The organism is Mucilaginibacter ximonensis (assembly GCF_042686265.1).
Taxonomy (GTDB): Bacteria; Bacteroidota; Bacteroidia; order Sphingobacteriales; family Sphingobacteriaceae; genus Mucilaginibacter; species Mucilaginibacter ximonensis.
The window spans coordinates 922747-980417 of sequence record NZ_JBHUPD010000001.1; the positions used below are offsets into that span (position 1 = coordinate 922747).

Below are 57671 nucleotides of genomic sequence, written 5' to 3' on the forward strand. Positions count from 1 at the left end.
CGCCATAGGTACAAAAGTTACTGTGGTTGAATACTTGGATAACATTGTTCCGTTGGAAGACGAGGAGGTATCAAAAACTTTAGGCCGCATACTTAAAAAGCAAGGTATTAATATCATGACCGGCTCAAATGTTGAGTCGGTTGATACCAGCGGCGACGGTTGCAAAGTAACCGTTAAAACAGCCACGGGTACAGAAATCCTGGAAGCTGAAATAGTGTTATCAGCTGTAGGTATCTCTACCAATATCGAAGGTATCGGCTTAGAAGAAAACGGTGTAAAAACAGACCGTGGTAAAGTTGTGGTTGACGACTTCTATCGTACCAACATCGAAGGTGTTTATGCTATCGGCGATATCGTAAAAGGCCAGGCCCTGGCTCACGTAGCATCTGCCGAAGGCATTATCTGCGTTGAAAAAATAGCTGGCTTAAAACCAGAACCTCTGGATTATAACAATATTCCAGGTTGTACCTATTGCAGCCCTGAAATAGCCTCAGTAGGTTATACCGAAAAGGCAGCTAAGGATGCAGGTTACGAAATTAAAGTGGGTAAATTTCCATTCTCGGCCTCAGGCAAGGCTAGTGCTGCAGGTGCTAAAGATGGTTTTGTAAAACTCATCTTTGATGCCAAATATGGCGAATTGCTGGGCGCGCACATGATTGGCAATAACGTTACCGAAATGATCGCCGAGATCGTATCGGCACGTAAACTGGAAACTACCGGCCACGAGATCATCAAAACCGTACACCCTCACCCTACCATGAGCGAAGCCATTATGGAGGCCGCTGCAGAGGCTTACGGCGAATGCATACACTTATAAGAAGTCAAAATTCAAAAGTAAAAATTCAAAAGGCCGGTAGCTTAATTAAAGCAGCCGGCCTTTTTGTTTCATGATATTTTGAATTTTTACTTTTAATTTTTGACTTTACTAGGTTTTGACTTTTGAATTTTTACTTTTGAATTAACCATTATGAACCTCTACTCTATCAATACCGGCTTTTTTAAGTTAGATGGCGGCGCCATGTTTGGTGTTGTACCCAAAACCATCTGGCAAAAAACCAATCCGGCCGACAGTAACAATCTGTGTACCTGGGCAATGCGTTTACTATTAATGCAGGAGGGTAACCGGTTGATATTGGTAGATACGGGGATTGGCGATAAACAGGACGAGAAATTTTTCAGTCATTATTATTTGCATGGCGATGATACTTTAGACAAATCGTTAGCTGCGCATGGCTTTCATCGCAATGATATCACCGATGTTTTTTTGACGCACATGCATTTTGATCACGTAGGCGGGGCTATTGTTCGAAATGGCGACAAACTGGTACTGGCCTTTAAAAATGCTGTTTACTGGAGTAATAAAAAGCACTGGGACTGGGCCGTTAATCCCAATCCGCGCGAAAAAGCTTCGTTTTTAAGGGAGAATATTTTACCGATACAGGAAAGCGGGCAGCTTAAGTTTTTAGAAGCTCATGATAATGTAAAATTTGGTAATGATATAAACATACGTTATGCCTGTGGGCATACTGAATCAATGATGCTACCGTTAATAAATTACAAAGGCAGACAAGTTTTGTATGTAGCTGATCTGTTGCCCTCTGTAGGACATTTACCTCTGCCCTATGTAATGGCCTATGACATGTTTCCATTGCAAACTTTGACAGAAAAAGAGCTATATTTAAAGGAAGCTTTAGATAATAACTATATATTATTCTTTGAACACGACCCGGTTTATGAGTGCTGTACACTGCAACAAACAGAAAAAGGAATACGTTTAAAGGAAAGTTTTAAACTAAGTGAGATATAAGAAAACACAGCAAAAACCGTGCAATTAATCGCTGAAAATGAATAATATATAAACATTTATTTATACTAAAATATAGGCAAACTTTTTTGTACCTTTGCACGTTCAATTCTCAAACTAAGAAATCGAGGTTTAATAATATAGATGAGACAACTCAAAATTACACAATCCATTACCAATCGTGAATCTCAATCACTTGATAAATACCTTCACGAAATTGGTAAAGTTGACCTAATCACTGCCGAAGAAGAAGTAATTTTAGCACAAAAAATCAGAGAAGGTGACCAGGCGGCTTTGGAACGTTTGACCAAAACCAACCTTCGCTTCGTTGTATCGGTTGCTAAACAATATCAAAACCAGGGCCTGACACTGGGCGATTTAATAAACGAAGGTAACCTTGGCTTAATCAAAGCTGCAAAACGTTTTGACGAAACTAAAGGTTTCAAATTCATTTCATACGCCGTTTGGTGGATCCGTCAGTCTATTTTACAGGCTATTGCTGAGCAATCTCGTATTGTGCGTTTACCTTTAAACCAGGTAGGTTCATTAAGCAAGATCAGCAAAGCTTTTTCAAAACTAGAGCAAGAGTACGAGCGCGAGCCTTCACCTGAAGAGCTGGCAGATATGCTTGAAACTACTGTTGACAAGATATCTGACACCTTAAGCAATTCAGGTCGTCATGTATCAATGGATGCTCCTTTCGTTCAGGGTGAAGAAAATACGTTGTTAGACGTATTAGAAAACTCTGAACCAAATACCGACTCGATACTGATCAACGAATCGTTATCAGAAGAGATCAAACGGTCGCTGTCTACTTTAACAGAGCGTGAGCGCGAGATTATTGTATTGTTCTTTGGTTTAGGTACCAACCACCCACTTTCATTAGAAGAAATAGGTGAAAAATTTAACTTAACCCGCGAGCGTGTACGTCAGATAAAAGACAAAGCGCTGCAACGTTTGAGACATACCAGCAGAAGCAAAATTCTGAAATCATACTTAGGTTAACATGGATGACCGAAAAGTCCCGCAAAGTGCGGGACTTTTTTGTTTCTACCCTCTCCTACAATAAAATCCCGTTTTGCCTGTTAAAGCAAGTATCACAATATATACTTGAAACAGCCGATCAACTTAGCCATACAGTTTTACCGACTGATATTGTTATACAACATAGCGTTTACCATTTTAGGGATATTTCTCGGTCTGTTTGCAGTCGGACACTTTAATGCAGGTATTCTTTTATGGGGAAAGCTTGTTGGTTTCGGCGGCGCTTTAGCGCTATACCATTACTCTGCCAGTCGAAGCTATTTTTATTTCCGCAATGCGGGATATGCTATCAAGACTATTATCCGCACGGCCTTCGCAATTGATATCCTCTTATATATTTTAGTAACACTTATCCTTACATGGAACCATCTGTTTTAAAAGTCGACAGTCTACAGCTGGAGTTTGATAATCGCCCGATATTGCGCGACATATGGCTGCAATGCAAACAGGGCGAAGTTTTGGGCTTACTTGGCCGCAACGGTTCTGGTAAATCCACCCTGTTAAAAGTAATTTTTGGCACACTAATGCCGCTCCACAAATATGTAAGTATCGACGGCGTATTCACTCAGCATGGCTACAAGAAAAATCGTATAGCTTATTTACCCCAGTTCAGTTACCTGCCACGAGGCTTAAAGATCAATAAGCTGGCTATAAACCTGGTAGACCAACAATATTGGAACCAATTCACCACTTTGGATATTTACCAAAAACATCAGCATAAAAAGCCTGAACAACTCTCAGGCGGCGAGCTGCGTCAATTGGAAATGCTGATGATCATTTACGGCAAAGCAGATTTTATTTTACTGGACGAGCCATTTACACATGTCACACCGGTACAGACGGATTACTTCAAACCCCTAATTCGCGAGGTGGCCAAAACTAAAGGCATTATTATAACAGATCATCAATATCGCAATGTACTTGATATAAGCGACCGCATTATTCTTTTACACGACGGTGTCACAAAACCCATCCATAACGTTGACGATCTGGTAACTTACCATTACATTAGCACTATATAACGCTAACAAATCATGACTATCCCTATTTACCAGGCCGATGCTTTTACCGACCAGCTTTTTGGCGGCAACCCGGCAGCTATTTGTCCGTTGAACGAGTGGTTACCTGATGAGCTGATGCAAAAAATAGCGGCCGAAAACAACCTTGCTGAAACCGCATTTTTTGTAAAAACCAAAGGCGGTTATGCACTTCGCTGGTTTACACCTGAATATGAAATTGATTTATGCGGCCATGCTACTTTGGCATCAGCACATATTTTGTTTACAGAACTAGGTTTTACCGGCGATACTATTCATTTTGAAACTGTAAAATCGGGTGTCTTGATTGTGACCAGGGATGGCGATAAATATACATTGGATTTCCCGTCGCGTCCTCCGATTGCCATTGAAGAACCTAACGGGTTGGTTGAAGCGCTGGGTGGCATTCCTCCTAAAGCATTTTACCGCTCGCGGGATTACTTTGTGGTTTATGAAACCGAGAACGATATTGCACAGATCAATCCTGATTTCTTCGCGCTGTCAAAAATGGATACCGTTGGTGTGATCGTAACCGCACCCGGAAAAAATGTAGATTTTGTATCACGCTTTTTTGCGCCGGGTGCCGGCATTCCTGAAGATCCGGTTACCGGTTCGGCACATTGTAATTTAATACCCTATTGGGCTAAAGTTTTGGGTAAGGACAAATTGCATGCTTATCAGGTATCTGCCCGCAAAGGCGAGCTCTGGTGTGAGCTGCAACGTGAGCGTGTGCTGATGAGCGGTAAAGCAGTTACTTATTTAAAGGGTGAAATTTACATTTAGTTCAGAGTTTGTCATTTCGAGCCTGGCGAGAAATCTATACACATGCTTATGAACGGTTGTACAGATTTCTCCCGTTGGTCGACAAGACAAAATAGGATTGTAACGTATTCAATACGCCACCGTCATTTGCTCCCTGATATGCGTTGGGTTTTCAATCTCATCCACCACGGCTACAGCATAATCCTCCATTGAAATAAAGCTTTTTCCATTTTCGTCGCTCAATAATTGCGCCCCCCCTAATCTGAATTTACCGGTGCGCTCACCTGGTGCTATTTCGGCCGCAGGGCTTATGTAGGTCCATTCCAGTTCTGTTTCGTTTTTGTAAAGCTTTAAGGCGTCCCGATGGGCTGAGGCAACCGATTTATATTCTACAGGAAAATTAGGTGTATCCACCAATTGCTGCCCGGGTGCAACTTCCAGGCTCCCCGCCCCTCCTACAACAATCAGGCGTTTAACATGCGCTTGTTTTAGCCCCTTTATTAATGGAATGGGTAATTCGGCGATGGTTGACGCTGGTGCGCCATGGGTATTGCTATAAGCGCTTACCACGGCGTCCTGGTCAAAGGCGCCGGTCTCAACGTCTTGCGCGTCAAACAAATCGCCTTTGGCAACTTTCAGGTGGTCATGCATCAACGTATAATTTTCAGGATGGCGGACAATAGCCGTAACGTCGTGTCCCCGGCTTAATGCTTCATTAACAATGCGGCTACCTATGCGTCCGCTTGCGGCAAATACTGCTATTTTCATATTTTTAGGGTCAAAGATTAAAGGTAAAAGCTGAAAGCGTCTTTTTTGTTTTTCTGGCATAAAAAAAACCACCAGGCTTTAGCCTTTTAGCCTAAAGCTCCTTGTTAAAATCAAAATTTTGAAGTATTTTAAACCCTCAAATTTTCTGGACGACACAACGTTTAAATGCAGCTTACCAAGTTAGAAATCAAGGGCTTCAAAAGCTTTGGCGATAAAATAACCATCAACTTTAATGAAGGTGTTACCGCTATTGTGGGGCCCAATGGTTGCGGTAAGTCGAACGTTGTAGACTCGATACGCTGGGTATTGGGTGAGCAAAGCACGCGTATGCTGCGCTCAGAGAAAATGGATAATGTTATTTTTAACGGTTCAAAATCGCGGAAGCCGGCGAATCTGGCTGAGGTATCACTAACATTCGATAACACCAAGAACATCCTCCCTACTGATTATTCGCAGGTTACGCTTACCCGTAAGTTGTACCGGAGCGGTGATAGTGAATATCGACTTAACGATATGCAGTGCCGCCTGAAAGATATTACCGACCTTTTTCTGGATACCGGCGTTGGCTCCGACTCGTACGCTATCATTGAGCTGCGGATGATCGAAGAGATCATTTCAAACAAAGAAGGCTCCCGGCGTAATTTATTTGAAGAAGCCTCAGGTATTTCTAAATATAAACTTCGCAAAAAACAGACTTTCAATAAGTTAAAAGAAACAGAAGCCGACCTGGAGCGCGTTGAAGATTTATTGTTTGAAATTCAGAAAAACCTGAAGATGCTCGAGAACCAGGCCAGGAAAACCGAACGATATTATCGCCTGAAAGAAGAATACAAAACGCTGAGTATTAAACTAGCCTCGTTCAAAATAGCAGCTTTTGGCACCTCGCTGGCAACCATCGAAGATCAGGAATTAAAACAGCGCGAGGATAAATCGGCCATAATATCACAAATAGATATGCTGGAGGCCGGTTTACAACAAGAGAAACTGGATAGCATCACCAAAGAGAAAAATCTTTCGGTACAACAAAAAGCTACCAATGAGTTTGTTGCCAAGATCCGAGCTTATGAAAGTGAGAAAAAGATCAAGAACGAGCAACTTAAGTTTCAACAGGATAAAGAGACGCGTTTAACAGAAGAATTAGATCGCGACCGCAACCAATTAAATCACGTCCTGTACAACATCAAACGCTTAAACGAAGAAAAAGCCCAGGAAGAAGAAAATCTGGATACTATAAGCGCGAAAGTTGCCGATTTAAAATTAACGGTTGACGAGTTACGCCTGCAGCTATCAAGCGCACGTAACTCGCTGAACGAAATGGTGTCGGCTAACAATAGTCTTCAAAATCAGGCTTATAAAGCTGAGAAAGACATCGACATACTGCAAATACAGGAACAGGCGCTTGAGCAGGAAAGTCAGCGTAATATGGAAGATGCTACCAACAAAAAGGTAGAACTTTCACATTTTAATGAAGTAGTTGCCGAGCTGCAAGGCCGTACCGAAGCCCTGCAAAGCGAGTATGAGCAGGAACTCAAACGCGAAGAAGAACTGCAAGAACAAATTGCAACTGTTGATGCTGAAGCGGAAAAAATAAAGGAAACCATCATTACAGAAAGCCGGAAACTTGACGCCAAACAAAACGAATACAACCTGACCAAAAGTTTGGTTGACAATCTGGAAGGTTTCCCGGAGTCAATCCGTTTTCTGAAAAATAACAGTGAGTGGGCCAAAAATGCACCCCTGTTTAGCGACGTGTTATTTTGCCGTGAGCAATATCGCGTTGCTATTGAGAATTACCTGGAGCCCTTAATGAACCATTACGTGGTTGATACGTACGACGAAGCTATTAAGGCCGTTAACCTGCTGAGCAATGCTTCGCGCGGCCGGGCTCAGTTTTTCATTTTGAGTAACTACGCCGATTCGGTTTCTTTACCATTTAAAGAAGAACCGGTTGGCGGTCGCATCCCGGCATTAAATGTTGTCGAGGTTGAAAAGAAATATCAGCCACTGGTTGACCATCTGCTAAAAAACGTTTACCTAGCAAGTGACGAAAGTGATTTGAACAACACCCAGCTTACCGAAGGCTTGGTGTTGATTGCCCAGAGCGGTAAATTCAATAAAACCCGGTACACCATGGCCGGCGGTTCTGTCGGTTTGTTTGAAGGTAAGCGTATTGGTCGTGCCAAAAATTTGGAAAACCTGGCTAAAGAAATCAAAAAACTGGAGGTAGAATTATTCGAACTAAAAACCCGTTCAAATGAACTGCAAACGCAGTCGGTATCGCTTAAAGCAGCCGGTAAAGCCCAGGAACTGGTTCAGAAACAAGGCGAGTTAAATCGATTGAACACAGAGCTCATTACTGTTAAAACCCGTCAGGAACAATACGAGACATTTATTGAGAACAGCCTTAACCGTAAAGATGATATCGCTAAAAAAATAGCCGGTATTAAAGAGGAAATTGCTACGCTGCAGCCATTATTGATTGAGTTAAAAGCGAAAAAAGAAGCACAGACAGAATTACTAGCCGAAAAACAGGCTGAGTTTAATGAGCTTAATGAGATGGTTACTGTGCAGTCGAATGCCTATAATCAAGAGAATATCCGCTTCCATCAGCAACAAAATAAAGTATCCGGCTTGAATAAAGACCTGGACTACCGCTTTACCCAGCAGGACAGCTTGGAAAGCCGCATTAAAAAAAATGCCGGCGAATTGGAAGAAGTAAAGCTAGCCATACAAGAAAACCTACAGTTAGCTGATAACTCGGACGATGGCTTGATGGAAATGTACAGCCAGAAAGAGGAGCTTGAAAGAGCTACCCAGGAAGCCGAACAGGAGTACTACAAACTTCGCGGTAAGATTACCGAGACTGAGGACGCCATCAATGCCCTGCGCCGTAAAAAAGATCAGGCTGAAGTTATAGAAAACGAATTGAAAGATCAGCGCAATAACCTTCGGATTGAATTAAGTGCCCTGAAAGAACGCTTATCGGTTGAGTTTAATGTAGATATCAACGACCTGCCTGAAACAGAGATTGCCGGTGTTGAAAACGAGCAGCAACTACGCGAGCGTACCGATAAGCTCAAAAATCAACTGGACGACTTTGGGGCCATTAACCCAATGGCTGTCGAAGCATATAAGGAGATGAATGAGCGTTATGAATTTATTCAAAACCAAAAGAAAGATCTCGGCGAAGCAAAAGCCTCATTAATGGCTACTATCCAGGAGATTGATGACACCGCGCGCGAAAAATTCATGTTTGCCTTCACCCAGGTTCGCGAGAATTTCATCAAAGTATTTCGATCTCTGTTTAATGAAGAAGACAGTTGTGATTTGATACTACTTGACCCTGAGCGCCCGCTGGATTCAGATATCGATATTGTAGCTAAGCCAAAAGGTAAACGCCCGCTGTCTATTAATCAGCTATCGGGTGGTGAAAAGACGTTAACGGCCACTGCTATCCTATTTTCGCTTTACCTTTTAAAGCCCGCACCTTTCTGTATTTTTGATGAGGTCGACGCTCCGCTTGATGATACCAATATCGATAAATTCAATAACATTATCCGTAAGTTTTCGCAGGACTCGCAGTTTATCATCGTATCACACAATAAAAGAACCATAGCCAGCACCGATGTGATTTACGGGGTAACTATGGTTGAACAAGGTATCTCACGCGTAGTACCTGTGGATTTGCGCGAACTGGCCGATTAATCCTCCAGATAGCTTAAACAAAATGTCATTTCGAACATAGAAATAAGTCTCTACACAAATCTTAATTTGCTTGTGTAGAGACTTCTCCGTTAGTCGAAATGACATTCGGGTCATTCTTTGCTTATCTGGTAAGCTGCTATTTTTTCTTAACGAAACTCTTATCGTAAACCATTCCTTTAAACTTCTTACTTTCTAAAGCAAGAGCTGCAGCATTTGATTGATCAATTGATAACGTCCGCTGTACATTCAAACCCTGAACTTTGGGTGCAGTAACTGTGTAAGTACCTTTTTTCAGGAAGTTAACGGCATGATGTAACAAAACTTCAGTAGTATCACCAAACTCCTTGGTTGGATCGTCATAATCTTTAACACCCGGATAACCTGCTGCGCCAGGAGTCATGCCCGAATAATAACCACCCTGTCCCGCTGAGTTTTGTGTTTCAAACTCCGGGATATACATTTGGTATTTATTAATGTCGATATCAAAGAAACCTACCGGTTTGCCGTAAGTTGTTGTGCCGATAAATTGAACGTCCATATGCGGGCGTAAATTATTAATGGTTAATTCGCTCGCCGACGCGGTTGATCCGCTAACGATAAAAAATACCCGACTTAAATTCAAACCACCTTTTTTATTGAATTTCTGCGTATTGGCAGCTACAGAATAATCAACCTGGGCCAAATTATAAAGTTGATTGGTTGCTCCGTCGCGTCTGTACTGGTTAGCCAATAAGGTTTCTTTATTGTTAGCTAAAATGTCGTTAAAATGATACGCATACATAGTGGTATTATTAGCTGACGACGGTACAAGATAATTATCAATATATTCGGCTGTAGATACATAACCACCGCCGTTATAGCGCAGGTCGACCACCAGCTCAGTAACGCCCTGCGATTGGAAATAACTGAAAGCCTGGTCAAGTTTTGGGTCGGCATTATTATCTGAGGTGAAACTATTAAATACCATATAACCTAAAACTTTATTGTTTGGCAAATTGATAGTTTTATAAGTTATAACCGGGTTAATAGTATAGCTAGCAGCAGCTAGTGTAGTGGTAAAGGAAGTTTGGTCAGGGCGCAACAGCGTTAAAGTAACATTCTTTGAACTAAAAATAGCGTTAATTACAAAGTTGGTATTAGTGCCCCCATTATCATAATTAATATTGGTGTTGTTATTGATCGCGGTGATTTGGTAGCCTCGCTTTATGCCTGCAACATCAGCCGGGGAACCGGGATAAACGTATTTTACGCGTAAATCATTAATTTCATTATATAGTACTCCAAAACCAAAGTCTCCGTTAGTACCGCCAAGTTCGGTTGAAACTTCTCCCTGATCTATAAACGAATATTTAGCTTCGCCGGGAGACGGGGCATAGTATTCAAACGTATTGGTTTGAGATATTGCGTTTACTTCTTTTTGTAGGGCCTCTAAATCTGTGCTACCGCTAAACTGCCGCGGATTGAAAGCAGTATATGAAGGTATAGTATTATACCAGTAATAATCTTCTTTAGCATACAGATAAACCGAGTCGCGTATTAAATCAAGTGTTGACCCTGTTGTTGAGGCGCCACCGCCGTTATTATTGTTGTTATTGTTGGTACTGGGATTGCTTTTTTTGCAAGCCGTAAAAAGTGTGGCAGTCATCAAAATGCCTAATATTGTTCTTTTCATATCTCTCACTAAGTTCTTTTTAACGTGGTAACATCTAAGATGTTATCTGATTAGCAATTTATAAAATTTCGGTTACATTATAATAATCAATTCCTGCCGCCTCAGCACATAGTTTACTTTCTTGTGATTGCCCGATCATTACTAAATCTCTGCGCTCCAACCCTTGGTCTTCTAACAACAAATGAATAACATCCGGCTCTGGCATTGGCTTGGTTTCTTCGGCAAAGTAGCAGGTCAAATACTGTTCAAGCCCGTGCCATTCAGTTTGCTTGATCTTATTTAGTTGTAAAACAGGGTTACCATTAGTTACAATGAATATCTTTTTACGATCTACCACTATCTCCTGCAACAGTTCAAGAATTCGCTGATAAATCAGCAATTTAAGCGGTAGTTTAACCGTATGTATTAAATGATGAAGGTTAACACGGTATTTTTCGTCAATTTTAAACTTCTCCTTTATCCGGTCAAACACATGCTCCTTCCCCTCTGCCTGATAAGTGCCGACCATCAGCTCGGTCATTATTTTTGCGTCGAACAATTCAATATATTCAAGCATGCCTGCAAATAAATAATAAACCTGAAACAAATAGTCTTTTTCAGGATAGATCACTTCGTCCAACTCAAAAATAAAGCCCTTCTTACGCTTGTCTATCTCGCTATATTTCATCTGTATTTATTTGGATATCGTATTCGGCAAATAACTGCTTGGTTTCGACCAATTGCTTCGCTTCATTGCTATCAAGTACGTAAATGGCTTTAATAGAGTTGTCAAGGCAAAGTGTTAACATTTGATGGGCGTAAGATACAGACGCCGGGTTAGGCAGCCCCATCAATTTAGCAGATAGCATAAACTGCGGCACCTCATGATAATCGCCTAGAATAATATCATTGTTATTTAATTGATTTTTAAGACTATGGGCCTTTGCCGACATAGCCGATGTTATCAGGATGCTCACGTTATTGTACAATTAGTCCGTCCATCATGGCCACTTTACGGTCAGATACAGTGGCCAGATGCTCGTTATGGGTTACAATGACAAAGGTTTGATTAAATTCATCACGCAGCTTACCAAACAGCTCGTGTAATTCGCGGGCATTGGTTGAGTCGAGGTTACCTGAGGGTTCATCGGCAAAAATCAAAGCCGGGTTATTGATCAGCGCCCTGGCTACTGCAACCCGCTGCTGCTCGCCACCAGATAGTGCGTTAGGTTTATGATGCATACGATTAGCTAATCCTAACAGGTCTAATAATTCGGCAGCGCGTTTTTCAGCTTCCTGGCGGGGTGTGCCGGCAATATAAGCAGGTATACATACATTTTCAAGTGCATCAAACTCTGCTAATAAATGGTGAAACTGAAATATAAAACCAATTTCGCGGTTGCGAAAATTGCTCAGGCCCTTATTACTCAAACGATTCAATTCAACATCATTAATAAATAGCTGGCCTGAATCGGGCTTATCCAGTGTGCCCAATATATTAAGCAGCGTACTCTTGCCCGCGCCCGACGCGCCAACAATGGTAACTATCTCGCCTTTTTGCACTTCAAAGTCAACCCCTTTCAATATTTTAAGCTGACCGTATGATTTATTGATTGATGTAGCTTTAAGCATTTGGTAAAAATAGGGATTAGGGATTAGAGAATAGCGATTGGAGATTAGTTATTTTTTGCAATAGGTAATTATTAACAAGTGTATCAATATTTTTATCAAACAAGCGTAAAACTAATCACTAATCTCTGATCACCTATCGCCAAACTTCAAAACAAAATCTGTAGATTTACCGCAAATCTTCAAACAAAATGAATATTCACGAATACCAGGGAAAACAAATACTAAAAAGTTTTGGTGTAAGAGTTCAGGAAGGCATTGTTGCCGATACCCCCGAACAAGCTGTTGAAGCTGCAAAAAAAATGAAAGAAGATTACAGCTCAGACTGGGTTGTAGTTAAAGCACAAATACATGCAGGCGGTCGCGGTAAAGGCGGCGGCGTTAAACTGGCCAAAAATCTGGACGAGGTTAAACAAAGAGCTACTGATATTTTGGGTATGCAACTGGTAACCCCGCAAACCGGCCCTGAAGGTAAACTGGTACGTAAGGTGTTAATTGCTCAGGATGTTTACTATCCTGGCGAAAGCGCTACTAAAGAGTTTTACATAAGTGTATTGCTTGATCGTGCTAAAGGCCGTAATATCATTATGTATTCAACCGAAGGGGGTATGGATATAGAAGAAGTGGCTGAGCACACTCCTCATCTGATCTTTAAAGAAGAAATCGATCCTAAGGTTGGTCTGCAAGGTTTTCAAACCCGCAAAATTGCGTTTAACCTGGGTTTATCGGGCGATGCATTTAAAGACATGACTAAATTCATAGCTGCTTTGTATAAAGCTTATGAGTCTACCGATTCATCTATGTTTGAGATTAACCCGGTACTAAAAACATCCGACAATAAAATATTAGCCGTTGATGCTAAAGTAAACCTTGACGATAACGCACTGTACCGTCATCCGGATTATGCAGCTATGCGAGATACCAACGAAGAGGATCCCACTGAAGTTGAAGCGGGCAAATCAAACCTTAACTATGTAAAGCTTGACGGTAACGTAGGTTGTATGGTTAACGGCGCAGGTTTGGCTATGGCAACCATGGATATCATTAAATTGGCTGGTGGCGAGCCGGCAAACTTCCTTGACGTTGGCGGTACTGCTAATGCACAAACAGTTAAAGCTGGTTTCAATATCATCCTGAGCGACCCAAATGTTAAAGCCATTCTGATCAATATCTTCGGTGGTATTGTGCGTTGCGACCGTGTAGCACAAGGTGTTATTGACGCCTATAAAGAAATAGGTAATATCCCTGTCCCAATAATAGTACGTTTGCAAGGCACCAACGCTAAAGAAGCCAAAGAATTGATTGACAATTCAGGTTTGAAAGTTTACTCAGCTATCTTATTAAAAGAAGCAGCAGAAATTGTTAAGCAAGTTTTAGCTTAATATTATCATTTGACCATTATAATAAAAAAGGGGCTCTTTGCCCCTTTTTTGTTGGTTGCAAACCAAACAATGCCCTCATATTCCGGTTTATTTTGAAACCAATTTAACAGTAAATATATTACAATTAAATTACATGTTTAAACATGTATTGTTATTATATTTGTACTACAATTTAAAACAATCAAATCATGGCAACAACAAAATGGGTATTAGACCCAATGCACTCAGAAGTACAATTTAAAGTAAAACACTTAGTTATCTCAACAGTAACCGGTTCATTCAAAACTTTTGAAGGTACCATGGAAACTGAAAATGATGACTTTACAAATGCTAACATCACCTTTTCATTAGACGTGAACAGCATTGATACTAACCAAGAGGCTCGCGACGGTCACTTGAAATCTGCGGAGTTTTTTGATGCAGAACAATATCCAACTATCACTTTCAAATCAACTTCATTTGACGGCGAAGACCTCAATGGCGATCTAACTATCAAAGGCATTACTAAACCAGTAACTTTAGAAGTTGAACACGGTGGTACGGCTACAGATTTTTATGGTAACACTAAAGCTGGTTTCGAAGTAACTGGTAAAATCAACCGTAAGGAGTTTGGCTTAACCTGGGACGGTGTGACCGAAGCTGGTTCAGTTGTTGTTGGTGAAGACATCAAATTGATTATCAACGTACAATTTGCGAAACAAGCATAATTCAATATTTCGGAACTCACATTTTCGATTTTGGAATTATGTAAATAGCTATTAATGCTACTTGCGGCAAATGCAATCTCACAAAATGAGGTTGCATTTGTTGTATATTGCAAAATCAAATGCGAAATAGAATTTTCGATATTCGAAATATAGAATATGCTAATTAAAATCTACCCCGAAAACCCAAACCCTAAAGCCATTGAACAGGTAGTTGAAGTACTGCGCAAAGGCGGCCTGATTATCTACCCTACCGATACGGTTTATGGTTTAGGTTGTGATATCACCAATCACCGGGCTATAGAGGCTATTTGCAAGATCAGGAATATTAAGCCCGATAAGGCTAATTTCTCCTTTATCTGTTATGATCTGAGCCATATTTCTGATTACATCAAACCAATCGACAATGCTACCTTCCGTGTGTTAAAAAAAGCGCTGCCTGGCCCGTTTACCTTTATCTTTAACGCCAGTCATAACGTACCCAAACTATTAAGTTCTAACAAAAAGACGGTAGGTATCCGTGTACCTGACAATGATATTGCCCGCTGCATTGTTAAAGAGCTGGGTAATCCTATCGTATCAACTTCAATACGTGACGACGACGACATCATCGAATACTCGACCGACCCTGAACTGATCCACGAAAAATATGAAGACCTGGTTGATATTGTGATTGATGGCGGTTACGGCGACAACGTAGCTTCAACTGTGGTTGACTGTACTTCCGGCAGCTTTGAGATCGTTCGTGAGGGTAAAGGGGATCTGGAACAGTATTTATAACTGCCCCGTCAGGGCAAATATTTTTTCAAGGAGCTCGGATACATTGAATGGTTTGGGCACATAATCATTCATACCTATTGATAAACAGCGCTCACGCTCGCCTTTGATAGTATGAGCGGTCATCGCCATAATCGGGATATCCTTTTTTGAAGATGTCATACTTCTGATTTGGCGCGTGGTTTCATAACCATCCATCTCAGGCATTTGCAGGTCCATCAGGATAATGTCGTAATCGCTATTTTTATATTTGCCTAATGCTATTATGCCATTCTCTGCTACCTCAATTTCAAAGCTGTGCTTTTGCAGTACTTTTACTATAAGCATTTGGTTAATGGCATTATCCTCAACAACCAGTACGCGAATACCTTTTCCGCTCTTTTCTTTTATGGTGCTGCCTGTTATATCACTCTTCTTATCGCGCAGGCGTTCTTTCAAAAATGGCAGTCTGAAATAAAATTCAGAACCTTTACCCGGTTTGCTTTTAACTGATATTTTACCATCCTGCATCTCAACCAGTTGCTTGGCAATACTTAAACCTAACCCGGTACCGCCAAACTTGCGCACAGTGTCTGAGCTGGCCTGCTCAAAGCTTTCAAATATCTTATCCTGTTTATCAAGCGGGATACCTATACCCGTATCTTTAATAATAAAGTCAATGATGATGTTGTGATTGTTTTCATCAACTGTGTTGATCCTGATATTGATGTCTCCTTTATCAGAAAATTTAATAGCGTTTGATACCAGGTTAATTAATATCTGGCTGAGCCTGACAGCATCGCCTAGCAGAACATTAGGTATTGTATTGTCGATATCTGAAGTGACTTTTAAATTCTTTTGCCCGGCCTTAACCTCCATCATAGTTATAATTGACTCTACGGTAGACCGCAAACTAAACGGCTGTTGCTCAAAGTGAACTTTTCCTGCCTCGATCCGGGAAAAGTCGAGAATATCATTTAATATCACCAATAAATCATCACCCGATTTGATAATGATACGAATGTATTCTAACAATTCTTTATCTGTAAGTGCATCCTCCAACAAACGGGCAAAACCTAAAATAGCATTCATCGGCGTACGTATCTCATGGCTCATATTAGCCAAAAAAAGCTGCTTTACCTTTTCTGAAGCCTCTGCCCTATCGCGCTCTTTGATCAGGCTGTCCTCGACGTTTTTCAGTTCTAGTATTTTATGCTCCAATGTTATGGCCATTTCATTGAATGCAGTAGCTAAAACACCTATCTCATCTTTTGAATAAACCCTGACCCTTGAACCAAATAACCCCCGACGGATCAAAGCAGCGCCGTCAATAATGGCTTTAATGCCTTTCTCAATACCCTTACTTACAGATATGGTGATGATTATACTAGTAGTGCCAATAGTTAATGACAGTGTAAGTAATATGCGCAGCACCACGCGCTCCAACCAGCGTGAACCTTCGCCCAGGGTGAATGAAAAATCGTCTTCAAGTTTGGTGAGTTGACCGTTAATAGTTTCTACCTGGGTCAGCACCTTATTAACTTCATCCTGCGAGGCAGATTTCGAACTGATCATGGTATGCAGCTTCTCGCCCAATGGAATGAGTTGTTCCATTTTATTTTCGGCCTCGCCCCAGATTACAAAGGCACTGTGTATATAGTAAACGTCATGAAAACGACGGATAAGTTTGATCATGCCATCTACATCGTCCTCATGATTGCGACCTTCAATAAAGCCTAAACGGGCTGTATCTAAATTTGGATCAGGTTTACTCAATTCCAATCGCGCTTTTTTATCGCCCAGCGGAACCTTTAAAAAGTCAAGAAAACTTTGGTAGTCCTTCTCATCGTGCGAGAATGTGTAGATGCGTAAATGGTAAACAGCATCTTTCTGCGCTTTTGACCATAAACCTTCACCCTCAACATATGAGCGCACAGCCGAAAGCGTATTCACCGCAAACCATAGTGTACTTAGCTCAATAGTTACCAGCACCGCCATAATGCCAATTGTAAAATACAACTTGCGCGATATGGACGTATCCTTCAGTTTATTTCTAAGACCAGAAAAAATCATTGTTGGGCGTGCTGCTTATTTTTCACCGGCAGATAGCTTTGGCAGACTATCAGCTAAGAAAAATAAACAAAATACCCAAACCACAAAGTCTGATTATACTATAGGCTAAAAAAGAGGCAAAGTATTTTTAAAAACAACTAAAGGTTAAACCGGCTTAATGTTATAAGCAAATAAAACTTTTTCTAAATGATATTATTTATTAGTGGGACGGATATTTTGTACAAACGCAGGAATTTTGGTCAGGTAGTTATCTTCTTCCAATAATTTCACAAATTTACTGCCCACAATGGCGCCATTGGCATATTCGCAGGCTTTAGTAAAAGTGGCATTGTCTGATATGCCAAAACCAATCATGGTAGGGTTTTTCAAATTCATGGCTTTAACGCGGGTGTAATAAGCCGCTATGGTATCTGATACGTTTAGGCTCCCACCTGTGATTGACGACGACGAAAGCAAGTAAATGAAGCTATTGCTCAACTCATCGATTTTGCGGATACGTTCAGGCGAGGTTTGCGGGGTTACCAGGAAGATATTGCTTAAGTTATTATCCTGAAAATATTTTGCGTACAGGGTTTCATATTCATACATAGGCAGGTCAGGAACGATGATACCGTCTACTTCTAACCCCGCTGCTTCCTTACAAAAGCGTTCGATACCATACTGTACTATTGGATTTACATAACCCATTAACAATATTGGAATACTTACGCGCTTACGTAAACCCTTCAATTGTTCAAACAGCACTTTTAGCGTCATTCCATTATCTAGCGCTTGTTGCGAACTGTTCTGAATGGTTGGCCCATCGGCTACCGGGTCCGAATACGGGAAACCCACTTCAAGGAAATCAACACCGGCTTTTTCTAAAGCTTCGGCGATATCCAATGTAGCGTTCAACTCAGGATAACCTGCCGTAAAATATATCGACAGTAAATTATTTTTTTTGGTAGCGAAAAGTTGGTTAAGCCTGTTCATTCTTTGGTTGATAGTTAATAGTTTATGGTTCATAGAAAGGATAAAAGGTTACTATGAACCATCATCCATTAACCATAAGCTATCTAGTAATTAAAATATTTTATATAGGTGTTCAAATCCTTATCCCCACGTCCCGACAAACAGATTACCACGTTATCATCTTTCTTAAAGGTCATTTTCTCCAGCTGGGCCAAAGCATGCGCCGACTCAATGGCGGGGATAATACCCTCCAACTGGCAGCATAATAAACCTGCGTTCAAAGCCTCGTCATCAGTAACAGCGGCATATTGCGCACGCTTAATTTTATATAGATGCGCGTGCTGGGGGCCGATACCCGGGTAATCCAAACCGGCAGAAACAGAGTAAGGTTCGACAACCTGCCCATCTTCAGTCTGCATTAAAATAGTACGGCTGCCATGTAATACACCTTCTTTACCCAGGAAAGTCGTCGCAGCTGAATGACCACTATCAACCCCTTTACCTGCTGCTTCAACGGCAACCAGTTTTACACTCTCGTCGTCCAGGAAATGGTAAAACATACCCATGGCATTGCTGCCACCGCCTACGCAGGCCATTACGTACTCAGGCAATTCTTTACCGGTATGTTCAAGTAGCTGTTTTTTGGTTTCGAGGGATATGATAGATTGAAATTTAGCCACCATGTCAGGATATGGATATGGGCCAACTACCGAACCAATAATATAATGCGTATCAACCGGGTTGGCTATCCAGTCGCGCAAGGCTTCGTTGGTAGCATCTTTCAGCGTTTTACTACCTGAAGTTGCAGGGACAACTTTAGCACCCAGCATCTTCATACGGGCCACGTTTGGTGCCTGGCGCTCCATATCAATCTCACCCATGTAAACCACACATTCTATACCTTTCAAGGCACAAACTGTAGCTGTAGCTACACCGTGCTGACCGGCGCCTGTTTCAGCGATGATACGTTTTTTACCTAAACGCTGCGCCAGCAGTATTTGCCCGATGGCATTATTTATCTTGTGCGAACCGGTATGGTTCAGATCCTCGCGCTTAAGGAATATGTTAGCACCGTATCTCTCCGAATAGCGTTTTGCATGATATAATGGTGAAGGGCGACCCACGTAATCCTTTAAAAGCTGATCAAACTCGGCTTTAAAATCAGGGGCATTCAATATATTTAAATATTGCTGTCTTAATTCTTCTACATTAGGGTAAAGCATTTCGGGCACATATGCACCACCAAAATCGCCATAATATCCTTGCTCGTTAACTCCGTACTTCATGCGTGTTATCTTGTTTTATCAGGCTAAATGCCTGCTTTAGTTTTTCAATATCTTTTAATCCGGGCGCTGTCTCAAATTTACTGTTCAAATCAACACCGTAAAATTGCGGGTGCTTTATCTTGTTAATTTGATCAAGGTTATCCAAACTTAAACCGCCGCTCAGAAAGAACGGAACCTCTAAAGTATATTTATTCAAAATATCCCAGTTAAAGGTTTTGCCTGAGCCGCCGTGTGCGTCGGTTTTGGTATCAAACAAAAAGTGGTCAACCTTACCCACATAATCCTTTAATTGCTCAAAGTCGAAATCTTCGTTTACACCAAAGGCCTTCAGCACTTGCACCCTGTCTTTAAACCGTTCAACAAATTCGGGCGATTCGTTGCCATGTAATTGCACTGCTTTGAAATCATATTTATCAACCAAAGCTTCAATTTCTTCTGCACGCTCATTTACGAAAACACCGGTCTTAATAATCTCCGGTGATATTGCAGCTAAGGCATCCGCATCCAAATCGCCAGCAAAACGCGGCGAACGGCCGTAGAAGATAAAGCCCATGTATTTAGGCTCCAACGCTTCTATCGCCCGAATGTTATCAGGATATTTTAGTCCGCAAACTTTTATTTTCATTTCAATTAACCTATTAAGGCTTTAAAACTTTTTAGTGCTTTTTTGCTGATTAATGACGCTTCGGCCTCATAAAAGCAATCAGCAAATGATTTCTCCGGTTTAATGGTTTGTATAGCCACTGCGGCATTGGCCAGCACTACGTTACTTTGCTCTGTAGTAGCCTGGTTATTCAGTACACGCATAAATATAGCGGCCGATTCGTCAACCGTGGCGCCACCCATTATAGTTAACGGACTAATTTTTTCAAAACCCAATTCAGTCAATCTATTAACTTTTTCGCCTTGTGGTGTGAAAGTTTTAAAATCGCAGGTTAGCGATATCTCGTCATAACCCTCTAGGGCATTTAAAATAGTATATTTTTTATCAGAGCGCTGATACAAATACGCATACATGCGCGCCAGCTCTAAGTTATATACGCCCACCATTTGGTTTTTCGGCTTCGCCGGATTCACCATCGGCCCTAGCATATTAAAAAAGGTTTTTACGCCCAGTTCTCTACGGATAGGCGCTACCGTTTTCATAGCCGGATGAAATAAAGGCGCATGCAGGAAACAAATATTAGCCTCATCCAAATTCCTTTTCAGTGAATCCAGATCATTAGTAAACTTATAACCTAAATACTCCATCACATTTGATGAACCACAGCCTGATGACACGCCATAGTTACCGTGTTTGGCTACCTGATAGCCAGCCCCCGCCACAACAAACGAGGCTAAAGTTGAGATATTAAATGTATCCTTACCATCGCCGCCGGTTCCGCACAGGTCTATCAACTCATCTGTTCCCAGATCAACAGCCAGGCATAAATCTATCATCGCATCTCTGAAACCCTCCAACTCAGATACGGTAATCGTTCGCATACAGTACGCCGTCATAAAGGCAGTGATCTGCGAATTGTTATATATACCTTGCGAGATTAGTGTCAGGACGTCTTTTGCCTGGTCGCGTGTCAGTGTTTTGTTCTCAAAAAGATGGTTAAGTATTTGTTTCATATTAGCCGCTTATGGGATTTTGTTGGTTGAATGATCGTTAAACGCTGATAATAAAAAAGGGTTACCATAAGGCAACCCTTTTTAAAATATTATTTTTTATAACAGGAGTTTGCCTTACGAATTAATCGTTAAGCCACCACCAATTATTTAACATTTTCGAAATCATTACGTCGCAAATATGGAAATAGTTTTTTCTAAAAGCAAGCAGAATAATATTTTTACAAAAAGTTGATCTTGCAGCTTTCTCACAACAACAATGGCTATACACAGAAGAAAATTTAATCCTGAGGACGATTTAGGTTTCGGCACCAAAGCGGTAGTTAAAACCCAACGCCTCATTAACCAGGACGGCTCCATTAATGTTAAGCGCAAAGGATTAAAATTCTTTAGTACGGCTAATACTTACCACTCGTTAATTACCATGAACTGGTTCAAATTCTGGCTGGTGGTACTTGCGGGGTATTTAGTCGCCAATATTTTATTTGCGATGATCTATGTGGCACTTGGGCCTGGCACATTGGATGGCACAGAGGGCACGTCCCTGTTTTATCGTTTCATGGATTCGTTTTTCTTTTCAGCGCAAACACTTTCAACGGTTGGCTACGGGCACATCAGCCCAAAAGGCCTGGTTGCCAATACCATCGCTGCTTTTGAGTCGATGATTGGTTTGCTAGCCTTTGCTTTGGCCACAGGTTTGTTGTATGGGCGTTTCTCAAAACCATCAGCCAAGATTAAGTATAGCAAACATTTACTGGTTGCCCCGTATAAGGGTGGTAAGGGTTTAATGTTCAGACTAACCAACTTACGCCGTAATGTTTTGATTGACCTGAGTATGGAAGTGATCTTTTCTTACAACGAAGAGATTAACGGCCGGCTGGAACGCCGTTTTATATCATTGCCGCTTGAACGTAAAAAAGTAAGCGTTTTAACATTAAGCTGGACAATAGTACATCCACTTGATGATGACAGCCCGCTGAAAGATATGACGCCTGAGGATCTGGAAAATACTGGAGCTACGTTCGCTGTTTTGCTGAAAGCTTTTGACGACACTTTTTCACAGACCGTTCATTCGCGTACATCTTACATGTATAATGAGATGGTTTGGGGAGCCAAATTCCAGCCGGCGTTTGACCAGGATGAAGATGGACGCTTAATGTTGAACCTGGACAAGATAGACGATCACGAATTAGTGGAGATCTGATTACTTTAACAACGGATCTCTTTCTTTGGTGAAAACATTATAAACCAACTTATCCAACCTTGCCGGTATAAACTTACTTAACAATACGGTCAACTTACCTTGACCAGTCATAATCAGTGTACGCGAACGGCTTTCAACCCCGTCGGCAATACGTTTGGCTACTTCGTCCGATGACATCATTTTTTCCTCATGTAAGGTGCTCTCGCGCTGTTGGTTACCGTCCTTATTTAAAGCTGTATTGCGGATATTAGATGCTGTAAACCCGGGACAGGCCGTCATTACATGAATGCCGGTTTTTAGATTTTCAACGCGTAAAGAATCCAGGAAACCATTCATTGCAAATTTAGAAGCTGAATAACCAGAGCGTCCCGGCAAACCTTTGTAACCGGCGATAGACGACACGCCTACAATTGAACCTTTAGTTTTCAGCACTTCAGGCAACGCATATTTGGTACAATATACCGCTCCCCAAAAGTTAACATCCATCAAAGTTTTTAAAACCTGTACATCCACATCGTTAAACAAAGCACGCATAGATATACCGGCGTTGTTAATCAATATGTCAATCTGACCAAGGGTTTGTTTAGTTTGATGAATAAGCTGTTTACAATCTTCTTCCAAACTCACGTCGCATTGCACAGCTAGCGCTTTGATCTTATATTCGTCTTGTAGTTTTTGAGCTATCTCACATAAAGAAACATAGTGTCTTGCAGCTAATACAAGATTTGCACCCCTGCGTGCAAATTCATGAGCTAGTGATTTACCGATACCCGATGAGGCACCTGTGATAATAACGATTTTATTGTTCAACTTCATAAGCAGCCGGGTATACCTGCATGCCTTCTATTTTTATTTCAGGCAGTTTGAACAGGTACTTGGCCGCGAAGATAAGCATCGCACCATAAAAATACTTAATGTATTGCCAGCTAAATTTAGGCGCATTGTCGCTTTTCAGATTGATGATATACGTTTTAGGAAAGTAGAAATTTTTGTATCCCGACAGACGCATCCGGTATGACAGGTCGATATTGTGTCCATATTGTACAAAACGTTCGTCAAACAAGCCTACATCACTTAAAACCGACTTGCGGATCAGCATAAAAGCATCGTTCAATATATCCACTTCAGAAGTTTGAAACTCTTCAACCCAGGCTTTATGGTTACGGTCTGACAAGCGTGTTTTTTGAAAGTTTTTGGCGAAACCTATCAGTTTAAAAAAAGTCATCCAGGGTTTGGTCAGGCCTCGATTTGACTCGGGCAGGAAGCCGCCTTGCGCGCCTAGCATTCTTACACTTAATCCGCTGGCTTCATTATGAGTATCCATAAACTCAATTACCTTGGCTAAAGTCTCTTTGCCGCAAATACTATCCGCATTGACCAGTAAAACATACTCGCCTCTGGACACTTCGATGCCCTGATTAGCTGCTTTTGAAATACCCAGGTTTGTTTTATTGGCGATTAACCTGACATCGGGAAAATCGGCTCGAAGCATTTCGATAGTGTTATCAGTTGACGCATTATCAACCACAATAAGCTCATAAATAAGGCCATGAGCGGCCTTAATCAACGAATTAAGCGCGAGTTTAAGCAAATCACAGCGATTGCGATTTACCATGATTACCGATAGTTTCATAGCTTACCTGGATAAAGAATTTTCATACGGAACACGTGTAGCGATGGATCGACCCAAGGTGATCTCGTCTACGTACTCTAATTCTCCTCCAAAGGCTATGCCACGGGCAATAGTTGAGATACTAATATTAAACTGTTTTAATTTCTTATGCAGGTAGAATATCGTGGTATCACCTTCCATGGTAGCGCTTAAGGCAAAAATCACCTCTTTGATTTCGTCGTTTTTCAAGCGCTCAATCAACGAATCTACCTGCAGATCGGATGGGCCGACCCCATCCATCGGCGATATCAAGCCACCCAGTACATGGTAAACGCCATTATACTGACTGGTATTTTCAATGGCCATTACGTCGCGAGTGTCCTCAACCACACAAATCAGACTATGGTCGCGTTTGTGTGACGAACAGATCTCGCATACACGCTGGTCTGAAATATTATGACAAACCTCGCAAAAACGAATTTCTTCGCGCAATTTGGTTATGGCGCTGCTAAACTTTTGTACTTCCTCCTTATCCTGGTTAAGCAGGTGCAATACCAAACGCAAGGCGGTTTTCTGCCCCACTCCCGGTAATTTTGCAAACTCAGCTACCGCGTTTTCCAACAACTTCGACGAAAAGTTCATATTGCGAATTTAAAAAATAATAGGTAAATCGCCGTAGTCCGTTTGTGATTGTACTGTAAAACTCATTATGACGATACATTTTATAACACACGTCATTGCGAGCGCAGCGTGGCAATCTCTGCGTGACTTATAAGCACTATTTGATAAGCGTGTGTAGAGATTGCTTCGTTCCTCGCAATGACGTGTGGGACGCAAAACCTTAAATAAAATGTCGCCCGGAGTATTGTTGTCATTTATCATTGGCTATTTTCTTGTACTACTGGTTATTTCGTGGCTTACTTCACGTAAGTCATCAGACAATGACACCTTTTTCGTAGCCAACCGTAATTCAAAATGGTATTTAGTTGCCTTCGGTATGATTGGTACGGCGCTTAGCGGTGTAACCTTTATCTCGGTTCCCGGTAAAGTTGGTGCGCCGAGCGGCGATCAATTTGCATACTTTCAGTTTGTACTGGGCAATGCAGCGGGCTTTATTATTATCGCTACGGTGCTGTTGCCACTGTACTATCGGATGAAACTAACCTCTATCTATAGCTACATTGAACATGCATTAGGCGCCTGGAGTTATAAAACAGCTGCTGGCATATTTTTAATCAGCAGGGTAATCGGGTCCGCTTTTAGGCTCTATTTAGTGGTGATCGTTTTACAGAAATTTATATTTGACAGCTATGGTGTACCGTTTGCGGTGACTGTACTGATTTGTTTGCTATTAATATGGGGCTATACGTTTAAAGGCGGATTAAAAACCATTATCATCACCGACAGCTTACAAACGCTATTCCTGGTATCGTCTGTTTTTTTGTCGATATATTTTATCTGCCGCAGCCTGAACGTCAATGTATTTGAAGCAGCTGATATGATCAAAAACAGCAGCTATTCTAAGATATTTTTCTTCAGCGATTTTATGACGAGCCACTTCCATTTTACCAAGCAGTTTCTGGGCGGCCTGTTCATCACTGTAGGCATGACTGGGCTTGATCAGGATTTGATGCAGAAAAACCTCAGTCTGTCAAACATCCGCGAAGCGCAAAAAAATATGTTCAGTTTTACCGGCGTATTTGTGGTGATCAATATTTTCTTTTTGAGCGTGGGGGCGCTGTTATACATGTACGCTGCTAAAAATGGCATAACGGTAACCAAGACCGACTACCTCTATCCTACCATAGCGCTAAAGTATCTGGGTATTGTGCCAGCTATTGTGTTTATGCTGGGCCTGACAGCGGCCACCTTCGCAACTACCGACTCAGCCTTAACCGCTTTAACTACCTCGTTTTGTGTCGACTTTTTAAACTTTAATAAAGGCAAAGATGTCAATAGCAAAAAAATGATCAGCATTCGTCATTATGTACACGTTGGCTTTTCTGGATTGATGTTATTGACAATTATGCTGTTCAACGCCATTAATAACGACGCTGTAGTAAGTGCGATATTTAAGGTAGCGTCCTATACCTATGGGCCATTACTTGGCTTATACGCTTTCGGATTATTTATGAGCTCGCGGCAGGTCAGAGATAAGTTAACGCCTTTTATTTGCGTTATATCTCCGGCAATAAGTTTTTACCTGAGCACACACTCGGCCGAACTATTTGGTTATACTTTCGATAATGAACTCATCCTTATAAACGGATTAATTACATTTGCCGGCTTGCTATTGGCGTCGACAACTAAAACAAAAACAGTAGTGGCCTGATTATATACTTTTTAAGATAAGATAATGACTGGTGAAGAAAAAATAAGACACGCATTTGAGAACAAAGACTGGCAGGAAATTAAAGTAACCGACTCCTGGCAGATATTTAAAATAATGGCCGAATTTGTTGACGGCTTTGAGAAACTGGCTAAAATTGGCCCCTGTGTATCAATCTTTGGTTCGGCACGTACCAAAAATGATAATCCGTATTATAAACTAGCGGAAGATACTGCCCGCCTGCTTACAGAGCGTGGTTATGGTGTAATATCAGGCGGCGGACCGGGTATTATGGAAGCTGCCAACAAAGGCGCCTATGAAGCCGGTGGTAAATCAGTAGGTTTAAATATTGAACTGCCGTTTGAGCAATTTCACAATAAATACATCGACCGCGATAAAGTTTTGCAGTTTGATTATTTCTTTGTGCGCAAAGTAATGTTTATGAAATACTCGCAAGGTTTTATTGTGTTGCCCGGCGGTTTTGGTACGCTTGATGAATCGTTCGAGGCAATTACGCTAATACAAACTGGTAAAATTGCCCGCTTCCCGATTGTGTTTGTGGGTGTAGAGTATTGGAAGGGCTTGTTTGAGTGGATCACTGATAAAATGCTGAACCAGGAACACAACATTCATCCTGACGATCTGAACCTGTATCGGGTAGTTGACACAGCAGAAGAAGCTGTTGAACATATCTTCCGTTTCTACGACAAATATGTTTTGAAACCGAACTTTTAAACAAAGATTACTCAAAAAAAACGTCATTGCAAACGCAATGACGTTTTTTTATTTCATACCAACTGGCTCACCTTGTTTTAGCTGGAACTTTGTTATCAGTTGCTTTTTTAGCTTTCTCTATCATGCCACTTACCTCATTAGCCAGCTCCTGATCACTCATCCCTGGCATATAGCCAATGTTTTCAAAACGCACTATACCGTCCCGGTCTATAATAAACTTGGTAGGTATACCCATCAACTTGTACGTTTTAAAAAATTTATTTTGAACGCCGCCTTCGCCTTTTTCATCAAAGATTACCTTAAAACTATAATGATTGTCAGCCAAAAAGTTTTTTACCAAGTCTTTGTAGTTATCTGCTCTTTCGCGGGTATCAATAAATAAAAACTGTACGTCTTTATCATCCTTATACTTATTTAAAGCTATTTGCATGCCCGGGAATGACATTTTACACGGACCGCACCAGGTAGCCCAAAAGTCAAGAACTACGACCTTACCTTTATAATCGGTTAACGAAACAGTTTTACCATCCATGTCTTTAAGTTCAAATGCTGGTGCCGGTTGATTTGTAATATATTCCGGTTGTTGGCTTTGTGCACGGATATCTATCGTAAAAAAAATGCAGGCGACTGTCAATACGGCGGCTAATACAATCTTCTTTTTCATAGGAATTTGAGATAAGGGGTTTACAGTTACCAATTTACGGACATTTTCAAATAATATAGCCAAAGATTTAATAATTATTTAATCGGTATTTTTCCCGGTTTTGTTTATTTTGCAAGAATGGAGCAACCTGTAAAATCAAAAAAACAAGCCGCCCTGGGCTTTATTTTTGTAACCTTACTCATTGATATCACCGGCCTGGGTATTATCATTCCCGTATTGCCAAAGCTTATTGAAAACCTGATACATGGCAATTTAAGCGATGCATCGCGTTATGCAGGCTTGCTAACGCTGGCTTACGCAATTATGCAGTTTTTGTTTGCACCAGTACTGGGTAACCTTAGCGATAAATATGGCCGCCGTCCGGTGCTATTGGGTTCATTAACGGGTTTTGGTATTGATTATTTGTTCCTGGCTTTTGCGCCAAGCATAGGCTGGTTATTTGTGGGCCGTGCCATTGCAGGTATTACCGGTGCAAGCTATACCACCGCATCAGCCTATATTGCTGATGTGAGCACACCTGAAAAACGTGCGCAAAACTTCGGGATGATTGGTATTGCATTTGGGTTGGGCTTTATAATAGGCCCCGTTATAGGCGGCATACTAGGCAAATACAGCACACAATTGCCGTTTATAGCTGCGGCAGGCCTGGCTTTACTAAACGCACTCTACGGATTTTTTGTACTGCCTGAATCGCTGGATAAAGAACATCGCCGCCCTTTTGAGTTAAGGCGGGCCAATCCTATTGGTTCATTAAAACAACTGAATAAATATCCGGCTGTTTTAGGCCTGGCTGCCTCGCTATTTCTGATCTATTTTGCCGCGCAATCGGTACAAAGTGTATGGACGTTCTACACCATGTCAAAGTTTGGCTGGAACGAAGCGTGGGTTGGCTATTCCTTAGGTTTTGTGGGATTGACCATTGCTGCGGTGCAAGGCGGACTTATCCGCATTGCTATACCCAAGCTGGGACAGGAACGCAGCATTTGGGTTGGTTTATCATTTTACGCCATAGGGCTATTATTATTTGCTATCGCGACGAAAGGCTGGATGATGTTTGCCTTTATGATCCCTTATGCATTAGGCGGCATAGCGGGCCCCGCCCTGCAAGGCGTGATGACCGCGCAGGTGCCGCAAAATGAGCAAGGCGAACTTCAGGGTGCTTTGACAAGTTTAGCCAGCCTGAGTGCCATATTTGGCCCATGGGTAATGACTTACCTTTTTTATAAGTTTACCAAAAGCGGCGCCCCATTTTATTTCCCCGGCGCTCCCTTTGTTTTAGGGTCTTTTTTAATGCTGTTAAGTGTGATATTGGCCGTTAGGAGTTTTAAAAGAAACACAAATTAAATTTATTGGTTATACAAAAGCTAATATCAAAACTAAACTGCTACTAAATGGCCGAAGAGCTATCACCTATAAAACAAATAGCCAAAGAAGTTAAGAAAAAGACACGTTCGGCGGCTTTGGGCTTCATTTTCATTACCATATTTATTGACGTGCTGGGTTTGGGAATCATTATTCCGGTTATGCCTAAGCTGCTGCAAACTTTAGGTCATTTTGACATCAGTACGGCATCGAAATATAATGGCTGGCTTACGTTAATATATGCTTCCATGCAACTGGTTTTTGCATCAATTATGGGTAGCTTGAGCGATAGATACGGCCGCAGGCCGGTATTGCTTATTTCGTTGTTTGGCTTTAGCATTGACTATATGTTTATGGCCTTTGCCCCTTCTATATCATGGTTGTTTGTGGGCCGTTTCATTGCAGGCGTAACAGGCGCGAGTACAGCAACCGCTACAGCCTATATTGCAGACATAAGCACAGGGCATAAACGCGATGCAAACTTTGGTTTAGTTGGTGCAGCCTCAGGCATCGGCTTAATTTTAGGTGTAGGGCTGGGCGGATACTTAGGTGAGCTAAACATTAAATTTCCATTTATGGCAGCTGCCGGCTTTGCCTTTTTAAACGGGTTATATGGCTTGTTTGTGCTTCCTGAATCGTTGAAGCCAGCGCATCGCCGTAAGTTTGAGTGGAAAAGGGCTAACCCGCTGGGTTCATTGATCAGGGTTTTTACTAAACACGTGGGTTTAGCCGGGCTCATTGGCGCTATTTTGCTGGTATATACTGCCCAAAAAGCAGTCGAGTATATGCTATCCTTCTTGTTATACGAAAAGTTTAACTGGTCAATGCATAGTGTTAGTTTGCTGGCGCTTTTTATAGGGCTGCTTTTGTTCTCCATTCAGGCAGGGTTAATACGTTATACTATCCCAAAATTCGGACAGCAAAAAAACATTATAGCAGGTATTATATTTTACGCTGTCGGCTTAACATTAATTGCTTTTGCCAGTCAGGGATGGATGGTTTATTTGTTTATGATACCGTATTGCTTGGGCGGAATCTCCGGTCCGGCATTACAGGGGTTTGCAACCAACCGCGTTGCTAAAAACGAGCAGGGAGAATTGCAGGGCGCTATAACGATCCTCAACAGCATTAGCGTAATAGTGGGTCCTGCCATATTCAGCTTTTTGTTTGCGAATTATACCAACAAACAGTCGGGTTTATATTTTCCAGGTGCACCTTTTTTATTGGCCGCCATACTAATGGTGATAAGTACTTTTCTGGCGATAAAGAGTTTTGGAGCCCAGGTTAAAAAGGTGCGGGCGAAAAAATCAGTCAAGACCACTAACGCCGCCTGATATCACAAACTTCATCATATCAGCAGCGTTTTTCTCAATAGGCTTTACCTTATCAGAAGAGACTATAACTACCTGACCAGCAAAGGAGTAAGAATATGGAAAGTAAACTGCTACTTCACCCGGTAATCCCAGTTTAGCAAGATCTTTTTGCACGAGGAAACCTATCTTTTTCAAGCCAAATTCATTTACCTCAACAATAACTGCTTCGCTGAATTTTTTCTCATCGCCCACAAAAGCCTCCGTCAGATCTTTTATAGATGAATAAAGAAAGTTAAAAAAAGGCAGGCGATTTAACCAGCCTTTAACCCAAAGCTTAATGGGGTCTGTAACTACGTTGGTTACCAGGATACCTGCGAGCATGATAATTACTAACACGTTTAAAATACCTAAACCTGGGATATGCAGCGGTTTGCCTTTGCTGTCTGTAAAAACGTCGCTTACATTCAATGCATTATCTACACTGGTAACCGCCCAGAAAATCAAAAACAATGCTGCACCTATAGGTACTACAACAATTAGTCCTTTAAAAAAATAATTTAACAGGGCGCGGGCAATACGTTTCATTGATGGGCAAAATCTACTCGTAAAAATACACTCTTTTTACGCGTTGTGAAATATTGGTCAAAATCTCATACGGAATAGTACCAATCTGGGTTGCTAAATCTTCAATACGGTGCGTCTCGTTAAAAACGATTACTTCATCACCTTCCTCAGCATCAATTTCGGTAACATCTATCATGCACATATCCATTGCAATATTACCCACCGTTGGCGCAACAATACCGTTTACATACATTTTGCCTACTCCATTGCCAAAGGCCCTTAAATAACCATCGGCATACCCAATGCGGACAGTAGCAATTTTACCATCACGCGGTAAAACACCTTTGCGGCCATAGCCAACAGTCTCTCCCGCAGGAATTCTTTTAACCTGAGATATGCTGGTTTTTAGTGTGGTAATGGGTTGCAAAGCAACATTATCTGCCGGGACAGCGGCATCAATACCATATAAGCCAATACCTAATCTAACCATATCAAACTGCGCTGATGCCCAGCGGGTTATACCAGAGCTGTTCAAAATGTGTTTGATAATGCTATATCCAAGGCATTCTTCTATTTGCCGTGTAGCAATCTCAAATTTATCAATCTGCGTTTGTGTAAACGCATCATGTTCCGAAGCCTCACTGGCGGCCAGGTGAGAGTAGGCAGACACGACACGCACAAACTTATTTTGCTCTAAAAGGTCGCATAACGTCTCAATTTCAAGCGGCTCAAAACCGAGGCGATGCATACCGGTATCAATTTTGACATGGACAGGGTAATTAACGATGTCGTTTCGTTGTACATACTTAATAAAATCGTCAAACAAACCAAAACTGTACAAAACGGGCTCAAGCTTATATTCTACTAATTTGTCAAAAGCCGACTGTTCAGCGTTCAATACCATAATAGGCATGCTGATACCGGCTTGCCGTAAACCTATCCCCTCGTCGGTATAGGCCACGGCCAGATAATCGACCTTATTATATTGCAGCATGTTTGCCAGCTCGAAAGTACCGCTGCCATAACTAAATGCTTTAACCATAGCCATTAACTTAACGCCAGGCCTTAGTTTAGACTTATAATAGTTCAAGTTATTGAGCATGGCGTTAAGGTTGATTTCCATAACCGTTTCATGCGTTTTTTGTACCAGCGCACGGCTTACACTTTCAAATTCAAAACTGCGCGAACCTTTTATCAATATGGTCTCGCTTTTAAACCCAATAGTCAGCAGATTATTCAATAACTCGTTTGTGTCAGCATAAAAGTATTTTTCGGCAGTGTCAAAATACTCCTGATGGTTTAATAATGCCTGGCCTACGCCGATAAACTTGTCGAGTTTTTTTTCTTTAACCAGTGCGGCTACTTGCTTATACAAAGTATCTTCTTGCAGCCCAGACTGGTAAATATCTGACAGAATTAACGTCTTTTTTTTATGTTGATTTTGCTGATTTAAAAAATCCAGCGCTATGCTAAGCGAATGGATATCAGAGTTATAAGAATCATCAATCACCGAGCAGTCGTTAATACCGGTCTTGAGTTCTAAACGCATACTAACAGGGCTTAAGCGTTCCAATCGCTTATCAGTTTCAATCGGCGAGTAACCTATAGCCAATAGTGTAGCCCAACAAATTATTACATTCTCAACCGATGCCTGGTCAAGAAAAGGTATAAGGCATTCTATTTCCTGATCCTTATATTGCGCACGCAGGTAGTAGTTTTTCTTAATGATGGTTTCGCTAAACACATACAAGTCGGCCTGCTTGAAATTGCGGCTCCAGGTAAAACAGGTAGTTGCCGGTATATCCTTTTGATAATCGGTCAGTTGATCATAATTATGAATCAGCAATGAACAATGCTTAAACAGTTTCAGCTTTTCCAGCACCTTATCACGGGTGCTTTCAAAACCCTCGTCATGTGCGGTACCCAGGTGGGTTAATACGCCGATGCCGGGTTTGATTATGGCTTCAAGTTTTTCCATCTCGCCGGGCATAGAAATTCCTGCTTCAAATATACCCAACTCGCTCCTATCGTTAATTTGCCAAACCGAAAGCGGTACCCCTATTTGCGAATTATAGCTCTTTGGATTTCTGACAATGTTTTTATCGGCTGCCATTAGCTGGTAAAGCCATTCTTTTACTATGGTTTTACCATTACTGCCTGTAATGCCAATTACTTGCAGATTAAAACGCTCACGATGGTGGCGGGCTAAGGTTTGCAATGCATTTAATACATCATAAACAATCAGAAAATTAGCTTCAGGCAGTTTTATTTCAGGTCCTTCTTTTACTACAAAATTGCGTACGCCTGAAGCAAAGGCTTCAGCAATAAATTCATGACCGTTACGGCGCCCGCTCAGCGCAAAAAACAAGCCCTCAGTGCCGCTATTAATCTTGCGGCTGTCTGTCAGCAGTATGCTAATGATATCATCGTTAACGATCTCGCCTTCGGCGCCGATGATTTGTTTAACTTCGGTAATTGAGTATTGATTACTTAGCATAAATGCGAAGTTGCTTATATTTCTACGAATAGAAGAATTTTTGACAACTTTGGTTTGAAATGGACGAACCGAAAAGAAAAAAAATAACAGACCCGAAAGAGGCGCTGTCCAAGGCCGAACATTATTGCGCTTATCAGGAACGCGCCCAACAGGAAGTGCGGGATAAGTTATATGAATGGGGCTTATGGCCCGATGCTGTCGAACAGACCATTTCAGAACTGATATCTGGCGGCTTTTTAAACGAGGAGCGCTTTGCCAAAGCTTATACATTGGGTAAATTCAGGCAAAAAGGCTGGGGAAAGATCAAGATTAAACAAGGACTAAAGCTTAAACGCGTGCCCGAGGTTTTGATTAAAAAAGCGGTGGCTTTAATTGATGGTGATGCTTACACAGCTACGCTTACCGACATCCTGATAAAAAAAGCCAGAATCCTGCCTGAAAAAGATCGCTTTAAACGCAGATACAAATTACAGCATTATGCTGCGAGCCGTGGCTATGAAAGCGATATTATTTTAGACGTTTTGAAAGACAGGGAGTTATAAAAATATTAAAAAAATTATTGCATACCGTTCTTTTCTGTCTATATTTGCACTCCGCAAACGCAAAGGCAGTAGATGCTGATGGCTTAACCGGAAAATTACCAACGCGAAAGTAGCTCAGTTGGTAGAGCACGACCTTGCCAAGGTCGGGGTCGCGAGTTCGAATCTCGTCTTTCGCTCAAAACCCTTTCTCTGATGAAAGGGTTTTATTTTAAAAGGTCACACACCTGCCTAGGTGGTGGAACTGGTAGACACGCAGGACTTAAAATCCTGTTCGCCTTAAAGCGAGTGCGGGTTCGATTCCCGCCCTAGGTACTTAGACAGAAATGCAAGTTTGTAATAGTTTGACTATCAACAACTTGCATTTCTTTTTTTTAATGAGTTTTGCTCATCTCCTCAATCGAACAACTCAAACAAATACTTCAATTTATTAATTATCAACTATTTATAAAACAAAGGTGTTTTCAATCCCATCCTCTCTGTTTTGTTGTTAGTCGAACTCCACAACTCGTTAGTTATCAAATACTTATAACATAAAAGCGCCTTGCATTCCTATGCAGTCTTAAAATATTGCACCTTTGAACACCTTAACTCGCTATAAACCAACCTCTTTCTTAATTATCTTAACAATTATTTCTACAACTTTATTTAATAATGCTTCCTCGCTACCTGCATAGATATTTCTATTCATAGCTTTCGTTTTAATTGGTCGATCTGATATTCTTTTGGCTTTTCTTTTTGTTGTTTTCATAATATTAATTAAATTGATTTTCAAACATTTACAATAAAAATGCCTAAACTTGTTTGTTAACACCTAACCAAATGACCGATACTTATCCTTATATGGTTTCCAATAATAAATTGGGGCCTATTTTTGAGAAAATCAAAACCGCAGCAAGACCATCTAAATTCACTAATGAATTTTTAAAAACCATTGGCTTTACCAGCAGTAATGACAGAGCAGTTATTCCATTACTTAGAAGACTGGGATTTATTACTGATGATGGCACACCAACTGCGGCGTACGACAAATTAAAAGACAGCACTCTGCATAAACATATTATCGGGGAAAGGATGAGGGACCTTTATTCTGATTTGTACACAGTAGATGAAAATATTCACGCTGCTTCCGATGATGAAATAAAAGGGGCAATTTCAAGGATTACTGGGAAAGATGCGAAACTGGTTAATTATTATTTTGCAACATTTAAATTATTAGCTTCATTAGCTAAATTTGATGGTAGCCCTATTTCAAAAAAGGAAAAAGAAAAACAAGAGAAACCACCAGAGCAGCAAGGCGGTGGAAATAGTGATGAAGAAAAGAGAAAGGTTAAATCTGACTTTCATTATAATATTCAAATTCATTTACCTGCAACCACTGATATTTCGGTATATAACGCAATTTTTAAAAGCTTAAAGGATAATTTGATAATATAAACATGGATAGCATTATAAAACTGAAGCAATTCGTGTTTAATGGCATTCTGACTGAAGATAGCCTATCTACACTTGAAAAAGAAGGAATTTCAATAAGGCAAGGCAGTAATATTCAGCCTATTGCTAGAATTGAAGAAAATGATTTCAGCCCTCGAATAATTCATAGCGCGAGTAGAATGGCATCTATTTATATTGTATTCTTTTGTCTTGAAAATGCAGTAAGGGAATTGATCTCAGCTCGACTTTCTGAAAGAAGAGGCATTGACTGGTGGAAGAGTGTGCCTGAGAAGATAAGGAAGAATGTAGATGGTTTAATAAAAGAAGAGGAAAAATACAGATATCACGCCCAACGTTCTACTTCAAATATTGGATATACAATGTTTGGTAATTTAGGGCAAATTATTATTGCAAATTGGGAAGACTTCTCTGATTTAATTCCCAATCAACAATGGCTAACATCAAGGTTTGAAGACCTCGAAAAATCGCGAAATATTATTATGCATACTGGACTCCTTCCAGAAATTGAAATAGAAAGAATTGAAAGTATTACCAGAGATTGGCTAAGACAAGTAGGATAATGACAGACGAGGAAAAACTAAAAATAATTGGAGAAAGATATGAAGAGGTTATGTCTTTCAGACGGGAACTAACCAAAGAAACGGATAGAGGTTGTGCTTTAATGGCAGGATCGTTTTTAGAATTTGAATTACAAAAATTAATAGCTTCAAAACTTGTTGGAACAAGCAAAGTTATAAATGAACTTTTCGATTTTAATGGTCCTTTAGGTACATTTTCATCAAGAATAAAAATGTCGTATAGTTTAGGTTTGATAAGTAAAGAAACCAAAATGGACTTGGATATTATTAGGAAAATACGAAATGAATTTGGTCACAAATATGAATCAATAACCTTTGAATCTCCATCTATAAAATCATTAATAAACAATTTGAAGCAGCATGCGTATGTTGCAGATTCTATAAGAACAAGGGCACTCTTCACAAGTTCTGTTTTGGGCACACTTGGTCAAATAAATGGTGCTGACCACCTTATTCCCAAATTCAAAGAATTCATGCACAACCCGGTGCCTGAAAATTACAAACAAAAAATCCATGAATTAGTAAAAAGTATAACAGATGAATTAACATCTAAAAAGTAAGCAATTAGGTGTTCAAAAAATCTCCCATGCTAAATTTTTTGAACACACTCTGACAGAAAGATCGCACAATTATTGTCCATAACTTTCAGACTTTTTCTGTTCACATTTTTCCAAAATCCGCTCTACAATCATCAGGAAGCCATAAATGTGTTCAATTAAATTCCCGCCCTAGGTACAAAAGGAAATAACACAGGGTCGTTATTTCCTTTTTTTATGCAATTAAATGGCTTATTTCTCAAATATGTATCGTCACAGCGTCTAATAATATATACTATGTGTATTATTAATCCGCTTTCTGGCTTGGGTTCTTTAATTACTATAAAGGATATGCGGTATCACTTTTTGTCTGCGACAATACAAAAAAACTCTCAACTGTTTTTATATACGGCAGAATTGCAAGTTTGTGCCGATAAAAGTCATGATAAGCGTCCATGTCTGAAGTGGCAATTCTGAGGATGAAATCAAATGCGCCCGTCATTTGAAAACATTCCATCACCTCAGGATATTTTGAAACTTCCCGTTCAAAACTACCTAAGGTCTCAGCGGAATGATCGTTCAATAACACCTGGCTAAACGCTATCAAACTTCGATCAATTTTTTTTCGGTCCAAGATTGCGACTACCGCTTTAATGTATCCTTGTTCTTTCAACCGGCGGGTGCGTTCATGGACCGTTGCTACAGATTTACGAAGTTGAAATGAAATTTCTTTATGGGTCAGAGACGCATCTATTTGAAGTAATTTTAGAATTGCGATATCGGTTGCGTCTAAAGAACTGATGGTAAGCATAAGAAAATAAGCGGATTTTTACTTTATACAATTAGAAAAACTGAAATTAATAAACTTTTTAAATAAAAAATGTTTAAAATTTACGGATTTCAAAAAAATCATAAGCTTTTTTTTCGCTTTGTGTGTGTTTTTTCACTGATAACACGGCGCTTTTTAGCAATATCCCTGAGAAGGCGTAAATTATAATAAGAATAATTCTGTTAACAAAAATTTAACCTATTGGCAATGAATTAGTATATTCGTTTACTAATTAATACGTTGTGGCTGATATTGTCTCTCTTACTGATTTGGAATTGCTTTCCTTATTAAAGGACGATGAAGCTGCAGCTTTTACTGAAATTTATAATCGCCATTGGAAATTTCTTTTTACCGCTGCCAATAATGCACTACGTCACCGTGCGGATTGTATGGATGTTTGCCAGGCCGTGTTTATGTGGCTTTGGGAGAACCGCAAGCAGGTAGAAGTGAAAACCAATCTAAGGGGCTATCTCTATACTGCAGTTAAATATAAAATAGCCAACCTGATCAGGCAGGGTAAAGTGCGGGAAACATTATTAGATAATGTACTAACTGCAGATATTCGTGCCGAAGAGCACCTCGACCTGGAGGTTAAAGAACTGAAAAACTTTATTGCCCAGTTAATACAGGAACTACCCGAAAGATGTCGCGAAGTTTTTTTGCTTAGCCGTGATGAACGCTTGAGCCATCGCCAGATATCCGAACGTTTGGGTATTTCTGAAAAAACAGTTGATGATCATATCACCCGCGCTTTAAAAAAATTACGCATTCCCTTAGGTCGCCTGGCCAATATATTTATGATTTTTTAATTTTTTTATCTGGTTTACAGATAGTTATACTTCATACTACTCTTTTTTCCAAAAACAGGCAGGTGTTAAGGCCGGTAAGTTTGCCTTACTAATAACTGCACATCTGCAATGGACAAAGAATTATTTAAAAATTTAATACATAAGGTTGAGAATGGCACAGCTACCGATGAGGAACTGAGCACGTTCAACGCCTACATGAACCGGTTATCTACTGGTCAAAATTCTGCTTTTAGCCCGATAGAAAATGAGGATGCTATTCGCGACGAAATGTGGGCTAACCTGCAAGCTGCCATTACTCCAGTTAAGACCCGGCGCTTAAATTGGTACATCCCAGTAGGCATCGCAGCCGTGTTGTTGCTGGGTATAAGTATCGGTATACACTTTTTAACCGCAAACCCGACTCCTGAAAAAGAATGGCAGGCGCAGGTTGATCATGATATTAAACCACTTGGTAACGCGGCCACGCTGACATTAGCAAATGGAAAAAAAATAATTTTAACAAACCGGGTGGGCGGCGTGCTAGCTGTACAGCAAAACGCAGTTATTCACCAAACTGCAGGTGGCCAAATTAGTTATACGGATGCTGACAAAAGTCGCGGGTCGGTTGCTTTTGACACACTTACTACGCCGTCAGGAGCGGTTTACAACCTGAAATTAGGCGATGGAACAACAGTTTGGCTAAATGCCTCCACATCACTTCGTTTTCCTGAAAGCTTTCCAAGCGGAAAAAGAGAATTACAATTGCTGTATGGCGAGGCATATTTTGAGGTAGCCCATCGCGCCAATGCTCCATTTAGCGTACGCACAACCCAAGGCCTTGTGGAAGATATAGGTACTCATTTTAATATCAGGGCCTATGCAGATGAGCCGACCGAAAAAACAACCCTGTTAGAAGGTAGTGTTAGAATAACGGCCCAGAACAAGATACAAGCGAAGCTTGTGCACGGGCAACAGGCTCAACTTAATCATACAGCAGTAAAATCATTAAATGTCATCAACGTCGATCTGGACGAAATCATGGCCTGGAAAAATGGGCTGTTTTTATTTGATAACGAAAAACTTAGCAGTATTATGAAAAAAATAGCCGGTTGGTACAATGTAAAGGTTGCTTATCAAAACGATGCTATTAAAAATGAAGTTTTTTATGGCAGTATATCGCGTTTTAAAAACGTATCAGAGGTAATGGACATGCTGGAACGCACTGGAAATAGCCATTTTGAATTAAAAAACAATGTAATTTTTATTAAACCCAAACAATAACTTATTTAAAAAAAAGGCCTATGACAGATCATTAACCCTCGAAAAATTAAGGCTATAATGAAAAAGCCAGGAATGCTACCAACACGCCTGGCTATAATTTCTGTAGTCTGAAGAACTATTGCGCAAACAACATTTCATTCACTAAACAGAGCTTCAAATGTATAAAACTTATACACAAATTGTATATGGCTTTAAATGCCATTGGCAAAAAACATTACAATCCTTTTTTCGGATTGACAAAACAATAAAAAAACAGCTGATCATGAACATTAAAATAACCAGTTTGCTGCTGATCGCTGCCATATTAAAGGTTAGCGCCAGCACTTTTGCCCAGCAGGTTACGTTAAAAAAAGACAATATCACGCTTGGTCAATTATTTAAGGAGATCAAAAAGCAAACCGGTTATAATTTTCTGTTATCGGCAGAGACCATTAATCATGCCGGACGTGTTAATGCAGATTTTAAAAGCACCCCGCTAAATGATGTACTGGACAAGGTATTAAAAGGAAAATCGCTCAATTACACGATCGAGAAAAAAACGATACTCATTTCGCCGGCCCAGCGGTCAATTACGGATATACTCATTGACTACTGGAACCAAATTAGTGTACATGGCAAAATAGTTGATGAAAGCGGCCAGCCTATGCCGGGGGCCACTATCAGAACTAAGAAAGGCAATTCTACCACTATAGCTAATACAGCCGGAGAATTCTTTTTGACTAATGTGGATGATCAAGACTCGGTCGTCATTACTTTCACCGGTTACCTTCCGGTACAGCTACCTGTTAAAGCTGAAATGGGTATTATAACCGTACGGGCTTCTAATGAGTCGCTTAAAGAGATTTCTGTTAGCTCGGGTTATCAGAGTTTGTTAAAAGAACGCGCGCCAGGTGCATATGACCAGGTTGGCCAGAACATACTGGCTAACCGGCCGGTGTCAAATCCTTCGACCGCGTTGCAGGGCTTGGTGGCAGGTATGCAAGGAAAAGAAAATGCTGATGGCTCTGTATCGTTTCTGATCAGGGGAAGCAGTTCTATATATGCTGACAGGTCGCCATTGGTTGTAGTGGACGGTTTCCCGGTCTCCAGAAATGATTTCTCAACGATCAACCCCAACGATATTGAGTCGGTTACCGTTTTAAAAGACGCGGCTGCCGCTTCTATATGGGGTGCGCGTGCAGCCAACGGGGTCATTGTCATCGCCACAAAAAAATCAAAGAATGGCAACAGCGGGCTTACCGTCAACGCGAATGTTTTTACACGCATCTCCAAACTTACGGATCTAAATCAGTTGGTACCTGTTGCGACGTCGGCTGAGCAGATAAACCTCGAAAAGATGGCTTTTCAAAACAGATGGGTGTTTAGAGAAACAGCAGGTTCGTTTCCCAGTGATTTATCCAAACCGCTTACACTTGGCCAGGAGTTACTTTATGCTAACAAAAATGGCACACTAAGCACCGCTGCGATGAATGCGGGCCTGGATAGTTTGAGCAGGATAAACAATCAGGGGCAAATCAGTGATTTTTTATTGCGCCGTGCGGTGCTTAGCCAGTATAATGTAGATTTTTCAGTAGTGGGCGAAAAATCAAAGTCCTATGCTTCGCTATTATTTGAAGATAACAAAACACGTTACCAGGGTACCGGATATAACCGCTATGGTATGAATTTTAGCAACGAATACAAGTTCACAAAATTTCTGACCTTCAATTTTGGGCTATACCTGCAGTATAATAAACAAAACAATAGCGGTGCAACACTTGCCGAATTGAAAAGCCTTTCACCCTATGAAACATTGGTAAAATCCGACGGAACTTATGCCGTAAACTTAAATACATACAACCGGGCAGTTTTATCTGGCTTACCGTTAAACAGTTTTCCGTACTCAGATTTAAGTTACAACCTGTTACGTGAAGTTCGCGGCCGTAATTTCAGTTTACAGGATTACAACGCCAGAATCCAAACCGGATTTAATATCCGCATCATACCAGGTTTAAACTTCGATACCAAACTTCAGTACGAGCGCGGTAAGACCGAAACTGACAACTACTACAGCGATGATACTTTTTATGCCCGCAGCCTCGTAGATCAGAATATAGAATATGATGCTTCGACCCGAACTGTTGGCAGACAATTTTTACCTAAAGGCGGCATAGATCAAAACAGTGTGTCTAATACAGCCAGTTACGTCTTTCGTAACCAGTTAAACTTTGTGAGAGATTTTGGCACTAAACATAGTATTAATGCTATTGCCGGTATGGAAATTTCGCAGTATCGCACTGATACCAGAGCTAACCCATGGTTATTTGGCTATTATCCTGACAAATTACAAACTACTGTGCCTCCGTACGGCTATGGTAGCTCGGTCGAAGAGTTTACAGGTATTGACGGTTTCGAAACAGAATTACCTGGCGGCTCAACAGTGCTTGGTTATGGCTTAGACCGCTACGTATCTTACTACAGCAACGCGGCCTATACCTATGATCGTAAGTATACCATTTCTGGTAGTATTCGTAATGATGCTTCCAATTTTATAACCAAAATACCATCGCTTCGCTGGGAGCCCTTATGGTCTGTAGGCGGATTATGGAATATAAAGAAAGAGAACTTTGCGCAGCAGGTAAGCTGGGTTGACCGGTTAAGTATGAGGCTGACCTATGGCCGTAATGGCAACGTAGAAAAATCAACGTCGACCAATACATTATTATCAGTGGCTACTTCACCAAGTACGGTGACGGGTACTATTACCGCATCTATCTCGGACAATGGCAATCCGACACTGCGTTGGGAAAAAACTACTACTACCAACCTGGGCTTTGACTATACCTTATTTAAAGGCCTACTTTATGGCAAGCTTGATCTTTACAACAAAGCAGGTACAGATATTACCGGCGTTGTAGCACTGCCGGGGGCTACCGGTACTACCAGTCAAAAATTCAATAATGCCGGTATAACTAACCGCGGTATAGAAATAGAGCTGGGTACGCAATTAAAATTACCCGGTATCCCTGTCACTTACAACACATCATTAAATTATGCCTACAACAAAAACGTAGTTAACAATTTATATTACCCGTCTCTAACTGCTGCGCAAATGCTTGATATTCCTAACGCAGTGGTACAAGGCCGCCCAATAAATCCTGTTTATTCGTTTACCTACGCAGGTACAATTGCTGGTGTACCGCAGGTTGCAGGCCCCAATCATCAGCCAAGCACGTTTAACAGCGTGGCGCTGTTATCAGGTTTAGGTTCACAGTTTCTTAATTACGAAGGTACAACAACCCCGCCTCATACCGCTGGCTGGTACAATACATTTGGTTACCGCAATTTAAGCTTGTCGGTATTATTCATCGGCAAATTTGGAGGTGTTTACAGAAATGATACCTACAATTACAATTTTGCCTATGTAGGCTCAAGAAAAACAATCGCCAATCGATATATTTCAGACGTCTATGCAGGCCGCAGCGACATCCCTCCGTTTCCGAAACCTAATGAAAGCAACCTGTATCTGTGGGATCGCTATGTACCTTATTTAAGTGGTTTGGTTGAGAGTTCATCTTACATAGAGTGTAAAGAGCTCATGTTAAACTACACTTTACCTGCGTCTATGATTGACCGCACAAAGCTGCGCAATGTAAAATTGTTTGCCGAACTAAGAGATTTGGGGCTGATATGGGCAGCTAATAAAAAAGGTTACAATCCGGATTGGTTGCCGGGCACAGAACGCCCGCTGGCTACCTGCACCTTTGGCGTCAACATAGGTTTTTAATTAACGGCTTTCAACATCAATAAAATGAAAAAAATTAACATACTCATAATGATACTGGGTATAACTTGCCTGGTATCATGTCAAAAATATTTGGACAAGCCTAATAAAATTCAGGCAGACATTAAAACAGTAGATCAGTTACAAGCCTTGCTGGACAATGTTACGGGGACGGGAACCGGCGGGGTTGCTTTTGGTTACGAAGGCCATAACGCCACAGCCACCTACTCTACCGACGACACAGAGATCACCCCTGAATTGTATAAAAATTATCCCAGCGCTTTCACCCTGGCAAACCTATATTATTACACTTTTGACGTAGATAATGTAATCGGTGCCCCATCAGACCCTTTGTGGAACGGTGAGTTCAGGAAAATATTTAATGCCAACGTTGTTCTGGCAAATGCAGACGAAGCTTCAGGCGATGCTGTTACCAGAAATCGCGTTAAAGCCGACGCCTACTTCATCAGGGCTTATAGCTACTGGACACTGGTAAACTATTACTGTTTACCCTATGCGCAGGCTAATTTTAATTCAAAAGGCTTGCCCATAAAAAAGACTACCAACTATTCCGAATCATTAAAGCGCGCTACGCTAAAGGAAACCTACGATTTTATTTTATCTGATGTCGCCCAGGCGCAGTCGCTGGTCAATTATAATGATGTACAAGCCACTATGAGGTGGCGTATCAGCAAACCGGCTATTGATGCTTTTTTAAGCCGATATTATTTATTTACTGGCGATTATGATAAATCAGTTCAGTATGCTAACAGCGCCCTAACATCACAAACAGCTAAACTGGTCGATTTTAACACGATACCTGCGGGCAACCCGGCTAGCTACAGCAACCCGGCGGCAACTTTAAAATATTCGGCGCTGAATGATTATTCACCGACTAAATTTTTTGCCTGGAGTGAATTTTACTATACGCGTTTTACTTACGCCAGCTCGCAATGGGATATTCCAAGTACTAACCTGCTGGCTATGTATGATCAGAGTAACGATTTACGTTTTATGCTGTTAATGATCCAAAATGGCGGACGCAGAGCTAATGTTATCACTCCGGCGCAATACAGATATGATTATTTTAATGACGGAAGCTACCTGCCATCAGGTCCAACCATTGCTGAAGTATTGTTGAATAAGGCTGAGGCCCTGGCTCGTAAAGGTGATATAACCAATTCTTTAGCTGCAGCCAATATTTTACGCACCAAGAGACTGAAAACTTACGTTGCCCTTACAGCCAATAGCGCTACAGATGCACTCACACAAATTTTACAGGAGCGCCGCCGCGAACTGCCTTTTAGCTTTCGCTGGGCTGATATAAGGCGGTTTAGTGTAAATGAAACGCCGGGTGATGATGTAACCGTTACACATACTTTTTATAAAATGGGCGTAGGTACAGTTGATCTGAATACTATTCAAACTTACACGCTGCCTGCGAAAAGCCTGCGTTACGCGGTACCTATTAACGGCGTTGAGATTACCGCCAGCCAGGGTCAAATCGAGCAAAATAGCTACTAACATTTAATCAGATCGTAACATGCGAATAAAAGCGAAAATATATAGTGCTGTTTGCTTAGCAGCGTTGATTATCGTGCAAACCGCGCAGGTATTGGCACAGGTGCCTCATAAAAAAACGCCAGAAATCTCAGGCGCTGCTAAACTGTCCAAACTTAAATTGGCGGTCGAAGCGAATCCTAATGACATGAATGCCATTCAAGCTTATTATGACACCTTTCTGGAAGTTAAACCGGGACACGAAAAGGAATTGGCGTCTCAGATACGGGCATGGTCGGTTCGATTCCCTTCTGGATATTACTTCCCTGCCTATTTAAAAAGGGCAGCTAAGCTTGCCGCCAGAACAACTGATCCGGCGGCGCTTGAAAAATTAAAAAAGGCGGTAGAGGCAGCGCCCGATAGTTTGAACCGGCACCAGGCATATATAGAAGCCATAGGGCCGGACAACCCTGAAATTATTACCCGGTACAATGTGTTGATGAAAGAGTTTCCACAATCGGCCATAATACCATATGCCTTAGCTAAAGCGTATATCGATAAAGAAAGCCCCAAAGCCAGGCCTTATCTTTTAAAAGCCGTTGAGATAAACCCGAAATTCGCGCCCGCCTGGTATGGTCTCTGGGTGGACGATCTGCGTTGGGGAAATTTCGAAGAGGGATGGGAATACCTGCGGAAGGCGATAGCTGCAGATCCGTCTAACCCGGAGTATCAGTATCGCTATGCAACTTCTTTTATGGGCCTGGATCAACAAAAATTCGCTGATCTCAGTTTTAAAATAGCCCGGGACTTTCCAGATTCTGAATACGCTATTCGCGCCCTGGGTTATCTTGCCGCATGCTCAGGAACCACCCAACTAAGGATTAAGTGTTACCAGATGCTTCACGACGACTTCCCGAAGGAAAAAACCGAAGCCTACATGTCTTCTTATTTCGATGTATTACTTGCTGCAAATCCTGAAAAGGCCAGGGAACTGGCTATGGAAATGAAGCTTGTAAACAGTGCAGAATGGAGTGACTTATTAACGCAGGCGGAATCATTTATCCAGGGGAAAAAGTTGATGGATCAAAATCAGCCTGCCGAAGCTTTGGCTATTTTAAACAAGATAAAATTAGCGCGTTATTCAGCATACAGTAAAGAACGCTTATTGCTTTTAAAAGCAGAAGCAACCGATCAAACGGGCAATCACTTTGCAGCTTACGACATGTTGATGCGGGTATTTGTAAAGGATCCATCCCCTGAGTTGTCTGCCGCTTTATATGCTTATGGTGCAAAATCTGGGAAAAATGACGCCGCCGTTAAAACAGATATTTATGCAGAGCTGAATGCTGATGCCAAAGCAGCCACGCCCTTCTCCTTAAAAAAATATATTGGTGAAGGCAAGGCTTCGCTTGCTGATTACAAAGGTAAGGTTTTATTGCTGACCTATTGGTTCCCCGGCTGCGGACCATGCCGGGCTGAAATGCCGTTTTTTGAGAATGTGGTTAAACAATATAAAAGCAGGCCATTAGCGTATGTTGGAATTAATATTGTGCCTGAGCAGGATGAATATGTTATCCCTTTTCATAATTCCAGCGGTTTCAGCTTCACTCCTCTTGCCGAACTTAAGGGAAGGGATAAAGGCAATTTGGACAACCAGGGATCTGCTCCGACAAATTTTCTGCTAGATCAGAATGGGCGCATTATTTTCAGCGATTTCAGTATACATGCCGAGAATGAAACACATCTAAAAATGATGATAGATCTGCTGCTGGACGCGCCGGCTGACTTTATGAAACAAAAATCGTGAAGATGAAAAATAGTTTAACGGTTATCGGCCTATTTACTTTATTAACACTGACAGCGTTTGCCCAGCGACAGAAAACGGCTGGTTTTACATTAGCCGGTTTTCTTGCGCCCCATGCTTCCGGTAAAGTTTTTATATACTACGAAAAAAACGCAGTCAGCTATGTAGACAGCGCTAATGTGATTGCCGGCAAATTTAAACTTTCCGGCACGCTGGCCGCTCCTGCATTTGCATGGTTGAGCTTTCAACCGGCAGACACCACCATCAGGAAGCGTAATATCGTCGGCCTTTTTCTGGAACCCGGTCAAATGAGGCTATCATCAACAGACACCTTGAAAGACGTTACAATTACCGGTTCTAAATCCGACCATGATTTCGTACCTATCCGCAAAGCGCTGAAGGTTTATGCCGCTAAATCCAGCCAGCTAAACCAGGAAGCCAGAGCTTATCAAAGCGCTAATGATACGATGGGGCTAAATTTGGTGGTAAGCAAAATGCGGGAATTAGCAAAAGAGCTAAAAAACGGCACCTATCGGAAATTTGTCAAAGAACACCCGGCATCGCCGGTGGCTTTGTACGCCCTGAATCAGGTAGCGGGCTCCGATCTGGATCCAGACGACATAGAACCTTTATTCAAAAGGCTAACACCACAGGTGCGTCATTCAAGAGCCGGCGAGGATCTTGCAGAGAAAATCAGGATTGCCAAAGCCACTATTATCGGTCATTCGATAACTGATTTTGCGCAGGCGGATACCTCCGGCAAACTGGTTCGACTATCGTCTTTCAAAGGAAAATATGTACTGATTGATTTTTGGGCCAGTTGGTGCGAACCTTGCCGGGCAGAAAACCCAAGCCTGGTGAAATCGTTCGAAACTTTTAAGTATAAGGGCTTTACGGTGCTAAGTGTTTCGCTGGATAAAAGCAGAGCAAGTTGGTTAAAAGCCATCCGGGATGATAATTTGCAATGGACGCATGTTTCAGACCTGAATTTTTGGGATAACGCGGTCGCCAAAAAATTCAACATACGTTACATTCCGCAAAACATATTGATCAATCCGTCCGGAAAGGTAATTGCCCGTAATCTGCAGGGTAAAGAGTTAACTAAAAAATTGGCAGATATTTTAAAGTAAATCATGAAAAAAATATATAAATATTTACTGGCGACGGTCTTCGTTTTAACCGTAAACCCAATAAAGGCGCAAATTTTACAACCCGTACACTGGAGTTATGCTGCAAAGAAAACCGGTGTCAACGAGGCCGTAGTTTTTCTTAAAGCTGATATTGATGAAGGCTGGCACGTTTACTCACAGCAGGTAGCTCCAGGAGGGCCGGTTAAAACCAGTTTCAAATTCAACCTTTCGGCCGATTATATTTTAGTCGGTTCGGTTACAGAGCCCAAGCCCATAAACCGCTTCGAAGACGTTTTCGGAATGACCGTGAGCTTTTTTGAAAAAAGCGTCATTTTTCAGCAAAAATTAAAACTTAAGAAGGGCCAGACAAAAGTGAGCGGTACGCTAGAATACATGACGTGTAACGACGAAAAATGCCTGCCGCCAGATAATGTAGAGTTTACTATTCCTGTAAAGTAAGTTACTCGTTAAAATTGTCTAAGCTACCCAACTTATCGGTTGACAAAGACTGGTGGCTCCTCAACAGGATACTTCAGGCGCAACCACTAAATGAAGAACCTGAAAATTTTCAGGTTCTTCATTTTTTTAGCTCATTTAGAATCGAGTGATTTGTGCCCTTTTCCCTACAAATCCTTCAAACAGAGTTAGCCGGGTTGTTTTATGGTTTTTAAAAACACCACCATTAGCCTTTTTGTATGATTGTTCATACCGCATCACAATTTTTCAAACAGAGCTTTCTCATTGCTAGAATCTTTAAACTAAAAAATTATAATGAAACAAAAAAACCAACCTGATTGCTCAAACTGGCTTTTTAATCTTTAGTTTAATTAAACAAAAATTGCTGAAACAGGTTTTATTTAGAAATCTGTTTTAGCTATGACAAACAACCACCCTAAACTAATCTTAATAGCTTTTCTTCTGCTTGGATACGTGCTTTGCTTTTCGAGCTGCGGACCAAGTATTGACGGCAGCTCTGACGCAACGTTTAAAAAATCGTACCAGGAACTTAAAAAAGGCCACAGCGACAAAGATACAGCTAAGTTAAATTCGGCTATAAAAGTGCTTGCATTTTCTATATTAGGACAAAGAATGGACGCCCCTGCTTCGGGTAGACAGCTAACAATAAACGATGAGCTCAGAAAACAACTGGATGGCAAGCGGTATAGCACGATCATCAGTATGGCGGAGGATTCGCTTAAATCTGCAAAAAAACGTGAGATCGCTTTCGTTCAGAAACAAATTGCCGACCTTCAGACTGAAAGCAAGCAGCGTAAAGCCCCCTATGAAGCTTTAAAAAAGCAACTCGGTATTATACAGGGCCGGTTTATTAAGATCGAACAGCATGGCGGAGAACCAACAGCTTACTTCGAGTTTAAAAATACATCTAAATACACTCTGGATCATTTCACTTTGACAAGCATTATACGTTCTGTCTCGAAACGTAATATAGTGACCAGTTCCACAAGCTTTTTTGGCGGCGTTAAAACATTAAATTACAATGATACGCTGACGGTAACGGTATCCATCAGCGACTTTAGTAAAGGCGAAACACCGGAAGTACCCTGGAATTCCATAGTATACCCGGTTACCGATCTGAGCCGTTATAATATGGTTGCATCGGCTTACGCGCAGGAAATTGAAATTAACGGCAAAGATGCAGACCTCAATACCGCAAAATGGAGCGACGATGATCAGGCAGATTTTGAACAAAAGTTGCATGATCTTGAAGCAAAGTTAAAAGAGGCACAAAACCTACCTGAAAACCTTGACAATATTTGATTAAACAGACCATTGGTTTATGTGCGTCAAGAAGTTATCATAAAACGCCGGTTAAAGGTTTAATCCCCGCCAACGCAAATTCATTTGCGACAAACGGATTGAAACACGACATAAGTTACAAGCAATACCGATTGCAGTAAAAACGCATGAACAATTTTACGGACTAAAAAGCAGTTGCGAAAAGGCAAGTAGAAGTTTGGTGTTAGAGGCTACTTTAGAACTATAATAATTTAAATAGTCATAAAAAAACCCTCTAAATTATACAATTTAGAGGGTTTTGATACTACTTGGTATCGCTTGTTGTCGGGATGGCAGGATTCGAACCTGCGGCCTCCACATCCCAAATGTGGCGCGATACCGGGCTACGCTACATCCCGAAAGGGAATGCAAAAGTAGTGTTTAAAAACGTTGTTGCAAATATTTTTTAAAAAGAATTTGAATTCTATTCGTCCCGCCCTCAAAATCAATTAAATAATTTTTTTTGCCGTCATATACAGATCAATTTACATTGTTGCTTGCAGGCAGGCATCTGGGCGTTAAGCAACATTTATATGACATATACCCTATTGATTAAACTTCGATGTAATTTCGCAGTCAACCAATCCTAAAAAAGGGAGCTTTATGAAAAAGATTGTATTCTTATCGTTTTTTACAGCTTTAGGGCTGATGCAAGTTTGTGCACAGGACAAATTAAAATCGGTACAGGAAGGAAGTGTAGCTGCCCCTGCTAATGCCAAAATAGACGGAAATTTATCTGAATGGCCTGCCGCTTTTCAAGCTTACAATAAGTCGGTTAAACTTTTTTACACCTTGGCAAATGATAGTAAATACCTCTATTTTATAGCTAAGTCGACCGACCTAACCAATATTGCCAAAATACAAGCAGGTGGTATCAATATCATTATAAATACTGCTGACAAAAAGAAAGATGACAATGCATTTAGTTTAACTTACCCGGTAGTTAACAGGGGCGGCGGCCGTGGTTTTCGGCGTGGCGGCTTTGGTGGCTTTGGGAGAAATGCAGACTTAACAGATTCTGCTAAAAAAGCCATGACTGCCGAAGCACATAAACAATTGATTGATGCCGCCAAGGAAATTAAAGTAACAGGTTTCAAAGACATTACCGATACCCTGATTTCTATCTATAACGAATACAGTATCAAATCGGCTGTAGGGTTTGACGACAAAGACGCTATAATATGCGAAATTGCTATCCCGCTTAAAGAACTTGGCTTAACTGTAGACCAGCCTAAAGAATTTGCTTACCACATAGTTCTCAATGGTCTGCCTTTGCCAAACGGCGCCAGTTTTGGTGGCGGCGGTGGTGGTCGCGGCGGGCGTGGTGGACGCGGTAGTGGCGGCGGTACCAATATAGACTATCAGGATATGCTGACACCAACCGACTTTTGGGGCAAATACACTTTAGCTAAACCATAATACCCTATCTACAAAAAATAACCTTATATCTACAGAATCAATATGAAGAGACTTTTAGCTCTTATAGCACTGGTATTATCTATTTATGGCAAAACATCTGCCCAGAATAAACCCTTACCCCCACCGCTGCCCTCGCGCGAAGTAAGCGGCGTAGTAAAGGACCCAAAAGGAGAAACAGTTCCCGGTGCGTTGGTAACCTTAAAATCTGCAAAAGATACCCTTAAAACGGCAACAAACGAAGATGGCGTATTTGTTTTTAAGGATGTGAAGCTTGCAACATTTAATCTTACCGTAAGCAGTATAGGCTCAACCACATTTATAAAAAAGTATCTAAATAGCGATGTCGCTAAAAAGCTCGTTCTTGATCCTATTACTTTAAAGGATGCTACTAACGAACTTAACGAGGTGAAAATTAACGGCACACCGAGTGTAACTTACAAAACTGATACCGTTGAATATCGCGCCTCTGACTATAAAGTACGCGCAAACTCAACTGTTGATGAGTTATTGAAGAAAATGGAAGGTATGGAGGTTGGCTCTGATGGTTCATTAGTGCATCAGGGCGAAAATGTTGTGCGCGCCAAGCTTAACGGTAAAGAGTTTGCAGGCGGCAGCGTTGCCCAGGCTATTAAAAATTTACCTGCTGATATTGTCGAGAAAATACAGATTGTCGATGACTATGGCGAACAAGCGGCGCGTACTGGTATAAAAACCGGGTTACCGGAAAAAATCCTAAATATTACAACCAAACCCGACAGATCAGTAGGTATCACCGGAAGAACCACAGACAAAGCCGGTAATAATGGCCGTTATGATGCTAACGTATCAGTTCAACGTATTGACGGCAACCAGGTTATAAGTTTGATTGGCAATGCTAAAAGCACGGTTGATGGCATAGGCGGCGGCAACCCTGGTAATACATACACCGGCTCCCCTTCAGTTAGTTACCGCGACCAATGGAGCAAAAAGGTGCAGGTAAACACCAGCTATGGCTACTGGTATAACAATAATAATTCGATAAATCATCAGTTTGGTAACTTTGTTACGGCAAAATCAGACAAGGCCCCGGGCGGTCCTCAATATTTTGACCAGCAGGGTAGTAATGAAAACCATAGTAACGGTCAAAACGGACACTTTCAAATAGATATACAGGCGGACAGCCTAAATTTTATTCAGGTAAACCCATCTTTTGGTGTTTCTAATTCATCAAATTCAAACAACTACAAGCGTAATGAAATTGATGACTACTCCTATAATGACGGCAGGCCCGCATTTAATCACGTGTTGAGCAGTGGTGAAAGCAGCAACACCAGTGATGGTAAAAACTATGGCGCAAATGCCCTTTGGGTACACCTTTTCAAAAAGCCTAAGAGAAACATATCTGTTAACCTCGGGTATTCGCATAATGAAAATCGATCCAATCAAATTACCGATAAGTATTACAGATATTACGCAGATAGTACTCTAAATAGTTACCAGCCTGAAAAGGACTCATTGGTTAACCTATTGATTAACAGACACAATCAAAACACATCTTATTCAGGTTCTGCTACTTATACGGAGCCGTTAAGTTTGATCTCGTTATTAGAATTCAACGGTAACTGGTCGAGATCAGAAAATGCAGCTAATTCGCAACAAACCGAAATCGATTCAGGCAAACTGGTACCAAGGCCAGACCTCGGCAGCAGATATAACTTTAATATAGTCCAGTCAAGATATACCATAAATTATCGCCTGGATAGTAAAAAAGTTAATATGTCTATCGGCGCCACAGCTATTAATTATAACCTTGCCGGAACGAAGCTTAATAACACAACCGCTCAAAATGCGTCCACTTCGCGACATAATTTTAAAGTGATACCAGCGCTTAGATTTTCGTATTCATGGTCGCGAACACAACGTTTTCAGTTAAACTATAACGGTAGCAATATTGATCCGGACTTTGGTCAGATACAGCCATTTACAGACCGCAGTAACCCATTAAATGTTATTGTGGGTAACCCTAATCTTGATCCGGGCTTTAACCATTCTATCAACGGTTCCTACAATAATTACCTGGCAAACTCAAGGTTTAACATCAGCATTAATGGTTATCTTAACTTGTATACACATAAGGTAACCACCAACACGCTCAATTTACCAATACCAACTGATACTACTAAATTTTATCGTGAAGTACATTTCATCAACCTTGACGGCTCATACGCGTGGGGTACCGGTTACAGTATATCTAAACAGCTGGATGACAGAAGATATAACTTATCTTTAAACGGCAGTGTGAATTACAACTATGCGACAGCTGAAGAAAACGACCTGTTGTTTCATACCACTACCTGGTCATTTAACAACCGCTTCGGCCCGCGTATTAATCCAAACGATAACATTGAGGTAAACCCTTACGTAGGTTATAATTTAACACGCGGCTTTAGTACATTAGATGGCGCTTTCCCTACCCTGTACTCAACTACCCGTTTGGCTGTTGACGGTAAGTTTTACTTCTTTCAAACCTACCAGATCAATTATGACGCCAGCAAAAACTTTGTAAGCGGTGTCAGAAACAGTACTAATCCGCTGGTAATTAATATGGGTTTCCAGAAGGAATTTTTGGAGAAAAGAAACCTGGTGGTAACTTTCGATGTTTACGACTTACTGCACCAAAATAACTTCATTCAGCAACAGGTTGTTAATGGTGGCCAGATCAGCACTATCTCCAACACCAACAGTCGCTTCTTTTTGGTTGGCTTGCGGCTTAACCTGCAAAAATGGGGCGGCCGACCGCAACATAACGGCAAAAACATGCAGCGCCGCGGCGATGGTAGTTTCATCTATAACTAAGGTTAGTTAATCATAAAAAGCCCCTGAGTATCATGCCTGATATTCAGGGGCTTTTCTTTTATAGTGTTTCACTAAAATATGAAACACTTTGAAACAGCAAAATGAGTTAAAATATTTATATTCAGGTATTTAATAAAACGTGGTGAAACACTTTGAAACAGTAGTAAAACTTTAAATAATCTCTATAACTTACTTATTATAAGTTATTTAAATGATTTTATTATAAGAGGCGAAAAATGAGTGAAACACCCAAGGTGAAACAGTAATTTTTTCCTGACCCGTCCTAAAAAAGTTTACACTATTGCTGGTTAATACTGAATTGAATTTACACTTTAGGATTAGCAACTCCAGGGGCAATACTTATATTTCTCTTACATCCCCGGTTTTAATCCAACCCTCGTTGCCGTTGGCCAGCCTGATCTTTAACCAGCCTCCGCCGTTATTGCCCAATACATTTACCTTAGTACCATCATGCAGTACAAATGCTGTTGATACGCGCTCTGCCGGACTTGTTTTTACGTCTACAGTTGAAGTAAAAACAATAGCTTGTTTATTATTTTCAAAATAGCTTACCTGACTTGCGGCAATAACCACCGTACATATTGCCAGAAAAAAGAAAATAAGCGAGCTGAAGAAAGCAAACTTTTTTACACCGCCCGCCAAAGCAAAGAAATACCAGATCAATAAAGCAGAACCGATAAGCGACAAAATAATAGCCGTAGTTGCCAGGCTATCGGCAGCATGTTGCAGAATAAATCCTTTCCACCACTTGCTCAGAAAAAATTCAGGGGCTTCGTCTATCTTGTCAACTGTTTTTGAATTAGCCAGGCGAATGTTAAAATTAATATCATCGTCGCCCGGAGCAAGGCGATGCGCCTTTTCATAGTTTAACAGCGCTTCGGGCATTTCGCCGTCTTTGTAGTAAGCATTGCCCAGGTTGAAATATAGCGCAGCCGATTGATATCCGGCACCTAAGATTTGATTATAAGCATCGATAGCCTGCTTGTACCGGCCATTGTCATAAAGTTTATTGGCTTTCTCAAATTGCTCCTGCTGGCTGTTGGCAGCAAACACCAATACCGGCACGAGCATCATTGCCAAAAAGCAAAACATCAGCTTGATTTGATTAAATTTCATCTTCAATAGCATTTATAATCCTTTTTGCTTTTTCAAAAACCTGTTGTGCCGATATTTGAGTTACCGGTGCGTAACGGGCCATTTCGCACAGGTCAAGTGTCTCCAGCAACTCCCCTATGGTTTCTTCCTTAGCCGATTTTGCACGCAAAGCGGTCGCTATTTTATCTCTGTCCAGATCGGCATAACTAATATTCAGCTTATTGCTCAAATAGCCATATAAGCCTTTAAAAACAGCCTCATAGAAAGCCTGAATATTATTAGCCTGCAACTCTTTGCTGGCATTGGCCAGGTGTTTGGCAGCAATTTTACCGGCCCGCCGGCTTTTAACGCCAGCCACATCGGCATTTTTTATACGAAGTTGATTGCGTATTATAAATGCCACCACACACAAAATTGGCCCTAATAACAATAACAAATAAAAACCTGCCGAACCAAAGTAATCATCCCCTTGTTCATGTAAACCAGCATCGCCGGTTTTAAGATAGCGAATGTCTTTATTTAGCAGTTTAACGTCCTCCTTGTCGTCGCCAGATAACGAGGTAACATTATTCTCGTTTAAACCTTTTTCTACATGGATCTTGTACGATTTGGTGGTGAGTGTTATGTACCTGCCGGTTTCCGGGTTAAAGTACGAAAAGGTAACGGGCGCAATGGTAAAATCGCCCTGATGCCGCGGTATAACCAGGTAATTGTAAACACGGGTGCCTGAAACGCCGTCGGCAGTTTCTTTAACCGAATCGGTCATCTTCGGATCGTATTTTTCAAAGTCGGCCGGGAATTGCGGGTTCGGATCTTTCAATAATTTGATATTGCCTGCCCCGGTGATCTTAATCCGGTAGTTCAGGGCTTCATTAGCCTTGAGCGTTGTTTTATCTATCGAAGCCTCAACAGTAAACTTACCCACAGCGCCGCTGTAACCCGCCGGTTTGCCGGCCTCTGGTAATGGTTTTACGTGTACCACTACGGGCAAACTTTTGGCCGGATAGTTAACTTCCTGCTCGTTACCTCCAAAAAACTGATCCATAAAATCGCGCGGCGCGCTTTGTACACGGGCCACAAAATTCATCTCAAACGGATCGATAGTAATATTACCGGCGTGATCTGGAAATAGAATAATCTGTTTAACATCGGCTACGTTATAACGCTGGCCTTTATAATTTTCTATACGGAAAGATGCCGGGCCTGCACTCTTAACATCTTCGTTCCAAAAACCTGTCAAATCGGGCAGCTTGCTCACCTGGCTTTGTAAAATATCAACGCGGGTATAAACGCGATAGCTCAAAATAATAGGTTGCCCCTGGTAAACATTATTCCTGTTAATGTCCGACCGTAAAAAGAGCAATTTAGACAAGTCGGTATTACGCTGGTTACCCTGGGCATCCAAACCGCCCATACCACGGCTTTGCTGCTGTACAGGGCGACCTTTTACCACCGTCATCCTGATAGTATTGGTCGTCATTTTTTTACCGTTAATTACGGCAGTTGCCGGGCCAATGGTGTATGTGCCTATCTTAACAGGCGTCAAAATATAACTAACAGACGAGCTTGAGGTGGCCTTACCATTTACAAACTCCATACTGTTTGATGTGTTGGGGCCGCTCAATAGCTGGAAGTCGCTCAGATCAGGCGGGTTAAAGCTGCCTGCATCGCCGTTAACAGTAAATATCAGTTCAAATTGTTCTCCCGTAGCTACCGTGGTCTTGGTTACCTGCGCCACAAATTTTACCTCCTGAGCAAATATTTGCGTGCATACCAGCAGCAATAGGGTTAATATGTAGTACTTTATCTTCATGGTTTTGGCCGTAACAACGGCTATAAATTTACCAGTCTTTGGCGGGGTGTCCGCTTGTACCGCGCGCTTTTTTACCTTTTAGCTTGTCCTGAGTTTGTTTTTCGTCGTTATTCAGTGCATCCAGCATGCGTTGCGCATCCTCTTTCGAGATATTGTTCGGATCTTGCTGCTGCTGTTGTTTTTGCTGATCTTTCTTATCCTGGTTCTGTTTGCTCTGATCTTTATTTTTATCGTTATTCTTTTTGTCCTGGTCTTTATTGTTCGGGTTCTGTTTATTCTGATCCTGCTTGTTCTGGTCTTTATTCTTGTCTTTATTATTCTTGTTTTGCTGTTGTTGCTTTTTCAGCATTTCCTGAGCATAAGCCAGGTTATAGCGGGTTTCATCATCTTTTGGGTTGTTCAATAAAGCTTTTTTATAAGCTTCAATACTTTCTTCTAATTTCTTACCCTCCAGTAACGTATTGCCCAGGTTATGATATGCCCCGGCAGCTACAGTTTTGCTATTACTTGATTCGGCAATTTTAGCAAATTGTTCACCTGCTTTATCCAACTGCTTTTGTTTGTAAAGTGCGTCGCCCAGGTTGAAGTTTCCCGGGATATTTTGTTCTTTTTTAGCTACGGCCTTACGGTAAGCTTCTTCAGCTTCCCTATATTTTTTCTGCTGATAAAGATCGTTGCCTTTCTTTACATAGCTACGCTCCTGCTGCGCCAACACAGTCAAACTCGAAAACAGCGATATCAAAATTATTGCTAACTGCTTCATGGATTCTTCACCTCAAATAATTTCAACCTGCTTAACCTCAAACTTTTGCGGTTAGTAATAAAAAACTCGGCGACCAAACACAGCAGTGCTGCTGCCAGAAAAAACTGAAACCTGTCCTCAAAATCTTTAAATGATTTAGCATCATAGGTTTTACGCTGTATTTTTTCAATCTGCGACATAACGATATTGATGCCGCTGTTTGAGTTGGTAGCGCGTACGTAAATACCATTGCCTGCCGCCGCAATTTCTTTGCCCATACTTTCGTCAAGTTTACTGATT

At 41.2% G+C, this 57671-nt stretch carries 50 protein-coding genes, 3 tRNA genes and 1 pseudogene (2 of these 54 only partly in view); 31 read left to right on the forward strand and 23 right to left on the reverse strand.

Going from position 1 to position 57671, the window contains the following annotated elements:
- The 6 genes from lpdA to ACFS5N_RS04205 form a co-directional block, all read left to right on the forward strand.
- A protein-coding gene (gene lpdA, locus ACFS5N_RS04180; protein ID WP_377182553.1) for a dihydrolipoyl dehydrogenase crosses the window boundary here: on the forward strand, positions 1–817 show its 3' portion. It extends 569 nt beyond the left edge of the window; only the last 817 of its 1386 coding nucleotides appear in the window; its start codon lies beyond the left edge, outside the window; its stop codon occupies positions 815–817.
- 150 nt (positions 818–967) lie between these two features.
- Complete coding sequence (locus ACFS5N_RS04185; RefSeq protein WP_377182555.1) at positions 968–1807, forward strand: MBL fold metallo-hydrolase; 840 nt, start codon at positions 968–970, stop codon at positions 1805–1807.
- Positions 1808–1948: 141 nt separating this feature from the next.
- The gene (locus tag ACFS5N_RS04190) at positions 1949–2809 is read left to right on the forward strand and encodes a sigma-70 family RNA polymerase sigma factor (protein ID WP_144250350.1); all 861 of its coding nucleotides are present in this window, start codon (positions 1949–1951) and stop codon (positions 2807–2809) included.
- 105 nt (positions 2810–2914) lie between these two features.
- Entirely contained in the window at positions 2915–3226 is a 312-nt protein-coding gene (locus tag ACFS5N_RS04195; RefSeq protein ID WP_377182557.1) for a hypothetical protein, read from the forward strand.
- Entirely contained in the window at positions 3208–3870 is a 663-nt protein-coding gene (locus tag ACFS5N_RS04200) for an ATP-binding cassette domain-containing protein (RefSeq protein WP_377182559.1), read from the forward strand. Before ACFS5N_RS04195 ends, ACFS5N_RS04200 begins: the two co-directional genes overlap by 19 nt.
- 12 nt (positions 3871–3882) lie before the next feature.
- Positions 3883–4668 carry a PhzF family phenazine biosynthesis protein gene (locus ACFS5N_RS04205; protein WP_377182561.1) on the forward strand — a complete coding sequence of 262 codons (786 nt, stop codon included), beginning with the start codon at positions 3883–3885 and terminating at the stop codon, positions 4666–4668.
- A 108-nt stretch (positions 4669–4776) separates the two neighbouring features.
- On the opposite strand, the gene ACFS5N_RS04210 is transcribed toward ACFS5N_RS04205, so the two are convergent.
- Positions 4777–5415 (reverse strand): NAD(P)-dependent oxidoreductase, encoded by a 639-nt coding sequence (locus tag ACFS5N_RS04210; protein WP_377182563.1) that lies wholly within the window; start codon positions 5413–5415, stop codon positions 4777–4779.
- Between the two features lie 165 nt (positions 5416–5580).
- Here ACFS5N_RS04210 and smc point away from each other — a divergent pair, with 165 nt between their 5' ends.
- Positions 5581–9120, forward strand: a complete 3540-nt coding sequence (smc, locus tag ACFS5N_RS04215; RefSeq protein WP_377182565.1) for a chromosome segregation protein SMC — start codon at positions 5581–5583, stop codon at positions 9118–9120.
- A gap of 136 nt (positions 9121–9256) precedes the next feature.
- On the opposite strand, the gene ACFS5N_RS04220 is transcribed toward smc, so the two are convergent.
- Genes ACFS5N_RS04220 through ACFS5N_RS04235 form a run of 4 tightly spaced genes read right to left on the reverse strand, consistent with a single transcriptional unit; the run spans position 9257 to position 12403 of the window.
- The gene (locus tag ACFS5N_RS04220) at positions 9257–10792 is read right to left on the reverse strand and encodes a S41 family peptidase (protein WP_377182567.1); all 1536 of its coding nucleotides are present in this window, start codon (positions 10790–10792) and stop codon (positions 9257–9259) included.
- Positions 10793–10850: 58 nt separating this feature from the next.
- The gene (locus tag ACFS5N_RS04225) at positions 10851–11459 is read right to left on the reverse strand and encodes an HAD family hydrolase (protein ID WP_377182569.1); all 609 of its coding nucleotides are present in this window, start codon (positions 11457–11459) and stop codon (positions 10851–10853) included.
- The gene (locus ACFS5N_RS04230; protein ID WP_377182571.1) at positions 11449–11748 is read right to left on the reverse strand and encodes a hypothetical protein; all 300 of its coding nucleotides are present in this window, start codon (positions 11746–11748) and stop codon (positions 11449–11451) included. Before ACFS5N_RS04230 ends, ACFS5N_RS04225 begins: the two co-directional genes overlap by 11 nt.
- A gap of 1 nt (position 11749) precedes the next feature.
- Positions 11750–12403, reverse strand: coding sequence for an ABC transporter ATP-binding protein (locus ACFS5N_RS04235; RefSeq protein ID WP_377182573.1), 654 nt, complete (start codon positions 12401–12403; stop codon positions 11750–11752).
- A 188-nt stretch (positions 12404–12591) separates the two neighbouring features.
- Here ACFS5N_RS04235 and sucC point away from each other — a divergent pair, with 188 nt between their 5' ends.
- The 3 genes from sucC to ACFS5N_RS04250 all read left to right on the forward strand — a co-directional run bounded on the left by sucC (position 12592) and on the right by ACFS5N_RS04250 (position 15266).
- Complete coding sequence (sucC, locus tag ACFS5N_RS04240) at positions 12592–13782, forward strand: ADP-forming succinate--CoA ligase subunit beta (RefSeq protein ID WP_377182575.1); 1191 nt, start codon at positions 12592–12594, stop codon at positions 13780–13782.
- Positions 13783–13970: 188 nt separating this feature from the next.
- Entirely contained in the window at positions 13971–14489 is a 519-nt protein-coding gene (locus tag ACFS5N_RS04245; protein ID WP_377182577.1) for a YceI family protein, read from the forward strand.
- Between the two features lie 156 nt (positions 14490–14645).
- Positions 14646–15266 (forward strand): L-threonylcarbamoyladenylate synthase, encoded by a 621-nt coding sequence (locus tag ACFS5N_RS04250; protein WP_377182579.1) that lies wholly within the window; start codon positions 14646–14648, stop codon positions 15264–15266.
- Here ACFS5N_RS04250 and ACFS5N_RS04255 read toward each other — a convergent pair.
- The 5 genes from ACFS5N_RS04255 to trpD form a co-directional block, all read right to left on the reverse strand.
- Positions 15261–17315, reverse strand: coding sequence for an ATP-binding protein (locus ACFS5N_RS04255; RefSeq protein WP_377182581.1), 2055 nt, complete (start codon positions 17313–17315; stop codon positions 15261–15263). The genes ACFS5N_RS04250 and ACFS5N_RS04255 overlap by 6 nt on opposite strands.
- Positions 17316–17507: 192 nt before the next feature.
- Positions 17508–18287: a tryptophan synthase subunit alpha gene (trpA, locus tag ACFS5N_RS04260; protein ID WP_377183888.1), complete on the reverse strand. Its 780-nt coding sequence runs from the start codon at positions 18285–18287 to the stop codon at positions 17508–17510.
- 83 nt (positions 18288–18370) lie between these two features.
- Positions 18371–19552, reverse strand: coding sequence for a tryptophan synthase subunit beta (gene trpB, locus ACFS5N_RS04265; RefSeq protein WP_377182583.1), 1182 nt, complete (start codon positions 19550–19552; stop codon positions 18371–18373).
- Positions 19536–20177, reverse strand: a complete 642-nt coding sequence (locus ACFS5N_RS04270) for a phosphoribosylanthranilate isomerase (RefSeq protein WP_377182585.1) — start codon at positions 20175–20177, stop codon at positions 19536–19538. Before ACFS5N_RS04270 ends, trpB begins: the two co-directional genes overlap by 17 nt.
- A 5-nt stretch (positions 20178–20182) precedes the next feature.
- A complete protein-coding gene (trpD, locus tag ACFS5N_RS04275) occupies positions 20183–21169 on the reverse strand; it encodes an anthranilate phosphoribosyltransferase (protein ID WP_377182587.1) in 987 nt (328 codons plus the stop codon).
- A gap of 256 nt (positions 21170–21425) precedes the next feature.
- Here trpD and ACFS5N_RS04280 point away from each other — a divergent pair, with 256 nt between their 5' ends.
- Positions 21426–22370, forward strand: coding sequence for an ion channel (locus tag ACFS5N_RS04280; protein ID WP_377182589.1), 945 nt, complete (start codon positions 21426–21428; stop codon positions 22368–22370).
- Here the strand turns inward: ACFS5N_RS04280 and ACFS5N_RS04285 are convergent, their stop codons facing one another.
- From ACFS5N_RS04285 to recR, 3 genes are read right to left on the reverse strand one after another with little or no spacing between them, the layout of a single operon-like run.
- A complete protein-coding gene (locus ACFS5N_RS04285; RefSeq protein WP_377182591.1) occupies positions 22371–23186 on the reverse strand; it encodes an SDR family oxidoreductase in 816 nt (271 codons plus the stop codon). It lies immediately after the preceding gene.
- Positions 23170–24003, reverse strand: a complete 834-nt coding sequence (locus ACFS5N_RS04290; RefSeq protein ID WP_377182593.1) for a glycosyltransferase family 2 protein — start codon at positions 24001–24003, stop codon at positions 23170–23172. Before ACFS5N_RS04290 ends, ACFS5N_RS04285 begins: the two co-directional genes overlap by 17 nt.
- 3 nt (positions 24004–24006) lie before the next feature.
- Entirely contained in the window at positions 24007–24624 is a 618-nt protein-coding gene (gene recR, locus ACFS5N_RS04295) for a recombination mediator RecR (protein WP_377182595.1), read from the reverse strand.
- 208 nt (positions 24625–24832) lie between these two features.
- Here recR and ACFS5N_RS04300 point away from each other — a divergent pair, with 208 nt between their 5' ends.
- Positions 24833–26314, forward strand: a complete 1482-nt coding sequence (locus ACFS5N_RS04300) for a sodium:solute symporter (RefSeq protein WP_377182597.1) — start codon at positions 24833–24835, stop codon at positions 26312–26314.
- Between the two features lie 24 nt (positions 26315–26338).
- Positions 26339–27046, forward strand: a complete 708-nt coding sequence (locus ACFS5N_RS04305) for an LOG family protein (protein ID WP_377182599.1) — start codon at positions 26339–26341, stop codon at positions 27044–27046.
- A 67-nt stretch (positions 27047–27113) separates the two neighbouring features.
- Here the strand turns inward: ACFS5N_RS04305 and ACFS5N_RS04310 are convergent, their stop codons facing one another.
- Positions 27114–27710, reverse strand: coding sequence for a TlpA family protein disulfide reductase (locus tag ACFS5N_RS04310; RefSeq protein WP_377182601.1), 597 nt, complete (start codon positions 27708–27710; stop codon positions 27114–27116).
- Between the two features lie 78 nt (positions 27711–27788).
- Between ACFS5N_RS04310 and ACFS5N_RS04315 the strand changes: the two are divergent.
- Positions 27789–29054: pseudogene (locus tag ACFS5N_RS04315) on the forward strand (TCR/Tet family MFS transporter); the annotation flags it as partial.
- A 47-nt stretch (positions 29055–29101) separates the two neighbouring features.
- Complete coding sequence (locus tag ACFS5N_RS04320) at positions 29102–30406, forward strand: TCR/Tet family MFS transporter (protein ID WP_377182603.1); 1305 nt, start codon at positions 29102–29104, stop codon at positions 30404–30406.
- Here ACFS5N_RS04320 and ACFS5N_RS04325 read toward each other — a convergent pair.
- Positions 30380–30970: a DUF502 domain-containing protein gene (locus ACFS5N_RS04325; protein WP_377182605.1), complete on the reverse strand. Its 591-nt coding sequence runs from the start codon at positions 30968–30970 to the stop codon at positions 30380–30382. The genes ACFS5N_RS04320 and ACFS5N_RS04325 overlap by 27 nt on opposite strands.
- 13 nt (positions 30971–30983) lie before the next feature.
- On the reverse strand, positions 30984–33446 hold the full coding sequence (locus ACFS5N_RS04330) for a bifunctional UDP-N-acetylmuramoyl-tripeptide:D-alanyl-D-alanine ligase/alanine racemase (RefSeq protein WP_377182607.1): 2463 nt from the start codon (positions 33444–33446) through the stop codon (positions 30984–30986).
- A gap of 59 nt (positions 33447–33505) precedes the next feature.
- Between ACFS5N_RS04330 and ACFS5N_RS04335 the strand changes: the two genes are divergently transcribed.
- The 3 genes from ACFS5N_RS04335 to ACFS5N_RS04345 all read left to right on the forward strand — a co-directional run bounded on the left by ACFS5N_RS04335 (position 33506) and on the right by ACFS5N_RS04345 (position 34300).
- Positions 33506–33988: a regulatory protein RecX gene (locus ACFS5N_RS04335; protein ID WP_377182609.1), complete on the forward strand. Its 483-nt coding sequence runs from the start codon at positions 33506–33508 to the stop codon at positions 33986–33988.
- Between the two features lie 103 nt (positions 33989–34091).
- A tRNA-Gly gene (locus ACFS5N_RS04340) sits at positions 34092–34164 on the forward strand.
- A gap of 50 nt (positions 34165–34214) precedes the next feature.
- A tRNA-Leu gene (locus ACFS5N_RS04345) sits at positions 34215–34300 on the forward strand.
- A 280-nt stretch (positions 34301–34580) separates the two neighbouring features.
- Here ACFS5N_RS04345 and ACFS5N_RS04350 read toward each other — a convergent pair.
- On the reverse strand, positions 34581–34736 hold the full coding sequence (locus ACFS5N_RS04350) for a hypothetical protein (RefSeq protein WP_377182611.1): 156 nt from the start codon (positions 34734–34736) through the stop codon (positions 34581–34583).
- 71 nt (positions 34737–34807) lie between these two features.
- Between ACFS5N_RS04350 and ACFS5N_RS04355 the strand changes: the two genes are divergently transcribed.
- From ACFS5N_RS04355 to ACFS5N_RS04365, 3 genes are read left to right on the forward strand one after another with little or no spacing between them, the layout of a single operon-like run.
- Complete coding sequence (locus tag ACFS5N_RS04355; protein ID WP_377182613.1) at positions 34808–35422, forward strand: DUF5343 domain-containing protein; 615 nt, start codon at positions 34808–34810, stop codon at positions 35420–35422.
- A 2-nt stretch (positions 35423–35424) separates the two neighbouring features.
- Positions 35425–36000 (forward strand): Swt1 family HEPN domain-containing protein, encoded by a 576-nt coding sequence (locus ACFS5N_RS04360; protein WP_377182615.1) that lies wholly within the window; start codon positions 35425–35427, stop codon positions 35998–36000.
- Positions 36000–36578, forward strand: coding sequence for an MltR family transcriptional regulator (locus ACFS5N_RS04365; protein WP_377182617.1), 579 nt, complete (start codon positions 36000–36002; stop codon positions 36576–36578). Before ACFS5N_RS04360 ends, ACFS5N_RS04365 begins: the two co-directional genes overlap by 1 nt.
- Before the next feature lie 316 nt (positions 36579–36894).
- On the opposite strand, the gene ACFS5N_RS04370 is transcribed toward ACFS5N_RS04365, so the two are convergent.
- Positions 36895–37365 carry an Lrp/AsnC family transcriptional regulator gene (locus ACFS5N_RS04370; protein WP_377182619.1) on the reverse strand — a complete coding sequence of 157 codons (471 nt, stop codon included), beginning with the start codon at positions 37363–37365 and terminating at the stop codon, positions 36895–36897.
- Positions 37366–37625: 260 nt separating this feature from the next.
- Here ACFS5N_RS04370 and ACFS5N_RS04375 point away from each other — a divergent pair, with 260 nt between their 5' ends.
- From ACFS5N_RS04375 to ACFS5N_RS04410, 8 genes are all read left to right on the forward strand, one after another.
- Positions 37626–38192, forward strand: a complete 567-nt coding sequence (locus tag ACFS5N_RS04375) for an RNA polymerase sigma-70 factor (RefSeq protein WP_377182621.1) — start codon at positions 37626–37628, stop codon at positions 38190–38192.
- Positions 38193–38300: 108 nt separating this feature from the next.
- A complete protein-coding gene (locus ACFS5N_RS04380; RefSeq protein WP_377182623.1) occupies positions 38301–39452 on the forward strand; it encodes a FecR family protein in 1152 nt (383 codons plus the stop codon).
- A gap of 262 nt (positions 39453–39714) precedes the next feature.
- Entirely contained in the window at positions 39715–43218 is a 3504-nt protein-coding gene (locus tag ACFS5N_RS04385) for a SusC/RagA family TonB-linked outer membrane protein (protein ID WP_377182625.1), read from the forward strand.
- 24 nt (positions 43219–43242) lie between these two features.
- Entirely contained in the window at positions 43243–44739 is a 1497-nt protein-coding gene (locus ACFS5N_RS04390; protein ID WP_377182627.1) for a RagB/SusD family nutrient uptake outer membrane protein, read from the forward strand.
- 19 nt (positions 44740–44758) lie between these two features.
- The gene (locus ACFS5N_RS04395; RefSeq protein ID WP_377182629.1) at positions 44759–46522 is read left to right on the forward strand and encodes a redoxin family protein; all 1764 of its coding nucleotides are present in this window, start codon (positions 44759–44761) and stop codon (positions 46520–46522) included.
- A 2-nt stretch (positions 46523–46524) separates the two neighbouring features.
- Positions 46525–47649 (forward strand): redoxin domain-containing protein, encoded by a 1125-nt coding sequence (locus ACFS5N_RS04400; RefSeq protein WP_377182631.1) that lies wholly within the window; start codon positions 46525–46527, stop codon positions 47647–47649.
- A gap of 3 nt (positions 47650–47652) precedes the next feature.
- Entirely contained in the window at positions 47653–48108 is a 456-nt protein-coding gene (locus ACFS5N_RS04405) for a protein-disulfide reductase DsbD domain-containing protein (RefSeq protein WP_377182633.1), read from the forward strand.
- Between the two features lie 417 nt (positions 48109–48525).
- Positions 48526–49428 (forward strand): DUF6694 family lipoprotein, encoded by a 903-nt coding sequence (locus ACFS5N_RS04410; protein ID WP_377182635.1) that lies wholly within the window; start codon positions 48526–48528, stop codon positions 49426–49428.
- 303 nt (positions 49429–49731) lie between these two features.
- Here ACFS5N_RS04410 and ACFS5N_RS04415 read toward each other — a convergent pair.
- Positions 49732–49805: transfer RNA gene (locus tag ACFS5N_RS04415), tRNA-Pro, on the reverse strand.
- A gap of 244 nt (positions 49806–50049) precedes the next feature.
- Here ACFS5N_RS04415 and ACFS5N_RS04420 point away from each other — a divergent pair.
- Positions 50050–50865, forward strand: coding sequence for a hypothetical protein (locus ACFS5N_RS04420; protein WP_377182637.1), 816 nt, complete (start codon positions 50050–50052; stop codon positions 50863–50865).
- Positions 50866–50907: 42 nt separating this feature from the next.
- Complete coding sequence (locus ACFS5N_RS04425) at positions 50908–53700, forward strand: outer membrane beta-barrel protein (RefSeq protein ID WP_377182640.1); 2793 nt, start codon at positions 50908–50910, stop codon at positions 53698–53700.
- Positions 53701–54060: 360 nt separating this feature from the next.
- Here the strand turns inward: ACFS5N_RS04425 and ACFS5N_RS04430 are convergent, their stop codons facing one another.
- The 4 genes in view from ACFS5N_RS04430 to ACFS5N_RS04445 are tightly spaced (at most 28 nt apart) and all read right to left on the reverse strand, a layout consistent with a single transcriptional unit that may run on beyond the window.
- Positions 54061–54837, reverse strand: coding sequence for a tetratricopeptide repeat protein (locus ACFS5N_RS04430; protein ID WP_377182643.1), 777 nt, complete (start codon positions 54835–54837; stop codon positions 54061–54063).
- A complete protein-coding gene (locus ACFS5N_RS04435) occupies positions 54827–56629 on the reverse strand; it encodes a BatD family protein (RefSeq protein WP_377182645.1) in 1803 nt (600 codons plus the stop codon). The genes ACFS5N_RS04430 and ACFS5N_RS04435 overlap by 11 nt, the downstream gene beginning before the upstream one ends.
- A 28-nt stretch (positions 56630–56657) precedes the next feature.
- Entirely contained in the window at positions 56658–57392 is a 735-nt protein-coding gene (locus ACFS5N_RS04440) for a tetratricopeptide repeat protein (protein ID WP_377182647.1), read from the reverse strand.
- A protein-coding gene (locus ACFS5N_RS04445) for a vWA domain-containing protein (RefSeq protein ID WP_377182649.1) crosses the window boundary here: on the reverse strand, positions 57389–57671 show its end. The gene runs 758 nt beyond the window's last position; only the last 283 of its 1041 coding nucleotides appear in the window; its start codon lies off the right edge, out of view; the stop codon is at positions 57389–57391. Before ACFS5N_RS04445 ends, ACFS5N_RS04440 begins: the two co-directional genes overlap by 4 nt.

Coding starts and splice junctions, on each gene's coding strand:
- ACFS5N_RS04385 (WP_377182625.1), top strand. CDS start 39,715: ATGAACATTAAAATAACCAGTTTGCTGCTGATCGCTGCCATATTAAAG.
- ACFS5N_RS04205 (WP_377182561.1), top strand. CDS start 3,883: ATGACTATCCCTATTTACCAGGCCGATGCTTTTACCGACCAGCTTTTT.
- ACFS5N_RS04200 (WP_377182559.1), top strand. CDS start 3,208: ATGGAACCATCTGTTTTAAAAGTCGACAGTCTACAGCTGGAGTTTGAT.
- ACFS5N_RS04380 (WP_377182623.1), top strand. CDS start 38,301: ATGGACAAAGAATTATTTAAAAATTTAATACATAAGGTTGAGAATGGC.
- ACFS5N_RS04310 (WP_377182601.1), bottom strand. CDS start 27,710: ATGAAAAAGAAGATTGTATTAGCCGCCGTATTGACAGTCGCCTGCATT.
- ACFS5N_RS04390 (WP_377182627.1), top strand. CDS start 43,243: ATGAAAAAAATTAACATACTCATAATGATACTGGGTATAACTTGCCTG.
- smc (WP_377182565.1), top strand. CDS start 5,581: ATGCAGCTTACCAAGTTAGAAATCAAGGGCTTCAAAAGCTTTGGCGAT.
- ACFS5N_RS04425 (WP_377182640.1), top strand. CDS start 50,908: ATGAAGAGACTTTTAGCTCTTATAGCACTGGTATTATCTATTTATGGC.
- recR (WP_377182595.1), bottom strand. CDS start 24,624: ATGAACTTTTCGTCGAAGTTGTTGGAAAACGCGGTAGCTGAGTTTGCA.
- ACFS5N_RS04435 (WP_377182645.1), bottom strand. CDS start 56,629: ATGAAGATAAAGTACTACATATTAACCCTATTGCTGCTGGTATGCACG.
- ACFS5N_RS04210 (WP_377182563.1), bottom strand. CDS start 5,415: ATGAAAATAGCAGTATTTGCCGCAAGCGGACGCATAGGTAGCCGCATT.
- ACFS5N_RS04325 (WP_377182605.1), bottom strand. CDS start 30,970: ATGAAACGTATTGCCCGCGCCCTGTTAAATTATTTTTTTAAAGGACTA.
- ACFS5N_RS04280 (WP_377182589.1), top strand. CDS start 21,426: ATGGCTATACACAGAAGAAAATTTAATCCTGAGGACGATTTAGGTTTC.
- ACFS5N_RS04270 (WP_377182585.1), bottom strand. CDS start 20,177: ATGAAAATAAAAGTTTGCGGACTAAAATATCCTGATAACATTCGGGCG.
- ACFS5N_RS04400 (WP_377182631.1), top strand. CDS start 46,525: ATGAAAAATAGTTTAACGGTTATCGGCCTATTTACTTTATTAACACTG.
- ACFS5N_RS04350 (WP_377182611.1), bottom strand. CDS start 34,736: ATGAAAACAACAAAAAGAAAAGCCAAAAGAATATCAGATCGACCAATT.
- ACFS5N_RS04370 (WP_377182619.1), bottom strand. CDS start 37,365: ATGCTTACCATCAGTTCTTTAGACGCAACCGATATCGCAATTCTAAAA.
- ACFS5N_RS04420 (WP_377182637.1), top strand. CDS start 50,050: ATGAAAAAGATTGTATTCTTATCGTTTTTTACAGCTTTAGGGCTGATG.
- ACFS5N_RS04335 (WP_377182609.1), top strand. CDS start 33,506: ATGGACGAACCGAAAAGAAAAAAAATAACAGACCCGAAAGAGGCGCTG.
- ACFS5N_RS04305 (WP_377182599.1), top strand. CDS start 26,339: ATGACTGGTGAAGAAAAAATAAGACACGCATTTGAGAACAAAGACTGG.
- ACFS5N_RS04235 (WP_377182573.1), bottom strand. CDS start 12,403: ATGCTTAAAGCTACATCAATCAATAAATCATACGGTCAGCTTAAAATA.
- ACFS5N_RS04405 (WP_377182633.1), top strand. CDS start 47,653: ATGAAAAAAATATATAAATATTTACTGGCGACGGTCTTCGTTTTAACC.
- ACFS5N_RS04410 (WP_377182635.1), top strand. CDS start 48,526: ATGACAAACAACCACCCTAAACTAATCTTAATAGCTTTTCTTCTGCTT.
- ACFS5N_RS04290 (WP_377182593.1), bottom strand. CDS start 24,003: ATGAAACTATCGGTAATCATGGTAAATCGCAATCGCTGTGATTTGCTT.
- ACFS5N_RS04365 (WP_377182617.1), top strand. CDS start 36,000: ATGACAGACGAGGAAAAACTAAAAATAATTGGAGAAAGATATGAAGAG.
- ACFS5N_RS04220 (WP_377182567.1), bottom strand. CDS start 10,792: ATGAAAAGAACAATATTAGGCATTTTGATGACTGCCACACTTTTTACG.
- ACFS5N_RS04440 (WP_377182647.1), bottom strand. CDS start 57,392: ATGAAGCAGTTAGCAATAATTTTGATATCGCTGTTTTCGAGTTTGACT.
- sucC (WP_377182575.1), top strand. CDS start 12,592: ATGAATATTCACGAATACCAGGGAAAACAAATACTAAAAAGTTTTGGT.
- ACFS5N_RS04250 (WP_377182579.1), top strand. CDS start 14,646: ATGCTAATTAAAATCTACCCCGAAAACCCAAACCCTAAAGCCATTGAA.
- ACFS5N_RS04285 (WP_377182591.1), bottom strand. CDS start 23,186: ATGAAGTTGAACAATAAAATCGTTATTATCACAGGTGCCTCATCGGGT.
- ACFS5N_RS04355 (WP_377182613.1), top strand. CDS start 34,808: ATGACCGATACTTATCCTTATATGGTTTCCAATAATAAATTGGGGCCT.
- ACFS5N_RS04300 (WP_377182597.1), top strand. CDS start 24,833: ATGTCGCCCGGAGTATTGTTGTCATTTATCATTGGCTATTTTCTTGTA.
- ACFS5N_RS04225 (WP_377182569.1), bottom strand. CDS start 11,459: ATGAAATATAGCGAGATAGACAAGCGTAAGAAGGGCTTTATTTTTGAG.
- ACFS5N_RS04360 (WP_377182615.1), top strand. CDS start 35,425: ATGGATAGCATTATAAAACTGAAGCAATTCGTGTTTAATGGCATTCTG.
- ACFS5N_RS04430 (WP_377182643.1), bottom strand. CDS start 54,837: ATGAAATTTAATCAAATCAAGCTGATGTTTTGCTTTTTGGCAATGATG.
- ACFS5N_RS04255 (WP_377182581.1), bottom strand. CDS start 17,315: ATGATTTTTTCTGGTCTTAGAAATAAACTGAAGGATACGTCCATATCG.
- trpB (WP_377182583.1), bottom strand. CDS start 19,552: ATGAAGTACGGAGTTAACGAGCAAGGATATTATGGCGATTTTGGTGGT.
- ACFS5N_RS04395 (WP_377182629.1), top strand. CDS start 44,759: ATGCGAATAAAAGCGAAAATATATAGTGCTGTTTGCTTAGCAGCGTTG.
- ACFS5N_RS04330 (WP_377182607.1), bottom strand. CDS start 33,446: ATGCTAAGTAATCAATACTCAATTACCGAAGTTAAACAAATCATCGGC.
- ACFS5N_RS04185 (WP_377182555.1), top strand. CDS start 968: ATGAACCTCTACTCTATCAATACCGGCTTTTTTAAGTTAGATGGCGGC.
- trpD (WP_377182587.1), bottom strand. CDS start 21,169: ATGAAACAAATACTTAACCATCTTTTTGAGAACAAAACACTGACACGC.
- ACFS5N_RS04245 (WP_377182577.1), top strand. CDS start 13,971: ATGGCAACAACAAAATGGGTATTAGACCCAATGCACTCAGAAGTACAA.
- ACFS5N_RS04320 (WP_377182603.1), top strand. CDS start 29,102: ATGGCCGAAGAGCTATCACCTATAAAACAAATAGCCAAAGAAGTTAAG.
- ACFS5N_RS04190 (WP_144250350.1), top strand. CDS start 1,949: ATGAGACAACTCAAAATTACACAATCCATTACCAATCGTGAATCTCAA.
- trpA (WP_377183888.1), bottom strand. CDS start 18,287: ATGAACAGGCTTAACCAACTTTTCGCTACCAAAAAAAATAATTTACTG.